Genomic DNA, 57671 nt, shown 5'->3' on the forward strand with positions numbered 1-57671 from the left:
AAAGCCGCCCTGATGTGAGGGAGGGTTGGGGGAAAGCCGCCCTGATGTGAGGGAGCGTTGGGGGAAAGCGGGCCTGATGTGCGGGAGCGTTGGGAAAAAGCCCGCCAGACGTGAGGGAGCGTGTGGTGGAGGAGGCGAACGATGGGGAGGGCCTAGTCGGGGTTGCGGAGGACCGTAAAGCCGCGCCCGAGGTCGGAACGCCCGGGGTCGGGGAGGACGACGGCGATCGGCGCGCCGGGTTCGGCCACGCGCCGCAGCTCGCGGACGACGTCATCCCACTCCGCCGGCGGCCGTCCCGCCAGTGCGTCCACCGCCCAGACGGCGGGGAACGCGCCGTCTGCAAAGGGCAGCGCCTGCCCGGCCGCGACCGACGCCGAGAGGCCCCGGGCCCGGGCCGCGTGGATGTTCTCCTCCGAGGGATCCACGCCGGTGAAGTGGATGCCGGCGCGGACAAAGAGGAGCCCGTCCGCGCCCGGTCCGCAGTCCAGTCCTAGCACGCCGCGGCGGCCCTCGGCCTTGAGTAGGGCGAGGAACCCGGAGAGCTCGTCCTGCCGCGTGGTTGCCATGGCTCCAGTTAAGGGCGGCGCCGCGTCGAAGACAAGCCCCGGCCGAGACAAGCCCCCGGCCGGGAACCTAGCTGAAGACCACGGTCCGGTTGCCGTCCAGCAGCACACGGTGCTCGGCGTGCCACTGCACCGCCTGCGCGAGCGTGCGGCCCTCGACGTCGCGGCCCATCTGGACGAACTGCTCGGCGGTGCGCCGGTGGTCCACCCGGATGACTTCCTGCTCGATGATCGGGCCTTCGTCCAGGGCCGCGGTGACGTAGTGCGCGGTGGCGCCGATAAGCTTCACGCCCCGGGCGTGGGCCTGGTGGTACGGCTTGGCGCCCTTGAAGGAGGGCAGGAACGAATGGTGGATGTTGATGGCCTTGCCGGTGAGCTCTGTGCAGAGCTCGTCGGAGAGGATCTGCATGTACCGGGCCAGGACGGTGAGCTCGATGTCGTGCTCGGCCATAAGCTTGCGCAGCGCGTCCTCGGCCTCCACCTTGGTGTCCCGGGTGACGGGGATGTGGTGGAACGGGATGCCGTAGAACTCGGCCAGGCCGGCGAGGTCCCGGTGGTTGGAGACGATGGCCGGGATCTCGATCGGCAGGGTGCCGGAACGCTGCAGGAACAGCAGGTCGTTGAGGCAGTGCGCGGAGGTGCTCGCCATCAGCAGGGTGCGGAGCTTCCGGCCGGCCGGGTTGAGGCTCCACTGCATGCCGAACGCCTGGGCCACGGGTTCCAGAGCGGCGTGCAGTTCAGCCGCCGGGGCCGCCGTCGTCGCCTCCACCCGCATGAAGAAGGTGCCGGTGCCCTGGCTGCCGTACTGCTGGGAGTCCGTAATATTGCAGCCGGCCACCAGGAGGGCGCCGGCCACGGCGTGCACGATCCCGGGCCGGTCCGGGCAGGAAAGGGTGAGGATATAGGAGGCAGTCAGCTGGTCTTCAGTCACGAAGACAGCCTACCCGCGGCTGGGATAGTCTTGATCTGTCGCAACTGGCGTTGGGTGGCTAACCACCAGGGAGCGGCACGCACGCAGACCACGGATCGTACGCCTGGGCCGAGGGTCATGTTTTCCGGCCGGCAGCCACGCTGCCGCCCCGCCGACGGCACCCCCACGGGTGCCCGCCCCGCCTTACGGGTCCCGTTCCGGGCCCCGTAATTTAGGGGCGCCGCGGCGGGCCAGCCGGTAACCTGACCTTTAAGCAGTGACCGTTGCCAAGCCAGGAGTTCTTCGTGACTACTTCCGTACGCCTTACCTCAGCAGCCGTGAGCAACCAGCCGCTCGCTGAACTCGACCCCGAAATCGCCGCTGTCCTGACCCAGGAGCTCGGCCGCCAGCGCGGCACCTTGGAAATGATCGCCTCCGAGAACTTCGCGCCGCGCGCCGTGATGGAGGCCCAGGGATCCGTCCTGACCAACAAGTACGCCGAGGGCTACCCGGGCCGCCGCTACTACGGCGGCTGCGAGTACGTCGACATCGCCGAGCAGCTCGCGATCGACCGGGTCAAGGACCTGTTCGGCGCCGAATTCGCCAATGTCCAGCCGCACTCCGGCGCGCAGGCCAACGCCGCCGCGCTGTCCGCCATGATCACCCCCGGGGACAAGATCCTGGGCCTCTCGCTGGCCCACGGCGGGCACCTGACCCACGGCATGAAGCTGAACTTCTCCGGCAAGCTCTACGAGGTGGCCGCCTACCAGGTCGAGGAAGACAACTTCCGGATCGACATGGACAAGCTGCGCGAACAGGCGCTCGCCGAGAAGCCCCAGGTGATCATCGCCGGCTGGTCCGCCTACCCGCGGCACCTGGATTTCGCCGCCTTCCGCTCGATCGCCGACGAGGTCGGGGCGCTGCTCTGGACCGACATGGCGCACTTCGCCGGCCTCGTCGCCGCCGGGCTGCACCCCAGCCCGGTCCCGCACTCCGACGTCGTCACCTCCACCGTGCACAAGACCCTCGCCGGACCCCGCTCCGGCGTGATCTTGGCCAAGCAGGAGTGGGCCAAGAAGATCAACTCCAACGTCTTCCCCGGCCAGCAGGGCGGACCGCTGATGCACGTCATCGCCGCCAAGGCCGTGGCCTTCAAGATCGCCGGCACCGAGGAATTCAAGGAACGCCAGGAGCGGGTGCTCGAAGGCGCCCGGATCATCGCGGACCGCCTGAACCAGTCCGACGTCTCCGACGCCGGCGTCTCGGTCCTCACCGGCGGCACCGACGTGCACCTGGTGCTGGTGGACCTGCGCAACTCCCAGCTGGACGGCCAGCAGGCCGAGGACCTCCTGCACTCGGTCGGCATCACGGTCAACCGCAACGCCGTACCCTTCGACCCGCGCCCGCCGATGGTCACCTCGGGGCTGCGCATCGGCACCCCCGCCCTGGCCACCCGGGGCTTCGGTGCCGCGGAGTTCACCGAGGTCGCCGAGATCATCGCGACCGCGCTGAAGGCGGGTTCCGGCGCCGACGTCGAGGCCCTCCAGGCCCGCGTGGACAAGCTGGCCGAGGACTTCCCGCTGTACCCGCAGCACGAGCAGTGGTGATCCGATGACCGCCACCAACTCCGCACCCGCCAACTCCGCCCAAGTCCAGGAGCACACCGCCAGGATCCTGGACGGCAAGGCCACCGCCGCGGCGATCAAGGCCGAACTGACCGAACGCGTCGCCGCTCTCAAGGAACGGGGGATCGTCCCGGGCCTCGGCACCATCCTGGTCGGGTCCGACCCGGGCAGCACCTGGTACGTGGGCGGCAAGCACAAGGACTGCGCCGAGGTGGGCATCACCTCGATCCGCCGCGACCTGCCGGAAGAGACCACCCAGGACGAGCTGCTGGCCGTGGTCCGGGAACTCAACGAGAACCCGGAATGCACCGGCTACATCGTCCAGCTGCCGCTGCCGGCGCACATCGACCAGGACACCATCCTGGAGGCCATGGACCCGGACAAGGACGCCGACGGCCTGCACCCGATGAACCTGGGCCGGCTCGTGGCGAACGTCAGCGGACCCATGAAGTCCCCGCTGCCCTGCACGCCCAAGGGCTGCGTGGAGCTCCTGACCCGGCACGGCATCGACCTGAACGGCAAGCGTGTGCTCGTGGTGGGCCGCGGCGTTACGATCGGCCGCCCGGTGGGCCTGCTGCTCACCCGCAAGGACGTCAACGCCACCGTCATCCTGGCCCACACCGGCACCGTGGACCTGCCCGCCGAACTCCGGCAGGCCGACGTCGTGATCGCCGCGGCCGGCCAGCCACACATGATCAAGGCGGCGGACCTCAAGCCGGGCGCCATTGTGCTCGACGTCGGCGTCAGCCGCGTCGACGACGGCTCCGGCAAGGCCGTGGTCACCGGAGACGTGGACCCCGCGGCTGCCGACGTCGCCGCCTGGCTCTCCCCGAATCCCGGGGGAGTGGGCCCGATGACCCGCGCCATGCTGCTGGCCAACGTGGTGGAAACCGCCGAACGGCACCTCGACGCGGAGCACGCTCCCGCCTAGGTCACCCACGCCGGTCACCCACGCCAAAAGGGCGCCCCTTCCTGACCGGAGCGGGCGCCCTTTTGCTGCCCTGCCATTGGCAGGAGGGCGGCGGCACGGAAAATGTCCGGACTTTTTACGAAAAGACTCTTTCATAGTTTGCCGGGATCGACTACCGTGTTCCGGGTGTCTGAACTTGTGTCGAAAGAGTCTCCCGTGAGCAACCCCGAGGAGACCGGTTCTCCCCAGTACGTCATCACCGCAGAAAACCTCACCAAAAGCTACGGCGACGTCACCGCCGTGGACGGTATTTCCTTCCGTGTGCCCGCCGGCGAAGCCTTCGGACTGCTCGGCCCCAACGGCGCCGGCAAGTCCACCACCATGAAGATGATCGGCGGCGTCTCGCAGCGGACCTCCGGCAGCCTGAGCATCATGGGGCTGGACCCGGAGCAGCACGGGCCCGAGGTCCGCGCCCACCTGGGCGTCGTCCCGCAGCAGGACAACCTGGACGAGGAACTGAAGGTCCGCGACAACCTGCTGGTCTACGGCCGCTACTTCGGCCTGCCGATGAGCTACCTCAAGCCCAAGGCGGACGAGCTGCTGGAGTTCGCGCAGCTGACGGACAAGGCCAAGTCCAAGGTGGACGCCCTCTCCGGCGGGATGAAGCGGCGCCTCACGATCGCCCGCTCCCTGATCAACGAACCGCGGATCCTGCTGCTGGACGAACCCACCACCGGGCTCGACCCGCAGGCCCGGCACATCCTCTGGGACCGGCTGTTCCGGCTCAAGGAACAAGGCGTCACCCTGATTCTCACCACCCACTACATGGACGAGGCCGAGCAGCTCTGCGACCGCCTGATCGTCGTGGACAAGGGCAAGATCATGGCGGAAGGTTCCCCCGCGAGCCTGATCCGCGAATACTCCACCCGTGAAGTCCTCGAACTGCGCTTCGGCTCCGAACGCAACGCCACGGTCGCCGCGGAGCTCGAGGGCATCGGCGAACGGATCGAAACCCTGCCGGACCGCGTCCTGATCTACGCCCACGACGGCGAGGCCGCCCTGGAACAGGTCTCCGCCCGGGGCCTGCACCCGGTCACCTCGCTGGTCCGCCGCTCCTCGCTGGAAGACGTCTTCCTGCGCCTGACCGGACGGAGCCTTGTTGACTAAGGAAGCAGAGTTGACTGACCCAAGCAACACGGCCGGTACGACGGCGGCGCCCACCCTGCGCGCGCACCCGCCGGCCGTCTCGGCGGCCCGCGCCCGCCGCTGGGGCGCCTTCTACTACGCCGAGCAGGTCCTGCGGGTGATGAAAGGCTACGGCTGGACCATCGTGATGTACGGCGTCGGCCAGCCGGTCGCCTACCTCTTCGCCATGGGCGTGGGCCTCGCCACGCTGGTGGACACCAACTCCACCGCGGCCTTCGGCGGCGTCAGCTACCTGGCCTTCATCGCCCCCGCGCTGCTGATCTCCGCCGCCGTGATGACGGCGGCCAACGAGTTCACCTTCCCGGTGATGGACGGCTTCAAATGGCGCCGGGTCTACTACGGCCCGCACGCCTCGCCGCTGACCCCGGAACAGATCGCGGCCGGGCAGATCATTGCCGTCACGGTGCGGTTCCTGCTGCAGTCCGCCATCTACTTCGGCGTGGTGGCACTGTTCGGTGCGTCCCCGGGCGGCTGGGGCTGGGTCTCGATCCTGGTGGCCACGCTGGCCGGTTTGTCCTTCGGCCTGCCGCTGATGGCCTATGCGGCCACCATCAAAAACGACAAGGGCCAGTTCGCCATGGTGATGCGCTTCATCGTGATGCCGCTGTTCCTGTTCTCCGGCACGTTCTTCCCGCTGGACACCCTGCCCCTGGCGGTCCGGTGGATCGGCTGGATCTCCCCGATCTGGCACGGCACCGAACTGGGCCGCGTGTTCAGCTACGGCTACGAGGAGGCGCCGCTGCTCACCTTGGTCCACGTCGTCTTCCTGCTCGGCCTCGCCGTCCTCGGCTGGGTCCTGACCCGGCGCCAGTTCGCCAGAAGGATGGCATCATGAGCGTGCTCGCCGGACACTACGATTCGGGAAACCAGGACGCCGGCCGGAGCGTCGCCGACGCCGCCCGCAACCGCCGCTTCGGGCCGCTCTACTCCCGCAACGTGCGCGCCGTCGTCGCCCGCGGGTTGATGGCCACCAAGAGCAGCAACTGGATGGTCATGCTCTCCGGATTCTTCGAGCCGGTGCTCTACTTGATCTCGATGGGGGTGGGCCTGGGCGCGATCGTCGGCGAGGTGCAGGGCCCCGGCGGGCAGCAGATCTCGTACGCCGCGTACATCGCCCCGGCCCTGCTGGCGGTCTCGGCCATGAACGGCGCCGTCTACGACTCCACCTGGAACGTCTTCTTCAAGATGAACTTCGCGAAGCTCTACCAGGGCATGCTCTACACCTCGCTCGGGCCGATCGACGTCGCGATGGGCGAAATCTTCCTCGCCCTGCTGCGCGGGCTGATGTACGCCACCGGCTTCACCGCCGTGATGGGCGTGATGGGCCTGATCACCACGCCGTGGGCCATCCTGATGATCCCGGCGTCGGTGTTGATCGCGTTCGGCTTCGCGAGCTTCGGCATGGGCATCACCAGCTTCATGAAGACCTTCCAGCAAATGGACTGGATCAACTTCGTGATGCTGCCGATGTTCCTCTTCAGCGCCACCTTCTACCCGTTGAGCGTGTACCCGCAGTGGATCCAGTGGCTGATCCAGGCGATGCCGCTGTGGCACGGAGTGGAGCTGCTGCGCCAGATCAGCGTCGGCGTCTTCACCCCCGCCACCGCGGTGCACATCGGCTACTACCTCGCCATGATCGTGCTTGGTGTGGCGCTGACCACCGGGCGGCTCCGCAAGCTGTTCCTGAAGTAGGCGCGGCGTTCGCCCGGGGTGGAAGCGCCGCCCCGGGCCCGGCCGGTTTGCGATAATAGGCGCATGCGATCTCTGGACAACCCTTCTGCCAAGCCCTCCGCGTTCAACGCCGCCGCCGCCAAATTCTCGATGTTCCGCCTCGGCGGCCTCGGAATGACGGTCTTCATCATCGCGTTCCTGGTGGCCGTCATCTTCGCGGCAAACCAGAACGACGTCGTGGGCTGGGTTGTCGCGGTCATCGCCGCCTTCTGGCTCGCGCTGGCGGCCTTTGTGGTGTTCAGCATCCAGCGCGCCGCCAAGAAGGCCGGCGCCAAGCTGAACGAGGCGCAGAACGCGTTCAACTCCGCGGTGGGCCGGGCGCCGTCGTCGGGAAGCGCCGACCACGGCGGCACGCGCCTTGTCGGTGACCGCCGCGAAGCCGACGATATCCGGGACATGAAGCTGGACCACTCCTTCAAGATCGTCCAGGTGCAGGTCCGGGTGGTGGAGCAGGAACGCGCCAAGGGCGGCGCCGCGGACCAGGACACCATCCGCCGCGCACTCGAAACCATCGAGATCACGGCCACCAACGCACGGGACATGATCAAGTCCGCGGACGGCACCGACGAGCCGGTCCGCGGAACCATCATCGACTAGAGTGGAACGGGTGAGCTCGGCATTGAAGAAGGACCACCTTCGCATCGCATCGGTCAACGTCAACGGCCTCCGCGCCGCCTACAAAAAGGGCATGGCGGAATGGCTGGCGTCGCGGGACGTGGATATCCTTTGCCTGCAGGAGGTGCGTGCGCCTGACGCGATCGTCCGCGAACTGCTCGGCGACGGCTGGTACATCCTGCACGCCGAGGCCGAAGCCAAGGGCCGCGCCGGCGTCGCCATCGCCTCGCGCACCGAACCCGTCGCCACCCGCAACGGCATTGGCGACGACTACTTCGCCACGGCGGGCCGCTGGGTCGAAGCCGACTACATCGTCCGCGACGCCGCAGGCGAGGCCTCGCAGCTGACCGTGGCGAGTGCGTATGTGCACTCCGGCGAGGCCGGCACCCCGAAGCAGGACGACAAGTTCCGCTTCCTGGACGTAATGTCCACCCGGCTGCCGGAACTGGCCAAGCACAGCGACCATGCCCTGGTGGTGGGCGACCTGAACGTCGGCCACACCGAGCTGGACATCAGGAACTGGAAGGGCAACGTCAAACGTGCCGGCTTCCTGCCCGAGGAGCGTGCCTACTTCGACCGCTTCTTCGGCGAGGAAATCGGCTGGAAGGATGTTCACAGGGGCCTGGCGGGTACCGTCGACGGCCCCTACACTTGGTGGTCGCAGAGGGGACAGGCCTTCGACAACGACACCGGCTGGCGCATTGATTACCACATGGCCACGCCCGCTCTCGCCGCTGCGGCGGTGTCAGCAGTTGTTGACCGGGCGCCGTCCTGGGACACACGCTTCTCCGACCATGCCCCGCTGGTAGTGGACTACCGGCTCTAGTCTTAAGGTTTTTCCCATGACCTCTCCTTCAAACGCGTCGACCATGACCGGCGCCGACGCCGGCGTCGCTCTTGACGCTGCCGTCTCACCCAACGGCCAGGCTGCGGCGGTTCCCGGCGCCAGGCACCGCATCCTCTCCGGCATGCAGCCCTCCGCCGACTCGCTGCACCTCGGCAACTACCTGGGCGCCCTGGTGAACTGGGTCAGGATGCAGGACGAATACGACGCTGTCTTCTTCATCCCGGACCTGCACGCCATCACGGTGCCGCAGGATCCTGCCGAACTGGCCCACCGCACGCGCGTCACCGCCGCGCAGTACATTGCCGGCGGCGTCGACGTGGACAAGTGCACGCTGTTCGTCCAGTCGCAGGTCCCGGAACATGCCCAGCTGGCCTGGGTGCTGAACTGCATCACCGGCTTCGGTGAGGCGTCCCGGATGACGCAGTTCAAGGACAAAGCCCTGAAGCAGGGCTCGGACCAGGCGAGCGTCGGACTTTTCACCTACCCGATCCTGCAGGCCGCGGACATTCTGCTGTACCAGCCGCACGGCGTTCCGGTCGGGGAGGACCAGCGCCAGCACGTGGAGCTGAGCCGGGACCTCGCGCAGCGTTTCAACTCCCGTTTCGGTGAGACCTTCACAGTGCCCCAGCCCTTCATCCAGAAGGAGTCGGCGAAGATTTACGACCTGCAGAACCCGACGGCGAAGATGTCGAAGTCCGCGGAGTCGCCGGCCGGCCTGATCAACCTGCTGGACGACCCCAAGGTGATCGCCAAGCGGATCAAATCCGCCGTGACGGACGCGGAAACCGAAATCCGTTTCGACCGGGAGAACAAGCCCGGCGTCTCGAACTTGCTGACGATTTACTCGGCCATCAGCGGCCGGACTGTGGAGCAGCTGGTGGCCGCGTATGAGGGCAAAATGTACGGCCACCTCAAGGTGGACCTCGCGGAGGTGGTCACGGAGCACCTGCGTCCGATCCGCGACCGGGCGAACGAGCTGCTGGACGATCCCGCGGAGCTGGACCGGCTGCTCGCCCTGGGCGCGGACAAGGCCCGGGAGATCGCCTCGGTGACCCTCCGGGACGTGTACACCAGGGTTGGCTTCCTGCCCTACGCCGGAGCACGGGGAGTCCACTAGCGCAATGTCCTCCGCCAGCAAAGTCACCGCCAGCGACACCGGGCGCGGCAGCCACCACGGCGCCCGCCGGGGTTCAGGTGCCGCACCCCACCGGAGTGCGGCACCTGCCAGCGGTGAAACCCCGGACGAAGGCATCAGCATCGGCGTCATCCTGGGCTTCCCGCCGGACATCGCCGAGGAACTGCAGCGCTGGCGCGCCTCTTTCGGTGACCCGATGGCCGCGACCATCCCGGCGCACATCACGCTCGTCACCACGACCGTGACGCAGGACTGGGAGGCCACGTGCCACCACGTCCGTGAGGTGGCTCGCAAACAGGAACCGTTCACCGTGACGATCGCCGGCACCGGTTCATTCCGGCCGGTCTCGCCGGTGGTCTTCCTGAACGTCGAGGACGGCTTCGGCGAGTGCGTCAACCTGCACCGGCAGCTCCAGGCCGGGCCGCTTGACCGCGAACTCCCGTTCGCCTACCACCCGCACGTCACCGTGGCGCACGACGTGGCTCCGGAAAGCCTCGACGAGGCCGAAACGGCGCTGAAAGATTACAGGGCCAGCTTCCCGGTGGTTAGCATGGGACTTTACGAGCACGATGACAACGGCATCTGGCAGCTACGGGAAGAGCTTGACTTTGGCACCGAACCTGACGACCACCGAGGCGAGGCCGGCGCAGCAGGCACCCGCTGACCCTCCGCTTCCCACCGACCTTGCCGGGCTGAAACTGGAAGTCATCCGGAAACGGGTCGACTGGGGCAAGGCCCGGCGCTCCTCCGGCGGCGGCCCGGCCGCGCCGCTCGCGATGGTCCAGTGGCTGATCGCCCGACTCAACGTCCTCCGTCCGATGCGCGCCTTCCAGCACTACAACCTGCAGCATGGCCCGCTGCTGAGTGCAGGCATCGGATTCCGGATGTTCTTCTCCATCACCGGCCTGCTGGCCACCGGCTTCTCCGTGGCGGGGCTCTTCCTCAGCGCCCAGCCCGTGCTGCTGGACCAGATCATCAAGAGCGTCGTCAGGGCAGCCCCGGGCCTGCTGAAGGTCGACGGCCGTGACGGGCTGGTGGACCCGCAGGACCTGCTGAACCCCAACGGCCTCGGCTGGACCGCCGTAATCGCCGCCGTCGTCACCGTGGTGACCTCGCTGGGCTGGATCGGAGGCCTGCGCGACGGCCTGCGCGGCGTACTGCGGCTGGGTCCGCTGAAGATCAACCCAGTCCTGCTGAAACTGCACGACGTCGGCACCCTCCTGCTGCTCGGCGTCGCCCTGGTCATCAGTGCCGGCGCCTCGCTGGTCTTCGGCACCGCCGCCGGGTGGGTTGCCGAGCAACTCCGCCTCGACCCGCTGGTGGCCGGTCCGCTGACCACGTCCATCAAGATCGCGGTGCCGCTGGTGCTGGGCTGGGTGACCGCGCTGATCATGTTCCGGCTCGCCGGCGGCCTGAAACTGCGGCGCCGCGCCCTCCTGGAAGGCACCGGCCTGGCCGCGGTGGGTACCAGCGTGCTGCAGATCTTCAGCGCCGAACTCCTGGCCAGCGCCGGCCGGAACCCCATCCTGGCGCCCTTTGCGATCATCATCGGCCTGCTCATCTGGTTCAACCTGGTCAGCCAGGTCTACCTCGTCTCCGCCGCGTGGTCCGCGGTGCGGGAGGAGGACCTCAGCACCGCCACGGCCGCCAGGACGACCGGTTGGGGAGCCCGCCAGGTGCAGCCGGGGAAGACCCCGGTGGAGCCCCGGGAACGCCGCCTCCCGGCGGCTAGTTTCCGGCGTCGAGGTACTGGTCGGCCCACGCCGAAATAATCTTCGCCGCGCGGGCTGCCTGGCCCTTGCCGGTGAGCAGGTGGTCGGAGCCCTCGAGCGAGACGAAGCTGCGCGGGTGCCGCGCGGTCTGGAAAATGCTGCTGGCATTGTCGATGCCAACCGTGTTGTCGGTGGGGGAGTGCAGCACCATCAGGGGCTTGTGCAGCCGCCGGATGCAGTCGGTCAGGTCCGCGCTTTCCAGGTCCTCGACGAAATGCCGGCGGATCTCCACGCGCTTGCCGCCCAGGTCCACCTCGGCGCTGCCCTCGCTCAGGATGCGGTCCAGCGCGGCGTCAAAGACGTGCGCGACGTGCTTGGGCGAGAACGGGGCGCCGACCGTCGCGACGGCGTCGAGCTCCGGGATGCTCCCGGCGGCCGCCAGCACCGCGGCGCCGCCGAAGGAGTGCCCCACCAGCAGCGAGACGGGCCGGCCGGAGTCGCGCATGAACTCGGCGGCCTTGACGGTATCCGCCACCTTGTGGCTGAAGGACCCCTCGGACCAGAGCCCCGCGGACTCGCCCAGCCCGAGGTTGTCGAAGCGGAGCATGCCCACCCCGTTGTCCGCCAGGGCCTTGCACATCCGGGACGCGGACGGGCTGTCCTTGCCCAGCGTGAAGCCGTGCGAGAACACACCCCAGCCCTTTACCGGCCCCTCGGGGAGGTCAAGGACGCCGGAGAGCAGCTCCCCGGTGGAACCTTCGAAGCTGACTTTTTCGGAGCGGGACACAGGGGCCTTTCGTTTAGGGGGCTTACGACGGCGGCGCCCCCACCGGAAGGTGGGAGGCGCCGTCGTCGTTAAAGCTGGTGCGGTGGTGCAGGTGCTAGATCTTGCGGGACAGGATGGCCTGCTTGACCTCGGCGATGGCCTGCGTGACCTGGATGCCGCGGGGGCAGGCCTCGGTGCAGTTGAAGGTGGTGCGGCAGCGCCACACGCCTTCCTTGTCGTTGAGGATCTCCAGGCGCATGTCGCCGGCGTCATCACGGGAGTCGAAGATGAAGCGGTGCGCGTTGACGATCGCGGCCGGGCCGAAGTACTGGCCATCGGTCCAGAACACCGGGCAGGACGAGGTGCACGCGGCGCACAGAATGCACTTGGTGGTGTCGTCGAACCGCTCGCGGTCCTCGGCGGACTGCAGGCGTTCCTTGGTGGGCTCGTGGCCGCGGTTGATCAGGAAGGGCATGACTTCGCGGAAGGACTGGAAGAACGGTTCCATGTCCACGATCAGGTCCTTTTCCACCGGCAGGCCCTTGATCGGTTCGACCGTGATGGGCTTGGAAGTGTCCAGGTCCTTCAACAGGGTCTTGCAGGCGAGGCGGTTGCGGCCGTTGATGCGCATGGCATCGGAGCCGCAGACGCCGTGGGCGCAGGAGCGGCGGAAGGAGACGCTGCCGTCGATTTCCCACTTGACCTTGTGCAGGGCATCCAGGACACGGTCGGTGCCGTACATGGTGACGTGGAAGTCGTCCCAGGTGGACTCGTCGGAGACCTCCGGGTTGTAGCGGCGCACGCGCAGGTGGACGTCGAAGGACGGGATGTCCCCGCCGCCGCCAACGCCGGCGGGCAGTTCGATCTTGGAGGCTGGCTCAGCGAGTTCAGCGGTCATCTTAGTACTTCCTCACCATCGGCTCGTAGCGCGTAAAGACCACCGGTTTGGTGGCAAGCCGGATGCCGGCAATCGCCTCGGCGGATCCGTCCGCCGGGGCGTGGTCATCCTTGTACGCCATGGAGTGCTTCATGAAATTTTCGTCGTCACGCTCGGGGAAGTCCTCGCGGAAGTGTCCGCCGCGGGATTCCTCGCGGTGCAGGGCCGCCACGGTCATGACCTTGGCGAGCTCCAGCAGGAAGCCCAGCTCCACGGCCTCGAGCAGGTCCAGGTTGAAGCGCTTGCCCTTGTCCTGGACGCTGATCCGCTGGTACCGCTCCTCGAAGGACGCGATGTCCTTCAGGACCTGGTTCAGCGTCTCGGCGGTGCGGAACACCTGCATGTTGGCGTCCATGGTGTCCTGCAGTTCCTTGCGGATCTGGGCCACCTTCTCGGTGCCGTCAGCGGTGCGGACGTGCTCCAGGAGGTTCAGCGTGTACGCCTCGGGATCTGCGGGCAGTTCCACGAAGTCAGCGGTCTTGGCGTATTCGGCGGCGGCAATGCCGGCACGCTTGCCGAAGACGTTGATATCCAGCAGCGAGTTGGTGCCCAGGCGGTTGGAACCGTGCACCGAAACGCAGGCCACCTCACCGGCGGCGTAGAGGCCCGGGACGACGGTGTCGTTGTCCTGCAGGACCTCGGCGCTGATGTTGGTGGGGATGCCGCCCATGGCGTAGTGCGCCGTCGGGAAGACCGGAACCGGCTCCGTGTACGGCTCCACACCCAGGTAGGTGCGGGCGAACTCGGTGATGTCCGGCAGTTTGGCGTCGATGTGCGCCGGCTCCAGGTGGGTCAGGTCCAGCAGCACGTAGTCCTTGTTCGGGCCGCAGCCGCGGCCTTCCCGGACTTCGTTGGCCATGGACCGGGCCACGATGTCGCGCGGGGCGAGGTCCTTGATGGTGGGGGCGTAGCGCTCCATGAAGCGCTCACCCTCGGAGTTGCGCAGGATCGCGCCCTCGCCGCGGGCGGCCTCGGAGAGCAGGATGCCCAGGCCGGCCAGGCCGGTCGGGTGGAACTGGAAGAACTCCATGTCCTCCAGCGGGATGCCCCGGCGGAACGCGATGCCCATGCCGTCACCGGTCAGGGTGTGGGCGTTGGAGGTGGTCTTGAAGACCTTGCCGGCGCCGCCCGAGGCGAACACCACGGACTTGGCCTGGAAGACGTGCAGTTCGCCGGAGGCGAGGTCATAGGAGACGACGCCGGCGACGCGCTTCTGCTTGTACGGCGTGCCGTCCTCGCGGACCGCGTCTTCCTCGACGGTCAGCAGGTCCAGGACGTAGTACTCGTTGTAGAACTCGACGTTGTGCTTGACGCAGTTTTGGTACAGGGTCTGCAGGATCATGTGGCCGGTGCGGTCAGCGGCGTAGCAGGCACGGCGGACCGGGGCCTTGCCGTGGTCGCGGGTGTGGCCGCCGAAGCGGCGCTGGTCGATCCGGCCCTCGGGCGTCCGGTTGAACGGCAGGCCCATCTTCTCAAGGTCCAGGACGGCGTCGATTGCTTCCTTCGCCATGACCTCGGCGGCGTCCTGGTCCACCAGGTAGTCGCCGCCCTTGATGGTGTCGAAGGTGTGCCACTCCCAGTTGTCTTCCTCGACGTTGGCCAGGGCTGCACACATGCCGCCCTGCGCCGCGCCGGTGTGGGAGCGCGTGGGGTAAAGCTTGGTCAGTACTGCTGTTCGCGCGCGCTGACCGGATTCGATCGCGGCGCGCATGCCAGCGCCACCGGCACCGACAATGACGACGTCGTACTTATGGACCTGCATACCAGATGCTCTTTCTCTCAAAATTCGCTGTAAACACCGCCGGCGGAGCCTGCGCAGTGAAGTCTTGCGATCCTAGGCCCGCGCGGGCAGGCAGGGATCAACGCCCGGGGGACCGGGCCGCTACGGGGCGGGGCAGAACCCGCCGGGCAGCTGCACGCCGTCGACCACGGGGCACGGGTTGAAGGTGAAGATCACCAGGGTGCCGAGGATGATGATGGCCGCGGCGGCCGCGTAGAGCACGATCTTGAGCCAGAGACGCGTCGCGTCCTTTTCGGCGTAGTCGTTGATGATGGTGCGCACGCCGTTGGTGCCGTGCAGCATGGCGAGCCACAGCATGGCCAGGTCCCAGACCTGCCAGAACGGGTCGGCCCACTTGCCGGCGACGAAGCCGAAGTCGATCGCGTGGATGCCTTCGCCCACCAGCAGGTTGACGGTCAGGTGGCCGAAGATGAGGACCACAAGGACGACGCCGGAAAGCCGCATGAAGAGCCATGCCAGCATTTCGAAGTTGCCCTTGGAGGAGCCGCTGCGGCGGTACTGCGGAGCGATCTTGCCGCTGCGGGGGCTCTGGATCTGCGTTGCACTCATGGCTTAGTGACCTCCGAGGGCGAGGGACAGGTGGCGGATGGAGAAGCCGACCATGATGACGACCCAGAGGGCCAGAACCGTCCACAGCATCTGGCGCTGGTACTTCGCGCCCTTCTTCCAGAAGTCGACGGCGATGATCCGCAGGCCGTTGAAGGCGTGGAACACGATCGCTGCGACGAGGCCCGTTTCACCCAGGGCCATAAGGGGGTTCTTGTAGGCACCGATCACGGCGGTGTAGGCCTCGGGGGACACACGCACCAATGAGGTGTCCAGCACGTGGACCAACAAGAAGAAAAAGATCACTACACCGGTAACGCGGTGTCCAACCCAGGACCACATGCCTTCACGGCCGCGGTACAAGGTGCCAGCTGGTTTTGTCGGCACTGAATAAACCTCCCTGCAACACAGCGGCGCTGGCATGGGATCCACGCGGGGGGAACGCCTGCTGCGAGAGCACTCGTAAGCTCAAGCCTAAATCTAGGCTTCGCTGTCAGCTTATTCAATTCAGCGGATCGATGGTGACGGCGCCCGGCGCGGTTTTTGACGGGTTTTGAGACGAACGCCACATTTGCCGAGCCCGCGGAGGGTTCCGTAAGCAGGGGCGGTGGGCGCAGCGTGCGCTGCGGTTCTTCCCGCGCCGCGTGCGTGCCCCGGGGCCAACGGGCGGGGTTCGGCTAAAGTAGCCCGTGATGACTACAGACAATATGGACAGCCACGTTTCACCCGAGGGCGCTGCGGCGGACTCCCCGCTGAGGCGCTTCATCGCGGTGATTCCGGCAGGCGGTGTGGGGACCCGGCTCTGGCCGCTCTCCCGGGCCGCCGCCCCGAAGTTCCTGCACGACCTCACCGGGTCCGGCAGCACCCTGCTGCGCGCCACGTACGACCGGCTGGAACCCCTCGCCGGCAGCAACGTGCTGGTCGTCACCGGAACTGCGCACCGCGAGGCCGTGTGCCGCCAGCTGCCCGAGGTGGACGAAGCGGACCTCGTGCTGGAGAGCGAGCCGAAGGATTCGGGCGCGGCCATCGGCCTCGCCGCCGCCATCCTGCACGAGCGCGATCCGGAAACCATCATGGGTTCCTTCGCCGCGGACCAGGTCATCAGCCCCGACTCGCTGTTCCAGGACGCCGTCCGCGAAGCCATCTACACCGCGGCCGCCGGGAAGATCGTCACCATCGGCATCAAGCCCACGCACCCGTCCACCGGCTTCGGCTACATCCGGGCCGGCGACAAGCTGAGCGTGCAAGGGGCCCCCAGCGCCCACACCGTCGTCGAATTCGTTGAAAAGCCCAGCGAGGAAGTCGCCCAGCAGTATGTGGATAGCGGCGAGTACGTCTGGAACGCCGGCATGTTCGTCGCCCCGGTCTCGCTGATGCTCAAGCACCTCGAAGCCAACCAGCCGGAGCTCTTCGCCGGCCTGCAGGAGATCGCCAAGGCCTGGGACACCCCGCTGCGCGACGAGGTCACCGCCCGCGTGTGGCCGACCCTGCCCAAGATCGCCATCGACTACGCGGTGGCCGAGCCCGCCGCGGCAGCCGGGGACGTCGCCGTCGTGCCCGGCACTTTCCGCTGGGACGACGTCGGAGACTTCGCCTCCGTGGGCCGGCTCAACAGCGCCAAGGAAGTCGACGACGTCACCGTGATCGGCGAGGGCGCCCGCGTCTTCACCGAAAACGCCAGCGGCGTGGTGGTCACCGACACCAAACGGGTGATCGCCCTGATCGGCATCAAAGACGTGGTCATCGTGGACACCCCGGATGCGCTGCTGGTAACTACGAAGGCCCACTCCCAGCGGGTCAAGGCCGCGGTGGACGCGCTCAAGGCCAGCGGCGACACGGACGTGCTCTAGGCCGCTGCCTTGGGCGCTGCCCTCGGCGCTGCCGTGGCCTGGCCGGCGTAATCCTCCGACTGCGATGCGGCTATTTTTCCGACGCTCGCTAGAGTAATTGTGTGCGCAATTACACTACTGAAGCCGAGCCAACCACCCTTGTAGGGCCGTGGCTGGAGCCACTCCTGCCGGAGCTGATCGCCTTCCGCCGCGACCTGCACGCGCACCCGGAACTGTCCTTTAAGGAGTTCCGCACCACGGACAAGCTGGCCCAGCGCCTCGAAGCCGCCGGCCTGGCGCCGCGCCGGCTCGAGGGAACCGGGCTCACTGTCGACGTCGGCGAGGGGCCGATTGCCACAGCGCTGCGCGGCGACATCGATGCCTTGCCCATCATTGAGGAAACCGGGCTGCCGTTCGCCTCCAAAAACCACGGTGTCACGCACGCCTGCGGCCACGATGTCCACACCACCACCATGCTGGGCATCGCCCTGATCCTGCAGCGGATGCACGAGTCCTCGCCGCTGGGCGGCACGGTGCGGATCATCTTCCAGCCGGCCGAGGAGACCATGCCCGGCGGCGCCCATGCCTGCATTGAACAGGGCGTGCTGGAGGGGGTGCCGCGGATCCTGGCGCTGCACTGCGACCCCCGGATCGAGGTCGGCAAGATCGGCACCCGGATCGGCGCCATCACCTCGGCGTCGGACACCATCAAGATTGAACTGACCGGCCGCGGCGGCCACACCTCGCGCCCGCACCTGACCGAGGAGCTCGTCTTCGCCCTCGCGCAGATCGCCATCAACGTCCCGGCCGTGCTGTCCCGCCGCGTGGACGTGCGCAGCGGTGTGTCCGTGGTGTGGGGGCACATCTCGGCCGGCTCGGCGCCGAACGCCATTCCCGCGAGTGGCTACATGGCCGGCACCATGCGCTGCCTGGACCGCGACGCCTGGCACAGCGCGGGGGAGATCCTCGACGAGGTGGTCCAGCAGATCGCCGCGCCCTACGGCGTCGACGTGCACCTGGAGCACACCCGCGGTGTGCCGCCGGTGGTGAACTCCGAACACGAGACCGCACTGATCGAGGCCGCGGCCCGGGCCGAAATCGGCGAGAGCTCCGTGGTGCTGACACCGCAGTCCATGGGCGGCGAGGACTTTGCCTGGTTCCTGGCGGACCTGCCCGGCGCCATGATGCGGCTCGGCACCAAGACCCCCGGCGGCGAGGAGTACGACCTGCACCGCGGCGACTACATCCTGGATGAACGGGCCCTGGGCCTCGGCATCCAGGTGCTCACGGCCGCGGCCCTCCGCACCGTCCGCGACCTCTAACCCCACCCCCCACGCGCCCCACGCGCGAACGTACACTTGGGGCCCGCTGACCCCGCGCGAACGTACACTTGAGGCCCTGAAATCAGCGATTTCGGGGCCTCAAGTGTACGTTCGGCCTCCAGCCAGAACGGATTGAGTTGTGCACAATTGAATTGTGCGTTACGGTTTGAGGGTGGCTAAAAACATTCCCCTCGATGCACCCGCGCTTGATGCGCCCCGCCTTGACCGGCAGGTGTGCTTCGCCATGTACTCGGCCTCCCGGGCCGCCACCGCCGCCTACCGGCCCATGCTGGACGAACTTGGTCTGACGTACCCGCAATACCTCGTGATGATGGTGCTCTGGGAAAACCAGCCCCGCAGCGTCCGCGAACTGGGCGAGGAGCTCGGCCTGGACTCCGGGACGCTCTCGCCGCTGCTGAAGCGGCTTGAGACCCTGGGACTCGTGGAACGACGGCGGTCTGCCGCGGATGAGCGGCGCGTGGAGGTATTTCTCACCGAGGACGGCGCCGCCCTGAGCGCCCGCGCCACCGGCATCCCGCAGCGGCTCGCCGAAGCCGCCGGCCTCTCCACCGCGGAACTCGACCAGCTCCGCGAAACGCTGGGCCGGCTCACCGCCGCACTCCAGGCCGGCCGCTGAGCGCCGCCCGCTCCCTAAAAACCTCCCTGACTTCCCAACAGATCGGAACCGAAATGAAGACTCTCTATACGGCCGAGGCGCTGGCCTCCGGCGAAGGGCGCGACGGCAACGCGCAGACGTCCGACGGCAAACTCAGCGTCACCCTGGCCAGCCCGGTGGAATTGGGCGGCAGCGGCGAAGGAACCAACCCGGAGCAGCTGTTCGCCGCCGGCTACGCGGCGTGCTTCCACTCGGCGCTGCGGCTGGTGGGACGCCAGCAAAAGGCCGACCTGACGGATTCCGCCGTCGCCGCCAAGATCCACTTTGGTGCGCTGGCGGAAGGATCCGGCTACGGCCTCGCCGCCGAACTCGAAATTGCCTTGCCCGCCGTGGACCGGCAGACCGCCGAGTCGCTCGTGGCCAAGGCCCACCAGATTTGCCCGTACTCCAATGCCACCCGTGGCAACATCACCGTAGACATCAAGATCCTGGAGGTCGCCGCATGAGCACCGAAACCACCACCCTCCCCACCGTCACCCGCGAGATCCAGCTGGCGTCCCGCCCGCACGGCAGGCCCGTGCCGGACAACTTCCGCCTCGCCGAATCGGCCCTGCCGGAGCTGCAGGACGGCCAGGTCCTCGTCCGCAACCTGTTCATCTCGGTGGACCCGTACATGCGCGGCCGGATGAACGACGTGAAGTCCTACTCGGCCCCGTTCGCGCTGGACGCGGCCATGGAGGGTGGCGCCGTCGGTGAGGTGATCGCCTCCCGCTCGGCCGACCGCGCCGTGGGGGAAACCGTCGTGCACAGCATGGGCTGGCGCGAATACGCGGTGCTGGACGCCGGCGCGACGTCGCCGGCCCGCACCGATCTGGCCCCGGCGTCGGCGTTCCTCGGCGCACTGGGCATGACCGGACTGACCGCCTACGCGGGTCTGCTCAAGGTCGCCGAATTCAAGCCCGGCGAGGCCGTCTTCGTTTCCGGAGCAGCCGGCGCCGTCGGCTCCCTGGTGGGACAGATCGCCAAGGCCATGGGCGCTTCCCGCGTGATCGGCAGTGCCGGCACTCCGGAGAAGGTGGCCCGGCTGCTGGAACTGGGCTTCGACGCCGCGTTCAACTACCACGACGGTCCGGTCCGCGACCTCCTGAAGGAGGTCGCCGGAGAGAAGGGCATCGACGTCTACTTCGACAACGTCGGCGGCGAGCACCTCGAGGCTGCGCTGTCGGTGCTCAACGTCGGCGGCCGGGTGGCAATGTGCGGTGCCATCGCGCAATACAACTCCACCGAGCCGACGCCGGCGCCGCGGAACCTCATGTTGGCGATCGGCAAGCAGTTGACGCTCAAGGGATTCCTGGTCGGCGGTTACTGGCAGTACATGGGGGAGTTCGTCGAGAAGCTGTCCGGGTGGCTGGCTGACGGCACCGTCCGCTACGACGAAACCATCGTGGACGGCCTGGAAAATGCGCCGCAGGCCTTTATGGACCTGCTGGACGGCGCGAACACCGGAAAGATGCTGGTCCGCATCTGACCCTCCCGGCCTGATTAGCAGGGCGCGAACGTACACTTGGGGCCCCGATTTCTTCGGATTTCGGGGCCTCAAGTGTACGTTCGCGCAGGGGAGGGGGTACCGGTTGGTAACAAGTTCTCAACAATCCGGGAAACGGCTGTGAAGTGTGTTACTAGACGTGTTCCATGACACTAAAGTAGCTTCCATCAGTGCGCCTCGGCGCAGTGCTGCGAATCCGTCAGTGACAACAGTGTTTCGGGGGAAAACCGGAAGCAGACACTCATTGAACTTCCGTCGTAGCGCCTATCTCTTTTTCTTCCTGGAGGAACTTTGAAGAACTCACTGCGCGCAAACTTCAAGCGCGGTTCAATGGCCGGCGTCGCCACCGCAGGTGCGGCCGCCCTGCTGCTCACCGGTTGCGGGGCTGCCCCGACCGCCAGCAGCAGCGCCAGCGCCAGCGCCACCAACTACACGGGCTGCATCGTGTCCGACTCCGGTGGATTCGACGACCAGTCGTTCAACCAGTCCTCCTACGAGGGCCTGAAGAAGGCCGAAAAGGACCTGGGCATCAAGGTCAACCAGGTCGAATCAAAGACCAACAACGACTTCGAACCGAACCTGCGCGCCATGGTCACCGCCGGCTGCGACCTGACCGTCACGGTCGGCTTCCTGCTCGGCGACGCCACGAAGGCGCAGGCAACCGCGAACCCGGACAAGCACTTCGCGATCATCGACTTCGGCTACGACAAGCCGATCGCCAACGTCAAGCCGATCATTTACGACACGGCCCAGGCCGCCTTCCTGGCCGGTTACCTCGCAGCCGGCACCACCAAGACCGGCACGGTCGCGACCTTCGGCGGCATCAAGATCCCCACCGTCACCATCTTCATGGACGGCTACGCCGACGGCGTGAAGTACTACAACGAGAAGAAGGGCAAGAACGTCAAGGTTCTTGGCTGGGACAAGGCCAAGCAGGACGGCTCCTTCACCGGTGACTTCGAGAAGCAGGACAAGGGCAAGCAGTTCACCCAGAACTTCCTGGACCAGGGCGCGGACATCGTTATGCCCGTCGCCGGTCCGGTCGGCAAGGGTGCAGGCGCCGCGCTGAAGGAAGCGAAGGCCGCCGGCAAGGACGTCAAGCTCATCTGGGTTGACTCCGACGGCTTCCTGACCGCCCCGGATTACAAGGACATCATGCTCTCCTCCGTCATGAAGCAGATGGGCGAGGCCGTTGAGACCGTTGTGAAGGAAGACAAGGACGGCAAGTTCACCAACGCGCCGTACGTCGGCACCCTCGCGAACGACGGCGTCCAGCTGGCTCCGTTCCACGACCTGGATTCCCAGGTTCCGGCCGAACTGAAGTCCGAGCTGGACCAGATCAAGAAGGACATCGCCGACGGCAAGCTGAAGGTTGAGTCCGCAGCCAGCCCGAAGGCCTAACTTCCGCCGCTAAGCGCCACGGCCCGGACGGTCCCAGACCGAACGGGCTGTGGCGCTTTTCGTTGCGGCGGCCCCGCCCGGGCCAGAGCCGCAGGCACTAGGCTGGTTCTGCAGCCCCATCACCGGCATCCGGGCCGTGACCCGGACATACTTCGAGATTGGTCAGAGTTTTGAAACTTGAACTCAAGGGGATCACCAAACGCTTCGGCTCCCTGGTAGCCAACGACCACATTGACGTGGTGGTTGAACCCGGGCAGATCCACTGTCTGCTCGGCGAGAACGGCGCCGGCAAGTCGACGCTGATGAACGTCCTCTACGGGCTCTACGAACCCACCGAAGGCGAAATCCTCATCGACGACAAACCCGTCAGCTTCCGCGGACCCGGGGACGCGATGGCCGCAGGCATTGGCATGGTGCACCAGCACTTCATGCTGGTCCCGGTGTTCACGGTCGCCGAGAACGTGGCACTGGGGGCGGAAACCACCAAAGCGGGCGGCTTCCTCAATCTCGACGACACCCGCCGGAAGATCCAGGAGATCTCCGACCGGTACGGCTTCGACGTCGACCCCGACGCCCTTATCGAGGACCTGCCGGTCGGCGTCCAGCAGCGCGTGGAAATCATCAAGGCCCTGGTCCGCGACGCCAAGGTGCTCATCCTGGACGAGCCCACCGCCGTGCTCACCCCGCAGGACACCGACGAGCTGCTGGACATCATGCGCCAGCTCAAGAGCCACGGCACCTCGATCGTGTTCATCTCGCACAAGCTCCGCGAGGTCAAGGCCGTCTCGGACACCATCACCGTGATCCGGCGCGGCAAGGTCGTCGGCACGGCCAGCCCCGCGGCCTCGACGACGGAACTCGCCTCGATGATGGTGGGCCGCGCCGTCAACCTGACCCTGGACAAGGCCCCGGCCACGCCGCAGGAAACGACGTTCCAGGTCAAGGACCTCACCGTGATCGCGCCCAGCGGCCAGCACGTTGTGGACGGCATCAGCTTCGACATCGCCCGCGGCGAGATCCTCGCCGTCGCCGGTGTCCAGGGCAACGGCCAGACCGAGCTGACCGAGGCCATCCTCGGCCTGCAGGACCGGGTCCACGGCTCCATCCTTCTCGACGGCGAGGAGCTCCTGGGCCGCAGCGTCAAGGACGTGCTCAAGGCCGGCGTCGGCTTCGTGCCCGAAGACCGCTCGGTGGACGGGCTGATCGGGACGTTCTCGATCGCCGAGAACCTGATCCTGGACCGCTACGACCAGGAACCGTTCGCCAAGGGCATCAGCATGAGCCCGGCCAAGGTGCTGGAAAACGCGAAGACCAGGATCGACGAATTTGACGTGCGCACCCCGTCCGGCTCGCTCGCCGCGGGCACCCTGTCCGGCGGCAACCAGCAGAAGGTGGTCATGGCGCGCGAGCTGTCGCGCCCGCTGCGCCTCTTCATCGCCTCCCAGCCGACCCGCGGCGTCGACGTCGGCTCCATCGAGTTCCTGCACAAACGGATCGTGGCCGAACGCGACCACGGCACACCCGTCATGATCATCTCCACCGAGCTCGACGAAGTCATCGAACTGGCGGACCGGATCGCCGTGCTTTACAAGGGCCGGCTGGTGGGCATTGTGCCCGCCGGCACCGGACGCGACGTCCTTGGCCTCATGATGGCCGGCCTGTCGCCCGACGAGGCCCACGCCGACACCACCAAGACCCCGGCGGCCGCAGCCGCCGCCCCGGCGCCCGCCGCCCAGCCCGCGCAGGAGTCCCGCTCCGGCGCCGTAGGAGAGCACCATGACTGATACCAACCACCCCCGCCACGCGGCTGAGCCGGAACCGGCGGAAACCCCCGACGCCGGAGCAGCTTCCCCGGCGCCCGAAACGACGGAAACCTCCGCCCCGGAAACCCCGGAAACCCCGGAAACCCCAGACGCCACGGATGCCGCCACCGCGACCTCGCTGGACACCGCCGGCGGCGCGATCCGTCCCTCCGCCGTCCCGGTCTCGGGCCAGAGCGGCATCGTCCCCGGCGGCCCTGATTCCCTCCTGCGGAAGATCTTCACCGGCAGCGGCATGGTCTCCGTGCTCGCCGTGCTGCTCGCGCTGATCCTCGGCGGCCTGCTGATCGCCAGCACGGACAAGAACGTCAGCGCCACCGCCAGCTACCTGTTCGCCCGGCCCAGCGACTTCTTCTCCGCCGTCTGGTCCGCCGCCACGCGCTCCTATGTGGCGCTCTTCCAGGGCTCCGTGTTCAACCCGCGCGGCAGCGGGGCAGCGGGGCAGTTCGCCCCGCTGATGGAAACGCTTACGATCGCCACCCCGCTGATCACCGCGGGCCTCGGCGTCGCGCTGGCGTTCCGCGCCGGCCTCTTCAACATCGGCGCGCAGGGCCAGATCATCATGGCCGGCATCCTCGCGTCCTGGGTCGGCTTCGCGCTGCACCTGCCGATGGGCCTGCACCTGCTGCTGGTCCTCGTGGCCGGCATCCTCGGCGGCGCCCTCTGGGCCGGCCTGGTCGGCTTCCTCAAGGCCCGCACCGGCGCGCACGAGGTGATCCTGACGATCATGTTCAACTACATCGCGCTGTACTTCCTGCGGTACCTGCTCAACACCCCCGCGTTCCAGCGGCCGGGCGAAACCAACCCGATTTCCCCGATCCTGGATCCCAGCGCCGTTTACCCGCAGATCCTGGGCACCCAGTACCGGCTGCACCTGGGCTTCCTCCTGGCCATCGCCGCGACCGTCTTCGTCTGGTGGGTGCTGAACCGCTCCACGATCGGTTTCGAATTCCGCGCCGTCGGCGCCAACCCGAAAGCCGCGCTGACCGCCGGCATCAACGTGCCGCGCGCCACCATCCTGGTGATGGCGATCGCGGGCGCCCTGGCCGGCATGTCCGGCGTCGCCCAGGTGGCCGGCACCGAAAAGGTCCTCACCGACGGCGTAGCGGCCACCTACGGCTTTGACGCCATCACCGTTGCGCTGCTGGGACGTTCGACGCCGTGGGGCACCTTCGCCGCCGGCCTGCTGTTCGGCGCCTTCCGCGCCGGCGCCGTCCAGATGCAGATCCAGACCGGCACCCCAATCGACATCGTGCTGGTGGTCCAGTCCCTGATCGTGCTCTTCATCGCCGCCCCGCCGCTGGTCCGCGCGGTGTTCGGCCTGAACCCGCGCAAGAAGAAGGCCGCCAAGGCCGCCAAATCCGAAACGGCAGCAACCACCGGAGTAGCAGCATGAGCACAACAGCAACGTCGCCCCAGCCGGGAAAGCCGCAGCCTGCACCCCTCGAAGGGGGATCCCCGTCGCCGAAGCACCACAAGACGGCCGTGACCGCCAAACCGGTGACCTGGAAACTCCCGGTCACGCTGCTGGTGCTCGCCGTGGTCGCGTTCGTCTTCTTCGGCCTCATGGGACCGCACCAGACCGCCAAATTCGGCATTTCCACCGGCAGTGACTTCTTCCAGCTGCCGGCCCTGGAGATTCCGGCGTTCCTGGGCGGCATCGTCCTGTCCGTGATCATGCTCGCGCTGGCCGGCTACGCCGTGTTCCTCAAGACCCGCAACAGCAAGGTCCCGGGCTGGGTCACGGTCGCCTTCATTGTGCTGTTCGTCGCCGCGTTCCTGATCTGGGTGGTCGGCGGGGCCCGGACCACCAGCATCTCCCTTGCCGGGCTGATCGCGGGCTCCGTGACGCTGGCCGTGCCGCTGGTGTTCGGCTCCCTCTCCGGCGTGCTCTGCGAACGCGTCGGCGTCGTGAACATCGCGATCGAAGGCCAGCTCCTGGGCGGCGCCTTCACCGCCGCGATCATCGCCACGCTGACGCACAACCCCTTCCTGGGCCTGATCGCCGCCGCCGTCGCCGGAGCGCTCGTGTCCATGATCCTGGCCCTGTTCAGCATCAAGTACGTGGTCAACCAGATCATCGTCGGTGTGGTGCTCAACGTCCTGGTATCCGGCGTCACCGGCTTCCTGTTCAGCACCGTCATGCAGGCGGACAAGGACAAGTTCAACTCACCGGCGCACCTGGACCCGATCACCATCCCGGTGCTGGGCGACATCCCGCTGATCGGGCCGATCCTGTTCAAGCAGTCCCTGATCGGCTACCTGATGTACATCGCCGTGATCGTGGTCTGGGTCGGGCTGTTCAAGACCAAGTGGGGCCTGCGCGTCCGCGCCGTCGGCGAGCACCCGCAGGCCGCCGACACCATGGGCATCAAGGTCAACGCGACCCGCTTCTGGAACGTCACCCTCGGCGGCGCCGTCGCCGGCATCGGCGGGTCCTTCTTCACCCTGGTCGCGATTGACAGCTTCACCAAGGAGATCTCCGGCGGGCGCGGCTTCATCGCCCTGGCCGCACTGATCTTTGGCCGCTGGAACCCGATCGGGGCCTTCTTCGCGGCGCTGCTGTTCGGCTTCGCGGACAACCTGCAGAGCATCGTCACCATCATCGGCACCCCGGTGCCGAGCCAGTTCATGGCGATGCTGCCTTACCTGGTGACGGTGCTCGCCGTCGCCGGCCTCGTCGGACGCTCCAGGCCGCCGGCAGCCAGCGGCATCCCGTACGTGAAGGGCTGACCGTGGCGGACAACATCACTGATAACAGTGCGCCGGCACCAGCCCCGGCGCCCGGCGTCGACTGGGCAGCGCTGGAAGCCGCCGCCGCCACTGCGATGAAGAACGCCTACGCGCCGTATTCGAAGTTCGCGGTGGGGGCTGCGGCCCTCACCGCGGACGGCCGGATCGTCAGCGGCTGCAACGTCGAAAACGCGAGCTACGGGCTGACCCTGTGTGCCGAGTGCGCGCTGGTCGGCAACCTGCACATGACCGGCGGCGGCCTGCTGCGCGCCTTCTACTGCGTCGACGCGGACGGCAACGTGCTGATGCCGTGCGGACGCTGCCGGCAGTTGCTTTACGAATTCCGGGCCCCGGACATGGAACTCATGACCACACAGGGCATCAAAACGATGGACCAGGTGCTGCCCGACGCCTTTGGCCCCCAACACCTGGAGGAAACCCGGTGACACAGACCACCCACAACACCGAAGCGTTCGACGCCGTCGACATCATCCGCATCAAGCGGGACAAAGGTGTGCTCAGCGCCGCCCAGATCGACTGGACGATCGACGCCTACACCCGCGGCGCCATCGCCGATGAGCAGATGGCCGCGCTCAACATGGCCATCCTGCTCAACGGGATGGACCGGGCCGAGATTTCGCGCTGGACCGCGGCGATGATCGCCTCCGGCGAGCGGATGGACTTCTCCAGCCTGCGCCGGCCCGACGGCGGCGTGAAGGCCACCTCGGACAAGCACTCCACCGGCGGTGTGGGGGACAAGATCACGCTGCCGCTGGCCCCGCTGGTGGCCGTGTTCGGCGTAGCCGTCCCGCAGCTTTCCGGCCGGGGCCTCGGCCACACCGGTGGCACCCTGGACAAGCTTGAGTCCATCCCGGGCTGGCGCGCGGCGCTGAGCAATGAGGAAATGCTGGCGCAGCTGCAGGACGTGGGTGCCGTCATCTGCGCTGCCGGTGCGGGCCTGGCCCCGGCGGACAAGAAGCTCTACGCCCTGCGCGACGTGACCGGAACGGTGGAAGCCATCCCGCTGATCGCCTCCTCGATCATGAGCAAGAAAATCGCCGAAGGCACCGGATCGCTGGTCCTGGACGTCAAGGTGGGCAGCGGCGCCTTCATGAAGGACGAGGCCCGCGCCCGGGAGCTGGCCGAGACCATGGTGGCCCTGGGCAAGGACGCCGGGGTCAACACGGTGGCGCTGCTGACCAACATGAACACGCCGCTGGGCCTCACCGCCGGCAACGCGATCGAGGTGGAGGAATCCGTCGAGGTCCTCGCCGGCGGCGGCCCGGAAGACGTCGTCGAACTCACCGTCCGGCTGGCCGAGGAGATGCTTGCCTGCGCCGGCGTGCACGACGCCGACCCGCGCGCCGCGCTCAACGACGGCCGTGCCATGGACGTCTGGAACCGGATGATCCAGGCCCAGGGCGGCGACCCGCGCGCCAAACTCCCGGTGGCCAAGGAATCCGAGACCATCTACGCGCCGGCCGACGGCGTGCTGGTCGAGCTCGACGCCATGGCTGTAGGCGTCGCGGCCTGGCGCCTCGGCGCCGGACGTGCCCGCAAGGAGGACCAGGTCCAGGCCGGGGCCGGGGTGCGGATGCACGCCAAGCCGGGCGCCACGGTCCGTGCCGGCGAGCCACTGATGACCCTGCTGACGGACACCCCGGAGAAGTTCGAGCGGGCCAAGGAAGCATTGGAACACGCCGCCGTGATCGCCCCCGAGGGATCGCGCCCGGCGCAGCAGCTCATCATCGACCGCATCGCCTAGCTCCCTCCGGTTGCTCTCTCACTTGTGGTCCTTAAACCCCAGGTTTAGGGACCACAAGTGAGAGAGGAACCGGCTCCGGGGCTGGGCAGTACACTGGCACCACAGTATTTCCGGGAGAAACCGGGCACCGCCGTGCGTTAGGAAACCGTGCAGGCAATCAACGACTTCATCCTGGCAGCCGCAGGCCAACCCTGGGTCCTGGTCCTCGTGTTTGCCTGCTGCCTGATCGACGGCTTCTTCCCGCCCGTTCCCAGCGAATCCGTGGTGGTGGGCCTGGCCGCCGTCGCCGCCTCGGCCGATGTGCCCAACCCGCTCCTGCTGATCGCCGTGGCAGCAGCCGGCGCTTTCTCCGGGGACAACATCGCCTACCTGATCGGCCGTGCCACCGGAACCGGGCGCTGGGCGTGGATGCGCGGGTACCGGGCGCAGCGGGCGTTCCTCTGGGCCGGCAACGAACTCCGCAAACGGCCCGCGTCACTGATCATGGTCGCCCGGTTCGTCCCGATCGGCCGGGTGGCCGTCAACCTGACCGCCGGCGCCACCAGCTACCCGCACTCCCGGTTTGTTGGCCTGACGGTGCTGTCCGCGGTGCTGTGGGCCGGCTACTCGGTAGGCATCGGCCTGTTCTTCGGGCAATGGTTCGAAGAGAACCACCTGCTGGGTGCCACCATTGCGATCATCTGCGCGGTCATCCTCGGCATCGCCGTCGACGTCGTCCTGAGCCGGTTGCGCGGCAGGGGCCCGGGGGAGCCGCTTGCGGAGAACCAGGACCGGGCCGTGCCGCCGGCGGACGGCTAAGACCCGCGCCGGCCCGCGCCGGCCGGACGCGCCGGAACCGCCCGCGCCGACACCGGATTCATGGTGCCGTGCGCGTAGCGCAAGATGCCCCGCCCGTGGGACACTTAGGTGCGATTCACGTCACGTCTGTGCCGTGTGCGCTTTGCCGCAAGCCCTGTCCGTCCCGGGTACGTCCCCCGTCAGTTTTCTAGGAGCACAGCCCGCGTGGAGTTCATTAATGATGCCGTGCTCCATGCAGCGGGCCAGTGGTGGATCTATCCGCTGCTGCTGGTGTTCTTCTTCGTCGACGGTTTCGCCATGGTGGTCCCCAGCGAGACGTTGATTGTGGCCCTCGCCGCGTACTCCCGGCAAAGCGGTCAGCCCAACCTCTGGATCCTCGGCCTCACCGCGCTGATCGGCGCCATCGCCGGCGACAACATGGCCTACCTGCTGGGCAGCAAGATCGGCATCGAACGGTTCCGCTGGATGCGCAAGCCCAAGGTTCAGCGGGTCTTCGCCTGGGCCCGCTACGAACTCGAAAAGCGCGGCGCCGTCCTGATCTTCACGGCCCGCTACATCCCCTGGGGCCGGGTGGCCGTCAACTACGTCGCGGGCACCACGGGCTTCCCGCACCGCAGGTTCTTCCTGCTGGACGCGTTCGCCTGCGTGACCTGGGTCCTCTACTCGATCGGGATCGGCCTCCTCGCCAGTTCCTTCCCCTGGCTGCACCACAACCCGCTCCTGAGCGCCGGGATCGCCGTCGTCTTCGCGATCGTCCTCGGCATCGCCGTCGACCACTTGCTGCGCTGGTGGCACAAGCGCCTCGGCCGGCACGACGAGCCGGGGGACTCCGAGCCGGCGGAGGACACCGCGGCGGAGCCCGCCGCGGTTCCCGGGCCCGAGTCCGTGCTGACCGCCCGGTCCGCGGAGGCCGGCCCCGCCGGCAAGTAGCGCGGGGCGCCGTCCGACCCTATGGTTGGAACGTGACTGAGACTATTCTTGACGCTGCCCCTGACCTCGAATTCGACCTGAAGGGCCTTCCCAAGGTTTCCCTTCACGACCACCTGGACGGCGGACTGCGTCCGGCCACCATCATTGAACTTGCCGAAGCTGTCGGCCACACGCTGCCCTCCACAGACCCGGTGGCGCTGGGGGAGTGGTTCCGCGAATCCGCAGACTCCGGTTCGCTGGTCCGCTACCTCGAAACGTTCGACCACACCATCGCCGTGATGCAGACCAAGGAAGGCCTGTTCCGCGTAGCCAAGGAATTTGTCGAGGACCTCGCGGACGACGGCGTCGTCTACGGCGAGGTGCGCTGGGCCCCGGAACAGCACCTGCAGCAGGGCCTGTCGCTGGACGACGTCGTTGAGGCCGTCCAGGCGGGCCTGGACGCAGGCGTGGACGCCGTTGCCGAGACCGGCCGCGAGATCCAGGTCGGCCAGCTGATCACCGCCATGCGCCACGCCGACCGCGGCCAGGAAATCGCCGAGCTGGCCGTCCGCCACCGCTACAAGGGCGCCGTCGGCTTCGACATCGCCGGCGCCGAGGACGGTTTCCTGCCGTCCCGCTTCAAGGACGCCTTCACCTACCTGGCCCAGCACAACTTCCCGGCCACCATCCACGCCGGCGAGGCCGCCGGGCTGGAGAGCATCCAGTCCGCCCTGGTCGACGGACGGGCGCTGCGCCTGGGCCACGGCGTGCGGATCGCCGAAGACGTCACCGTCGAATTCGAGGATGCGGACCCCGCCGGTGCCGCCGACACCGCCGCCGTCGATTCGGACAGCGACGAAGTCGACGACAACATCGGCCTCGTGACCCTGGGCGAGCTCGCCAGCTGGGTCCGGGACCGCGGCATCGCGCTGGAAATCTGCCCCTCCTCCAACCTGCAGACCGGCGCCATCGCCGGCTTTGGCGAGGGCATCGACAGCCACCCGGTGGACATGCTCTACCAGCTGGGCTTCAACGTCACGATCAACACGGACAACCGGCTGATGAGCGGCGTGACCCTCACCGACGAGTTCGAACTGCTCGTGGAGACCTTCGATTACGACCTGGACGACCTGCTCGAGCTGACGCTGAACGCCGCCGAAGCCGCGTTCCTGCCGCTGGAGGAGAAGGAAGCCCTGGTCGAATACATCAATGAGGCCTACGCCGACCTTGGCTAAGGACGCCAACGCAGTGGGCGGGCAGCTCGGGGATTTGTTGCAGACCATCGCCGAGCTGCGCGCCCACTGCCCCTGGATGGGTGCACTCACCCACGAATCCCTCGTGGAATACCTCCTCGAGGAGGCCCACGAGGTGGCCGAGACCATTGAGGCCGACGGCGGCGACGCCGAGCTGCAGGCTGAACTCGGCGACGTCCTGCTGCAGGTGGTGCTGCACGCCCGGCTCGCCGAGGAGCGCGGAGCCTTCACCTTTGACGACGTCGCGCGCGGTCTGCGGGACAAGATGATCCGGCGCAACCCGCACGTTTTCCGCCCCGACGGCACCCTGCAGGACTCCTTCCCGGCCACGGTGCAGGAGATCGTGCTGAAATGGGACGCCGTCAAGCAGGCCGAGAAGCCCGAACGGGGCCACACCTTCGACGGGGTCCCGGCCGCGCTGCCGGCCCTGGCCCGGGCGCAGAAGCTGCTGGACCGGGCTGAACGCGCCGGACTCCCGGCAGGACCGGAGGCGGCCCCGCCCGCCGCCGGCGTCGGAACCCCGGCCCCGCCCGCCGTCGGCGGTGCCCCGGCAACCCCGGCCCCGGCGACCGAGGAGGAGCTCGGTGAGCTGCTGTTCGGCATTGTCGCCGCGGCCCGGCGCAACGGACTCGACGCCGAACGCGCGCTGCGCGGCGCCAACCGCCGCTTCCAGGACACCCGGCCCGGCGGCGCCGGCGCCGCAGCGCCGCGTCCGGGGACTGGATAGCTTTCCGTAACTTAGCCCACTCTCGACTAGGCTAGGGGCGACGAGGACGTCGGTTTCCAGCTTGATCCACCGCTAGATTTCCAGCAGTCAGATTCCCAGCAGATCGCTTCACCCAAAGGAGCATATTCATGGCGCTTATCGATGCCATCCACGCCCGCGAGATCCTCGATTCCCGTGGCAACCCGACCGTAGAAGTTGAAGTCCTGCTCTCCGACGGCCAGATCGGCCGTGCAGCAGTTCCCTCCGGCGCCTCCACCGGCGAACACGAGGCCGTTGAACTCCGCGACGGCGACAAGGGCCGCTACCTCGGCAAGGGCGTCCAGAAAGCCGTTGACGCGGTCATCGACCAGATCGCCCCCGCCCTGATCGGCTTCGACGCCACCGACCAGCGCAGCATCGACCAGGCCATGATCGACCTGGACGGCACCGCCAACAAGAGCAAGCTGGGCGCCAACGCGATCCTCGGCGTCTCCCTGGCCGTCGCCAACGCCGCGGCCGCCTCGGCCGACCTGCCGCTCTACAAGTACCTGGGCGGCCCCAACGCGCACGTCCTGCCGGTGCCGCTGATGAACATCCTCAACGGCGGCTCGCACGCCGACTCCGACGTGGACATCCAGGAATTCATGGTTGTCCCGCTCGGCGCCGAAACCTTCTCCGAGGGCCTGCGCTGGGGCGTCGAGGTCTACCACGCGCTCAAGGCGGTGCTGCAGTCCAAGGGCCTGGCCACCGGCCTCGGCGACGAGGGCGGCTTCGCCCCGAACCTGCCGTCCAACCGCGCCGCCCTGGACCTGATCCAGGAAGCCATCAAGAACGCCGGCTACACCCCGGGCAAGGACATCGCCCTGGCCCTGGACGTCGCCTCCTCCGAGTTCTTCAAGGACGGCGCCTACCAGTTCGAAGGCAAGACCCTCAGCTCCGCCGAGATGAGCGCCTACTACGCCGAGCTGGTCGCCGACTACCCGCTGGTCTCTATCGAAGACCCGCTGGACGAGAACGACTGGGACGGCTGGAAGACCCTCACCGACTCGATCGGGGACAAGGTCCAGATCGTCGGCGACGACCTGTTCGTCACGAACCCGGAGCGCCTGCAGACCGGCATCGACTCCAAGACCGCCAACTCGCTGCTGGTCAAGGTCAACCAGATCGGTTCACTGACGGAAACGCTCGACGCCGTGTCCCTCGCCCAGCGCGCGGGTTACACGACCATCACCTCGCACCGCTCCGGCGAAACCGAGGACACCACGATTGCTGACATCGCGGTGGCCACCAACGCCGGCCAGATCAAGACCGGCGCGCCGGCACGCTCGGAGCGCGTCGCGAAGTACAACCAGCTGCTGCGCATCGAAGAGGAACTCGACGACGCCGCACGCTACGCCGGACGCAGCGCGTTCCCGCGTTTCAAGGGCTAGTACCCGCAAAAACCAGGAACCGGTGGCTATGGTGGAAAGACCATGGCCACCGGTTCTGTTTTGGCCGGTTCGTTTTGGCCGGTTCTTTTTGGCCAGTTGTAAGGAGTGACATGGCAACCCGCCGTCCCAAGGTTCCCCGGGCCGCCGCTGCGGCCCCAAAGTCGGCGGCCACCGGCCGGGGGGAAGCCGGCGGCGACGTCATCCGGGCGGACTTCGGGGGTCCGCGGCACGGCACCGGCCCGGCCGCCAACCACGACGCCGGACGGCCGGTCAGCCACGACGCCGGGCGGCCTGCTGCCGAAGCGGCGGACGCCGGGACGCGCGGCCCGGCCCAGGGGGCGGCCCCGGCGGCCAGGACAAGCGCCGGCAGCGGCACCCCCGCCAAGCCCGCGGCGAAGCCTTCCGCCGGCAGCGCCGGACCGGCCAAGGGGCCCTCTAAGGGGGCGGCCGCTAAACCCGGCCAGTCCGCGGAGTCCGACGGTCTGGACCCCGTTCCGGCCAAGGCCTTCTCCGGCCGGCTGCTGGCCCTCGGCGTTGTGATGATCGCCATCACCATCATGCTCGCCCCCACGGTCCGGATCTTCCTCGAAAAACGCGCCGAAATAGCGGCGCTGGAAGCGGACATCTCGGCCAAGCAGGCGAAGCAGACGGACCTCAAACGCCAGGTCTCGCGCTGGCAGGACCCGAACTACGTGAAGCAACAGGCCCGCGACCGCATTAACATGGTTATGCCCGGCGAAACCGGCTACTGGGTTTACGGCAGCGATCTGCCTGCCGCGACCTCCGGTGCCGGCGCCGCAGCAGGAGCAGCCACAGACCCGGCCAATCTGCCGTGGGTGGATTCCCTCTGGGAGTCCATCCGGCGTTCGGCAACAGACTAGGAGCGGCGCCCGCCGCCGGATTACCGCCACCCGGTGATTCCAACAGGGCAGGAAGGTGCCGCGCCAGTGGACCAGAACCAAGTGGACCATTCCCCGGCAGCAGGGAACCCCAACGACGCGACCGCCGTGGACCCGGCCCCGATGCCGGCCGAGTCCCGCCAGCCGTCGGCCCGCGACCTCGACGTGCTCAGCCGCCAGCTCGGGCGTCCGGTGCGCGACGTCGTCGAAATCCCCGCCCGCTGCGTCTGCGGCAACCCGCTGGTTGCGGCGACCTCGCCGCGGCTCAGCAACGGCACCCCGTTCCCTACCACCTTCTACCTGACCCACCCGGTGATCACCTCGGCCGTGTCCAGGCTCGAGGCGGCCGGGCTGATGAACGAGATGAACGAACGGCTCGGAGCCGACGGTGCCCTGGCTGCGGATTACCGTGCCGCGCACGACGCGTACCTGCGCTCCCGTGACGAAATCGGCGCCCGGTCCGGCATCGGTGCCGTCCCCGAGATCGACGGTATCTCCGCCGGCGGCATGCCCACCCGCGTTAAATGCCTGCATGTCCTGGTAGGGCATGCGCTGGCGGCCGGCCCAGGAGTCAACCCGCTCGGTGACGAGGCGATCGCGGCCATCAGCGAGTGGTGGACCCGCGGCCGCTGCTACTGCGACGGCGCGTGGGACACCGGCGGCGAGGCCCCCTCGCGGGACCTGAGCCGCCACGGCCCGCAGGGCTTGCCGGAAATCGTCGGGCGGCCGGCCCCGGTCCGGAAGTCCCGCGCGGCTGACGCCGCCCACGATGGCACCGGAGCGGCCCAGTGACGCGCGTGGCCGCGATCGACTGCGGCACCAACTCCATCCGCCTGCTCATCGCCGATGTCGGCGCCGCCGGCGGCACCTCGCCGAAGCTGACCGACGTCGTCCGTGAGATGCGCGTGGTCAGGCTCGGGCAGGGCGTCGACGCCACCGGCGAATTCGCCCAGGAGGCGCTGGACCGCACCCTCGAGGCCACCGCCGACTACGCGGAGCTGATCCGCCGCCACGGCGCCGGGAAGGTCCGCTTTGTGGCCACCTCCGCCACCCGGGACGCCCGCAACCGGCAGGTCTTCATCGACGGCGTCCGGGAACTGCTCGGCGTCGAACCCGAGGTGATCAGCGGCGACGAGGAGGCCGCGCTCTCCTTCGCCGGTGCCAGCAGCGTGCTGCCCTCGCGCGGCAAGGACCCGGTGCTGGTGGTGGACCTGGGCGGCGGCAGCACCGAGTTCGTGCTGGGCGACGCCGACGGCGTCATCGCCGCCAAGTCCGTCGACGTCGGGTGCGTCCGGATGACCGAACGGCACCTGCAGGCAGACCCGCCCACGGCGGAACAGATCGCCGCCGCTGAGTCCGACGTCGACGCGGCGATCAGCCATGCCGCGCTGACCGTACCGCTCGACCGCGCCACCGCCGTGATCGGCGTCGCGGGATCCGTCACCACCATCACCGCGCATGCCCTGAAGCTGGCCGAGTACTCGGCCGCGGCCATCCACGGCACGGAACTGGACCTGGATACCGCCCGGGATGCCTGCACCTCGCTGCTGGACATGACCCGGGAGGACCGGGCCGCCCTGCCCTACATGCATCCCGGCCGGGTGGACGTGATCGGCGCCGGCGGCCTCGTCTGGCGCCGCGTACTCGAACGCATGGCGGACGTCACAGACGGCCGCATCACCACGGCCATCACCAGCGAACACGATATTCTTGACGGGATTGCCCTGAGCATCAGCTAGCCCCGCGCCCGTACCGGCACCGCCCAGCAGGGGTGGCCCCGGCGCCGGGCAGCCCCCGCCGACTGCCGCGCCCGACTCCGCGGCGCCCGCAGACATACCGCCGATTGGACCCGAATGACCAGAGCAACAGCCCGGCACCGCCGGACCGCCTCGGCGTTGATGGCCCTGGCACTTGCCGGCGGCAGCGTCGCCGGCACCCTGACGGCGGCCCCGCCGGCCCACGCGGACTCCACGCGGGACAAGGAATACTGGCTGGCAGGGTCCGGAATCAAGAAAGCCTGGGAAGTGTCCAAGGGCGCCAACGTCAAGGTCGCCGTGATTGACAGCGGCGTGGACGGCAAACACCCGGACCTCAAGGGCGTGTTGTCCGGGGGAACGGACGTGTCCGGCGCCGGGGGCGCCGACGGCCTCAAGAGCATCGGCGCCAAGCCCGAACACGGCACCCTCGTCGCGACCATGCTTGCCGGCCGCGGCCACCAGCCCAAAAAGTCCACGGCCAGCCCCAGCCCGTCGGCCTCCACCGGCGTCGGCCCGGACGGGATCGTGGGCGTGGCCCCCGAGGCCCAGATCCTCTCTGTCTCCACCTGGCTGGGATCGGCCAACCCCGGGGGAAAGAGCGACCAGGACCAGATCCCCGAGGCGGTCCGCTGGGCGGTCGACAACGGCGCCCAGGTCATCAACATCTCCCTCGGCAGCACCTCGCCGGAGTGGCCGCAAAGCTGGGATGCCGCCTTCCTGTACGCCGAACAGAAAGACGTCGTGATTGTCTGCGCCGCCGGCAACCGGGTGGGCGGCAACATCCAGGTCGGCGCCCCGGCCACCATTCCCGGCGTGCTGACCGTGGCCGGCCTGAACCGCAAGGGTGTTGCCAGCATCGATTCCTCCTCGCAGGGCATCAGCATCGGCGTCGCCGCACCGGCCGAGAACCTGGTGGGCGGCATGCCCGGCGGCGGCTACGCCGAGTGGGCCGGCACCTCGGGCGCGACCCCCATCGTCGCCGGCGTCGCTGCGCTGATCCGCTCAAAGTGGCCGGAGATGTCCGCCAGCCAGGTCATCAACCGGATTGTCAGCACCGCAAAGGACGCCGGGCTGCCGGGCAAGGACCCGCTGTACGGCTTTGGCGTGCTCAACGCCGAGGCCGCACTCAAGGCCGACGTCCCGGAAACCAAGGCCAACCCGCTGGGTACGATCTCCGACTGGATCCGGGTCCACCGGCGCGGCAACCCGGTGAGCTCCGCGGCCCCTGCCGCCCCCGCCCCGTCAAGTGCGGCGCCGACCCTGCCCGAACCCACCGTGCCGGTTGCGGCGGCCCCGTCGCCGGCGGACAGCGCCGTCCCGGCCATGGTGGTGCTCGGCTTCGGCGGGCTCTTCGTCTGCATCATCGCGGCGGCCGCCATCCAGCTTCGGCGCGCGCTCCACGGGCCCGGCTCCGGCTCCGAAGCAGACCCCGGCGCGGTGCCTGAGGTTGCGCCCGGTGCGGCACCTGAGGTTGCGTCCGGCGCAGCACCTGAATCGGGCCCGGACGCAGCGCCCGGCCGGCCTTCCCCAAGCACGCCGGATTCCGCGGAAACCCGGGCCGCGGGGAGTTAGTGAAGTTTTTCACAAACTACGGTATTCTTGACCCATGGCATCCACCCCTCAGCTCCAGGACCGTCCCAGGGTACTCGTCGTCGGCGGCGGGTACGTCGGCCTGTACGTAGCCCTCAAACTGCAGAAAAAGATCGCGAACGCCGGTGGCATCGTCACCCTCGTTGATCCGCTGCCCTACATGACCTACCAGCCCTTCCTGCCGGAAGTGGCCGGCGGAAACATCGAGGCCCGGCACGCCGTCGTCTCGCACCGCAAGCACCTTAAGCAGACCGAACTGATCCAGGGCCGCGTCACCTCGATCGACCACGCCAACCGCACGGCCGTGGTGGCACCGGCCGACGGCGGCGAAAACTTCGAGGTCCCGTACTTCGACGTCGTGCTGGCCGCCGGCGCCATCACCCGCACGTTCCCGATCAAGGGCCTCGCGGACAAGGGCATCGGCCTCAAGACCATCGAGGAGGCCGTCGCCCTGCGCAACGGTGTCCTCGAGCGCATCGAAACCGGCTCGCTGATGACCGATCCGGTCGAGCGCGCCCGCGCCCTGACGTTCGTCGTCGTCGGCGGCGGCTTCGCCGGCATCGAGTGCATCACCGAAATGGAAGACCTGGCCCGCGCCGCGGTCAAGAACAACCCGCGCGTCAAGCAGGAGGAAGTCCGCTTCGTCCTGGTCGAGGCCATGGGGCGGATCATGCCCGAGGTTACGGCGAAGCAGGCCGAATGGGTCGTCGAGCACCTGCGCAGCCGCGGCATCGAGGTGCTGCTGAACACCTCGCTGGACAACGCCGAGGGCTCCCTCAAGCTGATCAACCTGCCGGACAAGACCCCCGCGCAGGAATTCGAATCCGACACCCTGGTCTGGACTGCCGGTGTGCAGGCCAACCCGATGGTCCGCTCCACCGACTTCCCGCTCGAGCCCCGCGGCCGCGTCCGGGTCCTTCCGGACCTGCGCGTCTCCGGCGACGAGGGCATCATCGAGAACGCCTGGGCCGCCGGCGACATCGCGGCCGTGCCGGACCTCACCGGCAGCGGCCTGCCGGACGGCACCTGCGTCCCCAACGCGCAGCACGCGCTGCGCCAGGCCAAGCGCCTTGCCAAGAACCTGTGGGCCTCCCGCTGGGACAAGGAGCTCAAGGACTACAAGCACAAGAACCTGGGCGCCGTCGCCGGCTTCGGCGAGTGGAAGGGCGTTGCCAACATCAACCTCATCGGCCGCATCGGCCTCAAGGGCCCGCTGGCCTGGCTCGCCCACCGCGGCTACCACGGCCTGGCCATGCCGACGTTCGAGCGCAAGATCCGCGTGATCTCCGGCTGGTTCTGGGCCCTCTTCCTGGGCCGCGACACCACCCAGCTGATGGACCTGGACAACCCGCGCGGGGCCTTCGTGGCCGCAGCGACACCGGCTCCCAAGCCGGCCGCAGCACCCGCGGCACCGGCGGCGGAGAAGCCCGCCGAGGCCCCTGCCAAGGAACCTGTCTCGGCCGACGCCAAGTAGCCCGCAGCAGCCCGACGACGGCGGCCGTTCCCTTCGAAGGGGAGCGGCCGCCGTCGTCGTTGGTGCGGCCGGCCGCTGCTGGCCGGCGCCGCCTGGATTGGCGGGCGGATTGGCCGGGGGGCGGGCCCACCTGCCTAGACTGGGCCCATGACTCCCGCTGAAAAGGACCTGCATACCCTGCTCGCGACCATGCGGCCGGTGATCCGCGAGGGCGAGTACGTCTACGCCCTGTGGCCGCACGGCAAACCGCTGGCCGGCCACATTGCCGCCGCCGTCCGGGAAGCTGAGGGGCTGACCGTGGTGCTGCCGCGGGCCGACGCCGACGCCCTTGGCCTGAAGTACGACTTCGTGGCGGCGTGGATCACCCTGCAAGTGCATTCATCCCTGGAGGCCCTGGGGCTTACCGCGGCCGTCAGCGCCGCCCTGACCGAGGCGAAGATCAGCTGCAATGTGCTGGCCGGTTTCCACCACGACCATCTGCTCGTTCCGGTGGCCGAAGCCGAGCGGGCCCTCGAAGTTCTCCACGAATTGTCCCTGAACAGCCGCTCGGCGAACGGCGGAGGGCAGCAGCCGGCGCCACAACTGGTCCTGCGCTCTGAGCTGCCTGAGGACCGGCCGGCGCTCCTGGCACTCACCGCGGCGGCCTTCTCCATCTCGCCGGTCACGGGCCTGCCGGTTGAAGGGGAACCGGAGGAAGTGGACCTGCTGCGTCGGCTCTTCGAGTGCGGGGAGTACCTGCCGGAATTCAGCATCGTCGCTGAGCTGGACGGCGAGATCGTCGGCCACGTCATCAGCACCCGCGGCTGGGCGGATGAGCTGGAGCTGCTGGGGCTGGGCCCGATCGGGGTGCTGCCGCGTCTGCAGCGGCACGGCATCGGCTCGGCGCTGATGAAGGAAACCATCGACCGGGCCAACGCCGCGGGGGAGCGGGGCATCGCGCTGCTCGGCAGCCCCGACTACTACGCCCGCTTTGGCTTTGTGCCCTCCACCTCGCTGGGCGTGCAGGCACCGGACCCTGCCTGGGGTGAGCATTTCCAGCTGCTGCCGCTCGCGCTCTGGCCCGGCGGCGTCAGTGGGGCGTTCCGCTACGCGGCGCCCTTCGACGGACCTGAGGCGGAGTCCTAGCAGCCCGCCGTCGGTATACCCGTCCGGCGGGATACCATTGACCGGGCGCCCCAGTAGCCCAATTGGCAGAGGCAGCGGACTTAAAATCCGCGTGTTGTGGGTTCGAGTCCCACCTGGGGCACTTCACAATTGCCGCATCGTGCGCCACAATTGCTGTCCTGCTGCCTTTAGCGCCCCCGGCCGGCCGTGCGTCCGACAGAGAACGCGACGGCGGACCCCCGGTTTTCGGCGGCTTGCGGGCCGGTATGGCGCTTTTCCCGCCGCCTGATTTCCTCTATGCAACGAGTGTTATAAGGATGTGACCGTAGTCACTTCTGTCCGGACGGAAATTGCATTAGCTTGAAGCTAAATCAGGAACACCTGATCTTTCGCATCAAAGGCCGTTCGCACCTTTAGATCGAGGAGATTTCTCTATGACTTCACTCCCCCAGGTGGCGCCGCGCATCGCTAAGCTCACAGCGCTTAGCCTCGGCGTCGCCCTTCTGGCTACGGCTTGTGGCGGTTCGTCCACGCCGTCGGCAACCACCGGCTCGGCATCTGCCCAGGCCGCCGGCATCGCTTGCCCGGCCCCGAGCGCAACCGGTGGTGCCACCAGCTCGGCCAGCGCGGAAGGTTCCGTGCCCGCGTCCTCGACCACCACGGACACCCCGCTCAAGATCGGCTCCCTGCTGCCGACCACCGGCTCCCTGGCCTTCCTCGGCCCGCCCGAAATCGCGGGCGTCAACCTTGGCATCAAGGAAGTCAACGACGCCGGCGGCGTCCTCGGCAAGCCCGTCCAGGTCATCCACCGCGACTCCGGTGACACCAAGACGGACATCGCCACGCAGTCCACCACTGCACTGCTGGGCCAGGGCGTCAGCGCCATCATCGGTGCCGCCTCCTCGGGCGTCTCCAAGACCGTGATCAACCAGATCACCGGCGCCGGCGTCATCCAGTTCTCACCGGCCAACACTTCGCCGGACTTCACCACGTGGGACGACAAGGGCCTCTACTGGCGCACCGCCCCCTCTGACGTGCTGCAGGGCAAGGTCCTCGGCAACTACATGGCCACCTGTGGCGCCCAGACCGTTGGCATGATCGTACTGAACGACGCTTACGGCACGGGTCTTGCAAAGAACGTCAAATCCGCGGTGGAGGCCGCCGGCGGCAAGGTTGTGGCGGAGGAGCTCTTCAACGAAGGCGACTCCCAGTTCAGCAGCCAGGTGGACAAGGTCCTCGCGGCCAAGCCGGATGCCATCGCCCTGATCACCTTCGACCAGGCCAAGAGCATCGTTCCGCTCATGACGGGCAAGGGCATCAAGCCCACCCAGATCTTCATGGTGGACGGCAACATGTCCGACTACAGCAAGGACTTCAAGGCAGGCACCCTGAAGGGCGCCCAGGGCACCATCCCGGGCACCTTCGCCAAGGATGACTTCAAGAAGAAGCTCCTCGCGATCGACCCGGCGCTCAAGGATTACAGCTACGCAGGCGAGTCCTACGACGCCGTGAATCTGATCGCGCTGGCCTCCGAAGCGGCCAAGAGCACCAAGGGCGTCGATATCGCCAAGCAGCTCAAGGCAGTCTCCGAAGGCGGCGAGAAGTGCAACAACTACGCCTCCTGCGTCACCCTGCTCCGCAATGGCAAGGACATCGACTACGACGGCCAGTCCGGCCCCGTAACGTTCTCCGACGCCGGCGACCCGACGGAAGCCTACATCGGCATCTACGAGTTCCAGGATGACAACAGCTACAAGCCCGTCAAGGAAGAATTCGGCAAGCTGTAAAGCCGCTTCCCCAGACAACCAAGAAACCCCCGTCCCTTTCGGACGGGGGTTTCTTGCGTGCGGGGGAGGTGCCACCGGAGGCCCACCGTGACGCTCAGCAGCCGTCGGACCGCCGGGGCCTGGGAAGGGCGCTGGAGGCTGCGCAACCGGGTTTTCGCTACGAAATCGGACGACGGCACCGCGGATCAGGGGTGCACCAGTCCGGAACCGCCGCGGAAGCGTGGCCCGACGTGAGGGCGACGGAGGCAGGCGCTTGCGAAAGCGCCGTTGTTGCGCTGGGCCCCCGGCGGCAGGGGTCCCTGCCCGAGCTTGCGAGGGGAGGGGGCCGCCGGGGAGGAACGAGCGCAGGCGCCGAGCAAGTGGCTGTCTCCGGAGCCCGGGGAGTCTGAGCTCCGGAGAAGGAAGCGCCCGGACGGTACACGGGAGCGCCGAACACCCGCCGGGCACGCAGAAGGGCCGCCACCGGCTGGTGACGGCCCTTCGGAACGGCTGCGGGGCTGGCGCTACGGCTACTCGACGGTGTCCGCCAGGGTCCCGAGGTACAGCTGGATGACCTTGGGATCCTTCATGAGCTCCCGGCCGGTGCCCGTGTACGCGTCCTTGCCCTGGTCCAGGACGTAGCCGCGGTCACAGATCTGCAGGCAGCGCCGTGCGTTCTGCTCCACCATGATCACGGAGACACCCGCCCGGTTGATCTCGTGCACCCGCAGGAACGTCTCGTCCTGCTTGACGGGGGAGAGGCCTGCCGAGGGCTCGTCGAGCAGCAGCACGGCCGGGTCCATCATCAGGGCCCGTCCCATGGCAACCATCTGGCGTTCGCCGCCGGAGAGCGACCCGGCGCGCTGGGCCCGGCGCTTGGCCAGCTCCGGGAACAACTCCGCAACGAAGTCGAACCGTTCGGCGAAGTCCTTCGGCCGCTGGAACATCCCCATCTGGAGGTTCTCTTCGATGGTCAGGGCCGCGAACACGTTGTTGGTCTGCGGAACGAAGCCGACGCCCCGGCTCACCAGTTTGTTGGCTTTCAGCCCGGTGATGTCCTGGCCGCGGACCACCACGGAGCCGGAGTGGACCTTGACGAGGCCGAACATGGCCTTCAACAGGGTCGACTTGCCGGCGCCGTTGGGCCCAATGATGCCGATCAGCTCGCCCTTGCGGGCTTCAATGCTGCAGCCGTTCAGGATGTTGACGCCCGGGATGTAGCCGGCCACCAAGTTGGTGACCTTGACGACCGAGTCGCCGTCGTATCCGTTCTTAGCGGCGGGGGCCGCGCTGGTGGCGCTCATTGCGTGTCCTTCTCTGTCCGGTTCGGCTCGCCGCTGTGGGGCTCCTCGGCGCTCCGCCGGCCGTGTGGTGCGCCGCTGGCGGTATCGGGCCGGGGTGTCTCCGTCATGAGAACGTCGGAGGAGATGACCCCCGCGTTCTCGGTGCCGACGATTGATTCCTCGTCGGCCTCGAGCTCGGCCGCGAGTTCCTTGATGCCTTCCGAGTCGCCCAGGTCCACATCGTGGTGGGCGCCCAGGTAGGCGTCGATCACGGCCGGGTTCTTCATGACCTCGGCTGGCGGCCCCTCGGCCACGATCTTGCCCTCCGCCATCACCACGACCCAGTCGGCGATGTGGCGGACCATGTGCATGTCGTGCTCGACGAACAACACGGTCATGCCCTCGGCCTTGAGGTTCTTGATGTGGTCCAGCAGGGACTGGGTCAGCGCCGGGTTGACGCCTGCCATCGGCTCGTCAAGCATCACGAGCTTGGGCTTCACCATGAGCGAGCGTGCCATTTCGAGGAGCTTGCGCTGCCCGCCGGAGAGGGACGCCGCGTAGTCGTCCTTCTTGGCATCGAGCTTGAACTTCGCCAGCAGCACGTTGGCTTCTTCGGTGATCTTCTTTTCCTGGCCGCCCCAGATTCCCTTGAACAGGGCCTTGGACAGCTTCTCGCCGGACTGCTGGGAGGCGCCCAGGCGCATGTTCTCCATAACGGTGAGCTTGCCCATGACCTTGGTCAGCTGGAACGTGCGGACCATGCCCATCCGGGCCACCTTGTAGGAGGAGACGCCGGCCAGGCCGTTCCCCTCGAACTGCCACTTGCCCGTGTTTGGGGTATCGAAGCCCGTGAGCAGGTTGAACAGCGTGGTCTTGCCGGCACCGTTGGGACCGATCAGGGCCGTGATCTTGTGCCGCGGGATCTCCAGGTATTCGACGTCGACGGCGTTGATGCCGCCGAAGCTGCGGGTGACGTTTTCCGCCACCAGGATCGGGTCGCGCTTCTTGCAGCCGGGGGCGGTCTCGCCCGCGGCAATCGGACGCGAGTCCGTCATGTAGTCGATGGTCTCGGCGGCGCCGGAGGTCCCGGCGCCCGCCTGTGGTTTTTCGCTGTGCATGCTCATGCGAACGCCAGCTCCTTCTTGTTGCCAAAGACGCCCTGGGGCCTGAAGATCATCAGCAGCATCAGTGCGATGCCGACCAGGATGTAGCGCAGCTGGCCGGCCTGGACCGTGTTCAGCCACGTGACGGCGCCCGATTCGATCAGGCCGTACAGCACGCCCTGGGTGAGGGACAGGACGACCCAGAAGATCATCGCCCCGACGACCGGGCCCAGCACGGTGCCGAGCCCGCCGAGCAGCAGGCAGGTGTAGAGGAAGAACGTCAGCTCGGTGCCGTAGTTCGCCGGCTGCACCGCGCCGCGGGGGAGGGTGAACACCATGCCTGCGAGGGCTCCGAGCACGCCGCCGATCACGAGGGCCTGCATCTTGTAGGAGTAGACGTTCTTGCCGAGCGAACGGACAGCGTTCTCGTCCTCGCGGATGCCCTTGAGGACACGGCCCCACGGGCTGCGCATCAGCAGCCAGACCAGCAGGCAGCAGACGATCACGAGCCCCCAGCCGACCACGCGGATGAAGAAGTCGCGGTTGTTCATGCCGAAGTAGGATCCGTCGGGGAACGGGTTCATCGCGTAGAAATCGCCCTCGAAGGCGGCCAGGCCGTTGGCCGAACCGGTCACCGAGGTCAGCTGGTTGGTGGTGACGATGTAGCGGACGATTTCCGCGGCCGCAATCGTGACGATGGCCAGGTAGTCGGCCCGCAGCCGGAGCGTGGGGATGCCGAGCAGCAGGGCGAAGATTGCCGAGCAGACGACGGCGATCAGCAAGCCGACGAAGAACGGCACGTGGAAGGTCAGGGTGGAGATGGCGAAGCCATAGGCCCCCACCGCCATGAAGCCGGCCTGGCCGAAGTTCAGCAGGCCCGAGTAGCCGAAGTGGACCGCCAGGCCGAGCGCGGCGAGCGCGTACGCCGCCGTCGTCGGGCTGAACAATTCACCGGCAGCGCTGGAAAGAATAAATCCGAAGTCCATGTCTGTCTCCTAACCCACGCGCTCGCGGCGGCCCAGGATGCCCTGAGGCCGGAACAAGAGGACAACGATCATGATGAACAGTGCTCCCACGTACTTGAGGTCGGCAGCGAGGCCGAAGACGGTGGTCAGCTCCACGAAGATGCCGACGATGATGGAACCGAACAGGGCGCCCCAGACCGTGCCGAGGCCGCCGAGGGTCACGCCGGCGAAGATGAGCAGCAGGATCTGCGAACCCATATCGAAGGTGACGCCGGGACGGTAGTACGCCCAGAGAATGCCGCCGAGCGAGGCGAGCATGCCGCCGGTGACCCAGACGATCCGGATGACCGAGTCGACGTCGATGCCGGAGGCTGCGGCCAGTGCCGGGTTGTCGGCCACCGCGCGGGTGGCCTTGCCGAGCCGGGTCTTGAGCAGGACGACGCCGAGCACGGCGATGACGACGACGCTGATGAGCAGGGACCAGAGGTTGTTGGGCGAGATGGATACCGGCCCGATCTGGATTTCCGCGCTCTGGGCGAAAGGCAGCTGCTGGGTGGCGCCGCCGAAGTAGAACTGGATCACGTAGCGGACGGCGAGGGCGAGGCCGATGCTGACGATCATCATCGGGACCAGGCCGGTGCCGCGGCGCCGCAGCGGCTTCCAGAGCCCGGCGTCCTGGACGTAGCCGAACAGGCCGCCGCCGAGGAGCGCAAGGATGATGGAGAGCCAAAACGGCAGGTTCATGGCGTTGAAGCCGAAGACCAGGACGGCGCCGAGCGTGACCATCTCGCCGTGTGCGAAGTTGGTCAGGCCAGTGGTGCCGAAGATCAGGGACAAGCCCACCGACGCGAGGGCCAGGAGCAGGCCGAAGCTCAGGCCCGCGACCAGCCGGTTAAGCAGGTTCTGGCCGAAGTCCTGTTCCTGGACCACGATGCCTTTGCCGAAGGCGAAGATCACCGAGAGGTTGGACGTCTGGCTGAAGGTGACCTTGCGGGGATTTTCCTGGCCGTCGGCGAGCTTGATGCCCTCGGGGAGGGTCTTTTCGTCCAGCTCGACCTCGTACGTCCCCTGGGTGGGGACGCCGATGGTCCAGGAACCGTTGGCACCCGATTTGGTGGTTCCGGTGAAATCGCCGCTCTTGGCGGTGATGGTGACATCTGCGAGCGGGGCGCGGTCATCGCCGCGCAGGAAACCGCTGATGCTGTTCTGGAACGTGGTGCTCGACGGGGATGGTGTCGGCGACGGCGTCGCGGCCTGGGATGCCGGGGCGACGATGAGCAGAAGGGCGGCCACGGCGGCGAACATGGCCCCCACAGCTTTCAGCAGTCTGCCGCGCCGTCTCTGCGACAGGCCTTTCGGTGTGCTTCTCAAATTGAAAACCTCCACATGGGGGTGGTCTGGGTTGCGCCATTGCAACCGCTGCGAACGGTCAGGGGGACGGGATGGAGCGGTTACTGCGATGCGATGGAGCGGCCTGCCTTGCGGCGGCCGTCCTTGTGACGTTCGTCACCCTGTTGGCCCAATGTTACAGCCCGGGCCGGCCAACTATTGCCGCCGCGAGCAGGGATAACGTCGCGATCGCGTAACAACCGTGAAGCCGGACCTAGGGCTCGATTTAGCCTGGCTAAAGAAAACTTTTGTTGTGCCCGAGGATTCCTAAACAGTGGGCCCGACGGCGCCCCGGTTGCGCCCCGCCACATCACGGTTGGGTTGCGGCCGGAACCGGCCGGGAACTATCCCTGCCCGCCGGGCGTGGGAATTGGTAGCGTGAGTCATACCGATCTTCACCACCGATCATCACTTACCCCCTTAATTTGGAGGACACCAGCAATGGCACTTGGCGGAAACCCGATCTTCAACGGAAAGAACTTCCGTGGAGCCACCCAGGCACCGCCTGCCCCGCCGGCCCCCTACGGGCAGGGCTACGGCCAGGCGCCGTACGGCCAAAACGGCTATGGCCAGCCCCAGTTCGGCCAGGCCCAGGCCGGCTGGAACCCGGCACAGCAGGCGATGAGCAACGACCAGTTGCAGGACATGTACAACCGCCCTGCCGCCGGGCCGGCCGACAGCGGCCGCATGACCTTTGATGACGTCATCATGAAGACCACGGCCTGCCTCGCGGCCGTCATCGCGGGCGCGGCCGTCACCCTGGTGGTGGCGCAGGGCCTGGCCTCGATGCTGATGATCGTCGGTGCGCTGGGCGGCTTCGTCCTGGCCCTCGTCAACACCTTCAAGAAGCAGCCCTCACCGGCGCTGATCCTGGCCTACGCCGCACTTGAAGGCCTGTTCCTCGGCGGCCTGACCCGGATCCTCGACGGGATGTTCCCCGGCGTCGGACTCCAGGCCGTGATCGGCACGCTCTCCGTCTTCGCCGTCACGCTGGTCCTGTTCAAGAGCGGCAAGGTCCGCGCCACGCCCAAGGCGATGCGCTTCTTTATGATCGCCATGATCGGCTACGCCGTTTTCGCGCTCATCAACATGGTCATGATGTGGACCGGTGCGGTGGACTCCCCGTTCGGCCTGCGCACCAGCTTCGAGATCTTCGGGATCCCGCTGGGTGTCTTCATCGGCCTGCTCGCGATCGGCCTGGCCGCCTTCTCGCTGATCATGGACTTCACCAGCATCGAAGCCGGCGTCCGCAGCGGCGCCCCGCAGCGCTTCTCCTGGACCGCGGCGTTCGGCCTCACGGTCACCCTCGTCTGGCTCTACGTCGAGATCATCCGACTGCTGGCCATCCTCCGCGGCGACGACTAGCCGCAGCAGAACCACCGCGTAGCGAACGAAGCGGGCCCCGCCGGATGGCGGGGCCCGCTTTTCGTCGTCGGCCTTCAGCCGAGCCGCTCGAAGATGACGGCCATGCCCTGGCCGCCGCCCACGCACAAGGTGGCCAGGCCAAGGGTGCCGTCCCGTTCGCGCAGCCCGTTGAGCAGCGTGGTGGCCATCCGGGCGCCGGTCATTCCGAACGGGTGACCCAGCGCGATGGCTCCGCCGTGGACGTTGAGCCGGTCCGGATCGATCCCCAGTTCCCGGGCGCTGGCGATCACCTGGACCGCGAAGGCTTCGTTGAGTTCGACCAGGTCAAGGTCGCCGATCGAGAGGCCGGCAAGCTTCAGCGCCCGCCGGGTCGCCTCGACGGGACCCATGCCCATCAGTTCGGGGGACAGGGCGCTGACCCCGGTGGAGACGATCCGGGCCAGCGGCTCCAGCCCGAGCTCCCGGGCACGTGAATCGCTCATCACGACGACGGCGGCGGCGCCGTCGTTGAGCGGGCAGGCGTTGCCGGCCGTGACGGTTCCCGCGCTGCGGAAGACCGGCTGCAGGGCGCTCACCGCGTCAAGCGTGACCCCCGCCCGGGGCGAGTCGTCCCGGGCGATCACGGCCCCGTCCCTGCGCGTGTACGGCGTGATTTCACGGCCGAAGAACCCGGAGGTGATGGCCGCCTCGGCCCGGTTCTGGCTCTGCACCGCCCAGGCGTCCTGCTCGGCGCGGCTGATGCCGTAGCTGGTGGCGACGTTCTCCGCGGTCTGGCCCATGGACGTGTAGATGTCCGGCATCCGGCCGCCGAGCCGGGGATCGGTCCACGGGGTGTTGGACGCTGCCCGGGCGGCGGTGCGCTTCCGGGCGGCGTCAAAGCGCGGGTTGTGGGTGGCGGCGTCGGTCTCCCCGGCGCCGGCCCAGTCGCGGTACCGGGAGACCGCTTCGACCCCTGCCGCGACGAAGGCGTCACCCTCGCCGGCTTTGACGGCGTGGAACGCCATCCTGATGGTCTGCAGGCTGGAAGCGCAGAAGCGGTTGATGGTGGCGGCCGGGACGTTGTCGAGGCCGGCCAGGATGGTCACCACCCTGGCCATGTTGGACCCCGCCTCGCCGCTGGGTTCGGCGCAGCCCAGGTAGAGGTCGTCGAGGCCGCGGCGGGTGTCCCGCGGGTCGAAGGCGGGCACTTTGGCGAGGGCGGCGGAGACCATGGCGGCGGCAAGATCATCGGGCCGCTCGTCCTTCAACGATCCTTTGAAGGCGCGGCCGATGGGGCTCCGGGCAGTGGCGACGATGACGGCTTCCGGCATGCGCCCAGCCTACGCCCGGACGCCCCGGCGCGGCAGGAACCGGTCAGGCCAGCCGCAGCGCTCCCGCCGCGGGGCTCACCCGGAAGACGTCTGGGGCGGCGTAGCCGGCGCGCGCGAAGGCCTGTCCGACGTCGGCCCGCACCCGCTGCTCCGTGTCCGCGGGGATGAGGGCGATCGCGGAGCCGCCAAACCCGCCGCCGGTCATCCGGGCGCCGATGGCGCCCGCGGCGCGGGACGTGTCCACCGCGAGGTCCAGTTCGGGGCAGGAGATTTCGAAGTCGTCCCGCATCGAGGCGTGGGAGGCGTCCAGCAGCGCGCCGATCGCCTGCGGGCCGGTGCGCTCGAGGAGTTCCACGGTCCGCAGCACGCGCTCGTTCTCAGTGACGACGTGCCGGACCCGGCGGAACGTTTCCGTGTCCAGCAGCCCGGCGGCCTCCTCGAGATCCGCGAGCCCGACGTCGCGCAGCGCCCGGACGCCGAGCACATCGGCGCCCAGTTCGCAGGACGCGCGCCGGGCCGCGTAGGCGCCGCCGGCATGCGAGTGCGAGACCTTGGTGTCGATCACCAGGAGCACCAGGCCGGCGGCCTCGGCGTCGAACGGCACCAGCCGGACGCTCTGGTCGCGGCAGTCGAGGAACACGGCCCGGCCTGCGGCGCCCCGGAGCGAGGCTGACTGGTCCATGATCCCGGTGGGCGCGCCGACGAAGTCGTTTTCCGCGCGCTGGGTGGCCAGCACCATGTCCTCGGCGCTGAGGCCGGCGCCGGTAAGTTCGTTCACGGCCAGGATGACGGCGCATTCAATGGCATGCGAGGAGGACAGCCCGGCTCCCCGCGGCACATCCGAATCCAGCAGCAGGTCCAGGCCGGGGACGGCGAGGCCGCGCTGCTGCAGGGCCCACAGCACACCGAGCGGATACTTGGTCCACCCCCGGGCCGCGGCGGGGTCCAGGGCCGCGGCGTCCGCCGTCGTCAGCCCCTGGTTCCCGAACGTGGACAGCATCCGCAGCGTGGAGTCGGGCCGGAGCCGGACGGCCACCCGGGCGGTGCGGTCAATGGCGAACGGCAGCACAAAGCCCTCGTTGTAGTCCGTGTGTTCGCCGATCAGGTTGACCCGGCCGGGGGCCTGCCAGACGCCGTCGGGGTCCGCCCCGAAGACGTCCGCAAACCGGGACTGGAGTTCACTGGTGCCCAGCGGGACGCTCATAGTGCGCTGCCTTCCGTGCCGGCGGTGGAGCTTGTAGCGCCAGCGCCGCGGAGCCGGGCCGCGACCTCCTCCGGCGTGGTGTCGTTGATGAAGGCCCCCATCGCGGCCTCGGACCCGGCCAGGTACTTCAGCTTGTCCGCCGCGCGCCGCGGAGAGGTCAGCTGCAGGTGCAGGTAGCCGGCGGGACGCAGCACTTTATCCAGCGGTGCCTGCTGCCACGCGGCGATGTAGGGCGTGGGCGTGGGGTAGAGGGCGTCCAAGCGCCGCAGCAGGTCCAGGTACAGTTGCGCCAGCTCGTCCCGCTCGTCGCCGTGCAGGGCGGCGAGGTCGGGCACCTGCCGGTGCGGGACGAGGTGGACTTCCAGCGGCCAGCGGGCGGCGAAGGGCACGTAGGCGCTGAAATGCCGGCCCTCGAGCACCATCCGGCTGCCGTCCGTGCGTTCGGCCCGCAGCAGCGAGCCGGTGAGCGTGTCCCGGCGCCCGGCGTCGTCGTAGTACTTCCGCGCGGCGGCGGCCAGCACCGCGGCCCGCGGCGGAAGGTACGGGTAGGCGTAAATCTGGCCGTGCGGGTGGTGCAAGGTGACGCCGATTTCAGCGCCGCGGTTCTCGAACGGGAAGACCTGGCGGATCCCGGGCAGTGCGCTGAGCGCCGCGGTCCGGACGGCCCAGGCCTCCACCACGGTGCGGGCCCGGGCCTCGCCGAGGCCGGCGAAGGAACCCGCATGGTCCGGGGTGAACGAGACCACCTCGCAGCGCCCGAACGCCGGCACACGGCTTCCCCACGCTGGCTGCTCCGGGAGATGCCCGAGGTCGGGGCCCAGGGAGGGGAAGCGGTTTTCGAACACAACGACGTCGTAGTCCGGCGCCGGGATTTCCGAGCGGCGCTCCGGGGTGCTGGGGCACAGCGGGCATTCCTCGGCCGGCGGGAGGTGTGTCCGGGACTGGCGGTGCGCGGCGATGGCGACCCACTCACCGGTCAGCGCGTCGAAGCGCAGCTCGCCGGCGGGACCGCGTCCGTCGAGGGTCCGGCGATCGGCGGGAGCCCGCAGGGCACCGCCACCGGCGCCGCCGCCTGCGCCGCTACGGCCACGGCCGTGCCCCCCGGCGTCAGCGAAGTAGAAGAACTCCCGGCCGTCGGCGAGGGTTCCCCTGGTGATGCTGTTGGCGCACATTCCATCATTCGATCAGACTTCACGAGTTTCCGGCAAAGCCCCGCCGTGTACGGGCGGGCGCGCGGTTCGGTACCGTGGTGCCCATGGACCCCACCGCTTCCCCGGCTTCCGCTCCCTCCGACCCGTCCGCCGACACCTCCGCCCGGCGCTACGCGAGCGGCCGGCAATACGAGCTGCGCCGCGGCGACGCCCTGGCCGTGGTGACCGAACTCGCCGCCGGCCTGCGGCTCTACAGCCGTGCCGGCGTCCAGCTGACGGAGAGCTACGGGGACGCCGAGATCCCGCCGGGCGCCACCGGTATCACCCTGGCCCCGTGGGCAAACCGGGTAGAGGACGGCGTCTGGCACCTCAACGGGAAAAAGCAGCAACTCGACATCACCGAGGTGGCCAGGAACAACGCCAGCCACGGGCTGCTACGCAACGCGTCCTACGACCTGGTGGACGAATCGGAATTCTCCGTGACCCTGGAGGCGGCCGTATTTCCGCAGCACGGCTATCCCTTCCTGCTGCGGCACCGGGTGCGCTACGAGCTGGACGAGGCCCTGGGGCTCACCGTCCGGCAGACGCTGGTCAACGACTCCCCGGACCCGGCCCCTTTCGTCCTCGGTGCGCACCCCTACCTGCGGCTCGGCGAGGTGCCCAGCGAGGAACTGACCGTCACCGTCAGCGGCCGTACTCGGCTGGTGACCGATGACCGGCTGATTCCGCGCAGCACCGAATCGGCCGCCGGGGACTTCGACCTCCGGGCCGGCCGGCTGGCCGGGGCCCTGGACCTGGACAGCGCGTACACGGACCTGGAGTTCGACGGCGGCGTGGCGCGGAGCACGCTGCGCGCCGCGGACGGCCGCAGCGTGAGCCTCTGGCAGGACGAGCATTGCCGCTACGTCCACGTCTTCGTCACGGACCAGTACCCCGGGCGGTCCAAGGCGGTGGCGCTTGAGCCCATGACGGGGCCGGCCAACGCGTTCAACAGCGGCGACGGGCTGCGCTGGCTGCCGGCGGGGGAGTCCTTCACGATGAGCTGGGGAATCACCGCGTCACTGGGGAGGTAGCCCCGCCCGGGCCCGGGACGCGGTGCTGCGGCGTCCTGGTTCGGCGCCGTCTTGCTACGGCGTCGCCCGGCCCGACGTCGTCCTGCGCCAGTTGGCCTGCCCCGGCGGCGTACTGCCCCGAACGGCCTCCAGCCGCTTGGCGGGCCTTGTTACCCTGCCGCGTTTCCCTTCCGCCGTTTCCCTTGTGGGCCGCACTGGGGAATTATTGGGCTATGACGCCAGCTGAGGACGCCACCGCCCGCCCCGACTCCGAGCTGCCCGGGTATGCCGCCCCGGAGCTCTCCGCCCCGCCTGCCGGCACGCCCGCAGGCGTGCCCGCCGCCCCGGAAGCAGGCCTGCCCACCCGTGTGCCCGACCCCGTGCCGCACGCCGTTCCCCGGGTCCGCAGCGACCGGGAAGTGGACGAGGACATTCCCTACGGCGTTCGGATCGCGGCCTCGTGGGCGTGGCGGATCGGCCTGATCCTGGTGGTGACCGGGGTGCTCGTCTGGCTGCTGAGCAAGATCAGCTTCCTCATCATCCCGGTAATGGTCGCCGCCCTGCTGGCCGGACTGCTCAGCCCCGTCACCCGCTGGCTGCGCAGGCGCCGGGTGCCCAACGGCGCCGCCGTCGCCATCACGCTGCTCGGCTTCATCGGACTCATCGCCGGCGCGCTCGCCCTCGTCGGCCGCCAGCTCACCGCCGGCTTCGGCGAACTCTGGGGCCAGGCACTGGAGGGCCTGCAGCAGATCCAGACCTGGCTGGCCGAGGGCCCGCTGCACCTGACCGCCGCCCAGATTGACACCTACGTCAAGGAGGGGGCCGACGCGCTGCAGAAAAACAGCAGCAGCATCCTCAGCGGCGCGCTGACCTTCGGCAGCACCGCCGGGCACTTCGCCGCCGGGCTCCTGATCGCCTTGTTCGTCACGATCTTCTTCCTGCTCGAAGGCGACCGGATCTGGGGGTTCCTAGTCCGGCTGATGCCGCGGAAAGCCCGCCCTGCCGTGAACGGCGCCGGCCGGCGCGGCTGGAGCTCGATGGTCAGCTACACCCGGATCCAGATGTTCGTCGCGTTCGTGGACGCCGTCGGAATCGGCGTCGGCGCCGCGATCATCGGTGTGCCGCTGGCGCTGCCGCTCGGCGTGCTGGTGTTCATCGGCTCCTTCATCCCCCTGGTCGGCGCACTCGTCACCGGCGCCGTCGCCGTGCTGCTTGCACTGGTGGCCAACGGCCTGGTCAACGCGCTCATCATGGTGGGCATCGTGCTGCTGGTCCAGCAGCTGGAGGGCCACATCCTGCAGCCGCTCGTGATGGGCAAGGCCGTCTCGCTCCACCCGGTTGCCGTCATCCTGTCCGTCGCCGCCGGCTCCTACCTGGCCGGCATCCCGGGCGCCCTGTTCTCCGTGCCGATCCTCGCCGTAGCAAACTCGGCCATTCGGTACATTGCGGCCAGAACGTGGGAACATGATGGAGAGCTGGCAGCCGCGAGCCGGCAGGGAGCCCCTGCACTTGCCGGCGCCGGCCAGGACCCGGGCAACAGGGAGGTCCACCGCCCTGGCGCCGACGCCGGAACCCCCAAAGGAGACTAGTTCGTGAATACCCTCGAGAGCATGCCCGTCACGCTGGACGATGTCCTGGAGGCGCAGAAGCTGCTCGACGGGATTATTACGCGGACCCCGGTGGAGTCATCCCGGGCGCTGGGCAGCATCGCCGGCGGCGAGGTCTATTTCAAATGCGAGAACCTGCAACGCGCAGGCTCCTTCAAGGTGCGCGGCGCCTACGTGCGGATGGCCAAGCTCTCCGCCGAGGAGAAGAAACGAGGCGTCGTCGCGGCCTCGGCCGGCAACCACGCCCAGGGCGTGGCCGTCGCCGCCAAGGCCCTCGGCATCAAGGCCCGCATCTACATGCCGCTGGGCGTCGCCCTGCCCAAGCTCGCCGCGACGCGCAGCCACGGCGCCGAGGTGGTGCTGCACGGCCACAACGTGGACGAGGCGCTGGCCGAGGCCAAACGCTACGCAGATGAAACGGGCGCGGTCTTTGTCCACCCGTTCGACGACGTCGACGTCGTGGCCGGCCAGGGCACCGTCGGACTGGAGATCCTCGAGCAAATCCCCAACGTGGACACCATCCTGATGGGCGTCGGCGGCGGCGGGCTGCTGGCCGGCGTCGCCGTGGCCGTGAAGGCCCGGGCCAAGGAACTCGGCCGGGAGATCCGCATCATCGGCGTGCAGGCCGAAAACGCCGCCGCCTACCCGCCCTCGCTCGCGGCCGACGCGCTCGTGCCGCTCAAGCGCGTCTCCACGATGGCCGACGGCATCGCCGTGGGCCGGCCGGGGCAGCTGCCGTTCAGCATCATCCGCGAGCTGGTCGACGACGTCGTCACGGTCAGCGAGGATGCGCTGGCTCGGGCGCTGATCTTCCTGCTGGAACGGGCCAAGATGGTGGTCGAACCGGCCGGCGCCGTGGGCGTCGCCGCGCTGATGGAAGGCAAGATCGAGAACCCGGGAACCGTCGCCGTCGTGCTCTCCGGCGGCAACATCGACCCGATGCTGATGCTCAAAGTCATCCAGCGGGGCCTCTCCGCCGCCGGACGGTACATGACCGTGCGGATGATGCTGGACGACCGTCCCGGCTCGCTCGCGACCATCGCCCGGATCATTGCCGAAAACGACGCCAACGTCACCGGCCTGGACCACACCCGGGTGGGCGGCTCGATCAGCATGGGCGACGTGTCCATCACCGTCAACCTGGAAACCAAGGGCCACGAGCACTGCGAGCAGGTCCTGGGCGCGCTCCGGGCCGAGGGTTTCCAGCCGATCGTGGTGCACTAGGGGCGCCGCGGTGCTCGAAGCGTCCCCAGGGGAACGGCGCCGGGACACCCCTGCGGCCCGGGCACGGCGGGGCCTGCTGGTGGTGGGCTCCTTCGTGCTGCTGCTCTACGCGATCGAGATCCTCAACACCCTGCTGCTGCACTCGCTCAACGGCACCTTCGGGCTGCGGCCGCGCTCCGCCGACGGGCTGCTGGACATCGTGACGTTTCCGCTGCTGCACGCCAACCTCGCCCACCTGCTCTCCAACACCCTGCCGCTGATCATCTTCGGCTTCCTGGTCTTCCTGTCCGGCGTGCGGGTCTTCGCCACGGCGCTGGCCTCAAGCTGGGTAGGCTCGGGCGCGACGGTGTGGCTGATCGGCGGCCACAACATCACAGTGGGCGCGTCCGGGCTGGTCTTCGGGCTCTTCGCGTTCCTACTGGTGCGCGGCTTCTTCAACCGCCACTGGGGCCAGATCCTGCTCTCCGTGGTGCTCTTCCTGGCCTACGGCGGCATCCTCTTCGGTGTGCTGCCCACGGTGGCGGGCTACGTCTCCTGGCAGGCCCACCTGGGCGGCGCCGCCGGCGGCGTGATCGCGGCCCTGCTGCTGCGCCGCAGACGCTAGTTAAACGCCGACGCCGGCCCTCCCGCTGCAGGGGAGGGCCGGCGTCGGCCGCTGCGCACTTAGCCGACGTACGGCTTCGCGGAGATGATCTCCACGGTGATGTCCTTGCCGTTCGGGGCGGTGTAGCTGAGCTTGTCGCCTTCCTTGTGGCCGACGATGGCGGAACCCAGCGGGGACTTCTCGCTGAAGACATCCAGGTCCGAATCGCCGGCGATTTCGCGGGAGCCCAGCAGGAACGTCTCTTCGTCCCCGGCGATCTTCGCCACGACAATCATGCCCGGCTCGACGATTCCGTCGTCGGCAGCGGCTTCACCCACGTGCGCATCGCGGAGCAACACGGTCAGCTGGCGGATGCGGGCCTCGATCTTGCCCTGCTCTTCCTTGGCCGCGTGGTAGCCGCCGTTCTCCTTGAGGTCGCCTTCCTGGCGGGCAGCTTCGATCTTCTGAACGATGTCTGCACGGCCGGCGCCGGAGAGGTGGTCCAGCTCTGCCTTCAGGCGGTCAAAAGCTTCCTGGGTAAGCCAAGCTGCAGTTGCGCTGTTGGTGGTCGACACGGACTTCTCCTTTTGGTGGTCAAACAAGCAAAGACCCCGCCACGGTGGCCACTTTTGGATCTCAGTAACCAGCTCAGCGGGGTAGAGGTATTGATCCATTGTAGTCAATGCTGTGGATAAACCCAAGAACCCCTGCGGCGCAGATCACACTGTGTTACGCCGGCAGTTGCTCCCGGACGCCGGCGGGCGGGCGGGTGCGGCCGTGGCTCCTGCCGGCGGACCGCTACTTGGCGGCGTCCGGAATCCAGCAGTTGTCCACGACGGCGGACACGGACTGCGATTCGGTGCGGACGCTCACCCGGTGCACGGTGGTGCGGCCGCCGTCGGCGCCGGCGTCCGCGGCGTTGGGGCCGACGTCGACGACTTTCCAGCCGACGACGGCGAACTTGGCGTCGAGGGCCTTGACCGCGCACTTGGCCGCCGTTTCCGGATTCTTGGTGACCTGGAAATCGACCTCGGCCACGGTGGCGTCGGGGGTGCTGTAGCCGATGTCCTTGAAGCTGACGGATTCGGTGGCCGCCGACGTCGAAATCCAGGCCATCAGGCCGATCCCGGCCGCGAGGGCAGCGATCAGGATGTTCCGCTTCGTACGGCCGCCCAGCGCGCGCTTTTGGCCGCCGTAGCGATTGGCTAGGCTGGTAGATGCCGGCGCGGGCGCGGCGGGCTGCTCCTCGGAAGTCACCAGTCCAGTTTAGTGTGGATCGGGCGGGGGAGTCGCCGCACCGCTGTTCCGCCCGTCCAGCACCGAACCCGCAGAAGAAAGAGGAGCCGTCCCACGATGACAGCGTCCCCCAGCCCGTCAGCCCCGCTTCGGCTGCTCGCCGTCCACGCGCACCCC

Annotated in this window: 55 protein-coding genes and 1 tRNA gene (1 of these 56 running past the window's edge); 40 read left to right on the forward strand and 16 right to left on the reverse strand. The window is 68.2% G+C overall.

All coding sequences use genetic code 11. The features are described 5' to 3' along the window. Positions 1-152 precede the first annotated feature (152 nt). Positions 153-566: a class I SAM-dependent methyltransferase gene (locus ABIN76_RS09345; RefSeq protein WP_346959439.1), complete on the reverse strand. Its 414-nt coding sequence runs from the start codon at positions 564-566 to the stop codon at positions 153-155. A gap of 67 nt (positions 567-633) precedes the next feature. After that, the gene (gene purU, locus ABIN76_RS09350; RefSeq protein ID WP_346959440.1) at positions 634-1494 is read right to left on the reverse strand and encodes a formyltetrahydrofolate deformylase; all 861 of its coding nucleotides are present in this window, start codon (positions 1492-1494) and stop codon (positions 634-636) included. 284 nt (positions 1495-1778) lie between these two features. Between purU and glyA the strand changes: the two genes are divergently transcribed. The 10 genes from glyA to ABIN76_RS09400 all read left to right on the forward strand — a co-directional run bounded on the left by glyA (position 1779) and on the right by ABIN76_RS09400 (position 11314). Further along, the gene (gene glyA / locus ABIN76_RS09355; protein ID WP_346959441.1) at positions 1779-3080 is read left to right on the forward strand and encodes a serine hydroxymethyltransferase; all 1302 of its coding nucleotides are present in this window, start codon (positions 1779-1781) and stop codon (positions 3078-3080) included. 4 nt (positions 3081-3084) lie between these two features. Next, positions 3085-4029 carry a bifunctional methylenetetrahydrofolate dehydrogenase/methenyltetrahydrofolate cyclohydrolase gene (locus ABIN76_RS09360; RefSeq protein WP_346959442.1) on the forward strand — a complete coding sequence of 315 codons (945 nt, stop codon included), beginning with the start codon at positions 3085-3087 and terminating at the stop codon, positions 4027-4029. 195 nt (positions 4030-4224) lie between these two features. Continuing rightward, entirely contained in the window at positions 4225-5175 is a 951-nt protein-coding gene (locus tag ABIN76_RS09365) for an ABC transporter ATP-binding protein (RefSeq protein ID WP_346959443.1), read from the forward strand. Between the two features lie 10 nt (positions 5176-5185). Continuing rightward, the gene (locus tag ABIN76_RS09370) at positions 5186-6049 is read left to right on the forward strand and encodes an ABC transporter permease (RefSeq protein WP_346959444.1); all 864 of its coding nucleotides are present in this window, start codon (positions 5186-5188) and stop codon (positions 6047-6049) included. Then, complete coding sequence (locus tag ABIN76_RS09375) at positions 6046-6906, forward strand: ABC transporter permease (protein ID WP_346959445.1); 861 nt, start codon at positions 6046-6048, stop codon at positions 6904-6906. The genes ABIN76_RS09370 and ABIN76_RS09375 overlap by 4 nt, the downstream gene beginning before the upstream one ends. 63 nt (positions 6907-6969) lie before the next feature. Further along, the gene (locus ABIN76_RS09380; protein ID WP_346959446.1) at positions 6970-7542 is read left to right on the forward strand and encodes a hypothetical protein; all 573 of its coding nucleotides are present in this window, start codon (positions 6970-6972) and stop codon (positions 7540-7542) included. 10 nt (positions 7543-7552) lie between these two features. Then, a complete protein-coding gene (locus tag ABIN76_RS09385) occupies positions 7553-8386 on the forward strand; it encodes an exodeoxyribonuclease III (protein WP_346959447.1) in 834 nt (277 codons plus the stop codon). A 16-nt stretch (positions 8387-8402) separates the two neighbouring features. After that, the gene (gene trpS / locus ABIN76_RS09390; protein WP_346959448.1) at positions 8403-9524 is read left to right on the forward strand and encodes a tryptophan--tRNA ligase; all 1122 of its coding nucleotides are present in this window, start codon (positions 8403-8405) and stop codon (positions 9522-9524) included. 4 nt (positions 9525-9528) lie between these two features. Next, positions 9529-10206 carry a 2'-5' RNA ligase family protein gene (locus ABIN76_RS09395; protein ID WP_346959449.1) on the forward strand — a complete coding sequence of 226 codons (678 nt, stop codon included), beginning with the start codon at positions 9529-9531 and terminating at the stop codon, positions 10204-10206. Between the two features lie 112 nt (positions 10207-10318). Then, on the forward strand, positions 10319-11314 hold the full coding sequence (locus ABIN76_RS09400; RefSeq protein WP_346959527.1) for a YihY/virulence factor BrkB family protein: 996 nt from the start codon (positions 10319-10321) through the stop codon (positions 11312-11314). Here ABIN76_RS09400 and ABIN76_RS09405 read toward each other — a convergent pair. From ABIN76_RS09405 to sdhC, 5 genes are all read right to left on the reverse strand, one after another. Next, a complete protein-coding gene (locus tag ABIN76_RS09405; RefSeq protein WP_346959450.1) occupies positions 11271-12041 on the reverse strand; it encodes an alpha/beta fold hydrolase in 771 nt (256 codons plus the stop codon). The two genes, ABIN76_RS09400 and ABIN76_RS09405, sit on opposite strands and share 44 nt — an antisense overlap. Before the next feature lie 94 nt (positions 12042-12135). Continuing rightward, positions 12136-12918, reverse strand: a complete 783-nt coding sequence (locus ABIN76_RS09410) for a succinate dehydrogenase iron-sulfur subunit (protein ID WP_146335452.1) — start codon at positions 12916-12918, stop codon at positions 12136-12138. Position 12919: 1 nt separating this feature from the next. Further along, complete coding sequence (gene sdhA / locus ABIN76_RS09415) at positions 12920-14719, reverse strand: succinate dehydrogenase flavoprotein subunit (protein WP_346959451.1); 1800 nt, start codon at positions 14717-14719, stop codon at positions 12920-12922. Between the two features lie 120 nt (positions 14720-14839). After that, positions 14840-15307 carry a succinate dehydrogenase hydrophobic membrane anchor subunit gene (locus ABIN76_RS09420; RefSeq protein ID WP_346959452.1) on the reverse strand — a complete coding sequence of 156 codons (468 nt, stop codon included), beginning with the start codon at positions 15305-15307 and terminating at the stop codon, positions 14840-14842. 3 nt (positions 15308-15310) lie between these two features. Next, positions 15311-15691 carry a succinate dehydrogenase, cytochrome b556 subunit gene (gene sdhC, locus ABIN76_RS09425; RefSeq protein WP_346959453.1) on the reverse strand — a complete coding sequence of 127 codons (381 nt, stop codon included), beginning with the start codon at positions 15689-15691 and terminating at the stop codon, positions 15311-15313. 320 nt (positions 15692-16011) lie between these two features. Between sdhC and ABIN76_RS09430 the strand changes: the two genes are divergently transcribed. The 24 genes from ABIN76_RS09430 to ABIN76_RS09545 all read left to right on the forward strand — a co-directional run bounded on the left by ABIN76_RS09430 (position 16012) and on the right by ABIN76_RS09545 (position 42043). Next, positions 16012-17154 carry a sugar phosphate nucleotidyltransferase gene (locus ABIN76_RS09430; protein WP_346959528.1) on the forward strand — a complete coding sequence of 381 codons (1143 nt, stop codon included), beginning with the start codon at positions 16012-16014 and terminating at the stop codon, positions 17152-17154. Positions 17155-17255: 101 nt separating this feature from the next. Beyond that, positions 17256-18455, forward strand: a complete 1200-nt coding sequence (locus ABIN76_RS09435) for an amidohydrolase (protein WP_346959454.1) — start codon at positions 17256-17258, stop codon at positions 18453-18455. A 244-nt stretch (positions 18456-18699) separates the two neighbouring features. Then, positions 18700-19092: a MarR family transcriptional regulator gene (locus ABIN76_RS09440; protein WP_346959529.1), complete on the forward strand. Its 393-nt coding sequence runs from the start codon at positions 18700-18702 to the stop codon at positions 19090-19092. Between the two features lie 53 nt (positions 19093-19145). Continuing rightward, positions 19146-19577: an organic hydroperoxide resistance protein gene (locus ABIN76_RS09445; protein ID WP_346959455.1), complete on the forward strand. Its 432-nt coding sequence runs from the start codon at positions 19146-19148 to the stop codon at positions 19575-19577. After that, entirely contained in the window at positions 19574-20599 is a 1026-nt protein-coding gene (locus tag ABIN76_RS09450) for an NADP-dependent oxidoreductase (RefSeq protein ID WP_346959456.1), read from the forward strand. Before ABIN76_RS09445 ends, ABIN76_RS09450 begins: the two co-directional genes overlap by 4 nt. Before the next feature lie 348 nt (positions 20600-20947). Then, complete coding sequence (locus ABIN76_RS09455) at positions 20948-22018, forward strand: BMP family ABC transporter substrate-binding protein (RefSeq protein WP_346959530.1); 1071 nt, start codon at positions 20948-20950, stop codon at positions 22016-22018. A gap of 170 nt (positions 22019-22188) precedes the next feature. Continuing rightward, complete coding sequence (locus ABIN76_RS09460; RefSeq protein WP_346959457.1) at positions 22189-23802, forward strand: ABC transporter ATP-binding protein; 1614 nt, start codon at positions 22189-22191, stop codon at positions 23800-23802. After that, positions 23795-25234, forward strand: a complete 1440-nt coding sequence (locus ABIN76_RS09465) for an ABC transporter permease (RefSeq protein ID WP_346959458.1) — start codon at positions 23795-23797, stop codon at positions 25232-25234. The genes ABIN76_RS09460 and ABIN76_RS09465 overlap by 8 nt, the downstream gene beginning before the upstream one ends. Continuing rightward, positions 25231-26571, forward strand: a complete 1341-nt coding sequence (locus ABIN76_RS09470; protein WP_346959459.1) for an ABC transporter permease — start codon at positions 25231-25233, stop codon at positions 26569-26571. The genes ABIN76_RS09465 and ABIN76_RS09470 overlap by 4 nt, the downstream gene beginning before the upstream one ends. Before the next feature lie 2 nt (positions 26572-26573). Further along, positions 26574-27017 carry a cytidine deaminase gene (locus tag ABIN76_RS09475; RefSeq protein WP_346959460.1) on the forward strand — a complete coding sequence of 148 codons (444 nt, stop codon included), beginning with the start codon at positions 26574-26576 and terminating at the stop codon, positions 27015-27017. Next, entirely contained in the window at positions 27014-28336 is a 1323-nt protein-coding gene (locus ABIN76_RS09480) for a thymidine phosphorylase (RefSeq protein ID WP_346959461.1), read from the forward strand. The genes ABIN76_RS09475 and ABIN76_RS09480 overlap by 4 nt, the downstream gene beginning before the upstream one ends. A gap of 147 nt (positions 28337-28483) precedes the next feature. Further along, entirely contained in the window at positions 28484-29134 is a 651-nt protein-coding gene (locus ABIN76_RS09485) for a DedA family protein (RefSeq protein WP_346959462.1), read from the forward strand. Positions 29135-29338: 204 nt separating this feature from the next. After that, positions 29339-30064, forward strand: a complete 726-nt coding sequence (locus ABIN76_RS09490; protein WP_346959463.1) for a DedA family protein — start codon at positions 29339-29341, stop codon at positions 30062-30064. Positions 30065-30096: 32 nt separating this feature from the next. Then, a complete protein-coding gene (locus tag ABIN76_RS09495) occupies positions 30097-31278 on the forward strand; it encodes an adenosine deaminase (protein WP_346959464.1) in 1182 nt (393 codons plus the stop codon). A 76-nt stretch (positions 31279-31354) separates the two neighbouring features. Continuing rightward, positions 31355-32023, forward strand: a complete 669-nt coding sequence (locus tag ABIN76_RS09500; RefSeq protein ID WP_346959531.1) for a MazG nucleotide pyrophosphohydrolase domain-containing protein — start codon at positions 31355-31357, stop codon at positions 32021-32023. Between the two features lie 128 nt (positions 32024-32151). Continuing rightward, positions 32152-33432, forward strand: a complete 1281-nt coding sequence (gene eno / locus ABIN76_RS09505; RefSeq protein ID WP_346959465.1) for a phosphopyruvate hydratase — start codon at positions 32152-32154, stop codon at positions 33430-33432. A gap of 110 nt (positions 33433-33542) precedes the next feature. Continuing rightward, positions 33543-34313, forward strand: coding sequence for a septum formation initiator family protein (locus tag ABIN76_RS09510; protein WP_346959466.1), 771 nt, complete (start codon positions 33543-33545; stop codon positions 34311-34313). A 141-nt stretch (positions 34314-34454) separates the two neighbouring features. Beyond that, the gene (locus ABIN76_RS09515; protein WP_346959532.1) at positions 34455-35123 is read left to right on the forward strand and encodes a DUF501 domain-containing protein; all 669 of its coding nucleotides are present in this window, start codon (positions 34455-34457) and stop codon (positions 35121-35123) included. After that, positions 35120-36070 (forward strand): Ppx/GppA phosphatase family protein, encoded by a 951-nt coding sequence (locus ABIN76_RS09520; protein ID WP_346959467.1) that lies wholly within the window; start codon positions 35120-35122, stop codon positions 36068-36070. The genes ABIN76_RS09515 and ABIN76_RS09520 overlap by 4 nt, the downstream gene beginning before the upstream one ends. Before the next feature lie 114 nt (positions 36071-36184). Next, positions 36185-37660 carry a S8 family serine peptidase gene (locus ABIN76_RS09525; RefSeq protein WP_346959468.1) on the forward strand — a complete coding sequence of 492 codons (1476 nt, stop codon included), beginning with the start codon at positions 36185-36187 and terminating at the stop codon, positions 37658-37660. A gap of 34 nt (positions 37661-37694) precedes the next feature. Next, the gene (locus ABIN76_RS09530; protein ID WP_346959469.1) at positions 37695-39152 is read left to right on the forward strand and encodes an FAD-dependent oxidoreductase; all 1458 of its coding nucleotides are present in this window, start codon (positions 37695-37697) and stop codon (positions 39150-39152) included. Positions 39153-39299: 147 nt separating this feature from the next. Continuing rightward, a complete protein-coding gene (locus tag ABIN76_RS09535) occupies positions 39300-40277 on the forward strand; it encodes an N-acetyltransferase (RefSeq protein WP_346959470.1) in 978 nt (325 codons plus the stop codon). A 47-nt stretch (positions 40278-40324) separates the two neighbouring features. Beyond that, positions 40325-40398, forward strand: a tRNA-Leu gene (locus ABIN76_RS09540). Between the two features lie 292 nt (positions 40399-40690). Then, entirely contained in the window at positions 40691-42043 is a 1353-nt protein-coding gene (locus ABIN76_RS09545) for an ABC transporter substrate-binding protein (protein WP_346959471.1), read from the forward strand. 509 nt (positions 42044-42552) lie between these two features. Here the strand turns inward: ABIN76_RS09545 and ABIN76_RS09550 are convergent. Genes ABIN76_RS09550 through ABIN76_RS09565 form a run of 4 tightly spaced genes read right to left on the reverse strand, consistent with a single transcriptional unit; the run spans position 42553 to position 46687 of the window. Further along, positions 42553-43326, reverse strand: a complete 774-nt coding sequence (locus ABIN76_RS09550) for an ABC transporter ATP-binding protein (protein ID WP_346959472.1) — start codon at positions 43324-43326, stop codon at positions 42553-42555. Continuing rightward, on the reverse strand, positions 43323-44429 hold the full coding sequence (locus tag ABIN76_RS09555; protein WP_346959473.1) for an ABC transporter ATP-binding protein: 1107 nt from the start codon (positions 44427-44429) through the stop codon (positions 43323-43325). The genes ABIN76_RS09550 and ABIN76_RS09555 overlap by 4 nt, the downstream gene beginning before the upstream one ends. Beyond that, entirely contained in the window at positions 44426-45394 is a 969-nt protein-coding gene (locus ABIN76_RS09560) for a branched-chain amino acid ABC transporter permease (protein ID WP_346959474.1), read from the reverse strand. Before ABIN76_RS09560 ends, ABIN76_RS09555 begins: the two co-directional genes overlap by 4 nt. Before the next feature lie 9 nt (positions 45395-45403). Further along, on the reverse strand, positions 45404-46687 hold the full coding sequence (locus tag ABIN76_RS09565; protein WP_346959475.1) for a branched-chain amino acid ABC transporter permease: 1284 nt from the start codon (positions 46685-46687) through the stop codon (positions 45404-45406). Positions 46688-47203: 516 nt separating this feature from the next. On the opposite strand from ABIN76_RS09565, the gene ABIN76_RS09570 reads away from it, so the two are divergent. Continuing rightward, complete coding sequence (locus ABIN76_RS09570) at positions 47204-48127, forward strand: Bax inhibitor-1/YccA family protein (RefSeq protein WP_346959476.1); 924 nt, start codon at positions 47204-47206, stop codon at positions 48125-48127. A 74-nt stretch (positions 48128-48201) separates the two neighbouring features. On the opposite strand, the gene ABIN76_RS09575 is transcribed toward ABIN76_RS09570, so the two are convergent. Genes ABIN76_RS09575 through galT form a run of 3 tightly spaced genes read right to left on the reverse strand, consistent with a single transcriptional unit; the run spans position 48202 to position 51813 of the window. After that, a complete protein-coding gene (locus tag ABIN76_RS09575; protein ID WP_346959477.1) occupies positions 48202-49437 on the reverse strand; it encodes an acetyl-CoA C-acetyltransferase in 1236 nt (411 codons plus the stop codon). Between the two features lie 43 nt (positions 49438-49480). Further along, entirely contained in the window at positions 49481-50641 is a 1161-nt protein-coding gene (gene galK / locus ABIN76_RS09580; RefSeq protein ID WP_346959478.1) for a galactokinase, read from the reverse strand. Then, entirely contained in the window at positions 50638-51813 is a 1176-nt protein-coding gene (gene galT / locus ABIN76_RS09585) for a galactose-1-phosphate uridylyltransferase (protein ID WP_346959479.1), read from the reverse strand. Before galT ends, galK begins: the two co-directional genes overlap by 4 nt. Positions 51814-51896: 83 nt before the next feature. On the opposite strand from galT, the gene ABIN76_RS09590 reads away from it, so the two are divergent. The 4 genes from ABIN76_RS09590 to ABIN76_RS09605 all read left to right on the forward strand — a co-directional run bounded on the left by ABIN76_RS09590 (position 51897) and on the right by ABIN76_RS09605 (position 56279). Further along, positions 51897-52865 (forward strand): aldose 1-epimerase family protein, encoded by a 969-nt coding sequence (locus tag ABIN76_RS09590; RefSeq protein ID WP_346959480.1) that lies wholly within the window; start codon positions 51897-51899, stop codon positions 52863-52865. 212 nt (positions 52866-53077) lie between these two features. Next, positions 53078-54433: an AI-2E family transporter gene (locus ABIN76_RS09595; protein WP_346959481.1), complete on the forward strand. Its 1356-nt coding sequence runs from the start codon at positions 53078-53080 to the stop codon at positions 54431-54433. Positions 54434-54436: 3 nt separating this feature from the next. Beyond that, positions 54437-55675 (forward strand): threonine ammonia-lyase, encoded by a 1239-nt coding sequence (gene ilvA / locus ABIN76_RS09600; RefSeq protein WP_346959482.1) that lies wholly within the window; start codon positions 54437-54439, stop codon positions 55673-55675. A gap of 10 nt (positions 55676-55685) precedes the next feature. Beyond that, positions 55686-56279, forward strand: a complete 594-nt coding sequence (locus ABIN76_RS09605) for a rhomboid family intramembrane serine protease (protein WP_346959483.1) — start codon at positions 55686-55688, stop codon at positions 56277-56279. Positions 56280-56338: 59 nt separating this feature from the next. Here ABIN76_RS09605 and greA read toward each other — a convergent pair whose 3' ends face one another. After that, entirely contained in the window at positions 56339-56833 is a 495-nt protein-coding gene (gene greA / locus ABIN76_RS09610) for a transcription elongation factor GreA (RefSeq protein WP_346959484.1), read from the reverse strand. 223 nt (positions 56834-57056) lie between these two features. Then, a complete protein-coding gene (locus ABIN76_RS09615; RefSeq protein ID WP_346959485.1) occupies positions 57057-57515 on the reverse strand; it encodes a DUF4307 domain-containing protein in 459 nt (152 codons plus the stop codon). A 96-nt stretch (positions 57516-57611) separates the two neighbouring features. On the opposite strand from ABIN76_RS09615, the gene mca reads away from it, so the two are divergent. Continuing rightward, positions 57612-57671, forward strand: partial view of a mycothiol conjugate amidase Mca gene (gene mca, locus ABIN76_RS09620; protein WP_346959486.1) — the 5' portion only. 846 nt of this gene lie beyond the right edge of the window; only the first 60 of its 906 coding nucleotides appear in the window; it begins with the start codon at positions 57612-57614; the stop codon falls past the right edge of the window.

The organism is uncultured Arthrobacter sp., assembly GCF_964021775.1.
GTDB lineage: Bacteria > Actinomycetota > Actinomycetes > Actinomycetales > Micrococcaceae > Arthrobacter.

What these genes read in the sequence shown, in the direction of transcription:
- ABIN76_RS09545 (WP_346959471.1), top strand. Translation starts at nt 40,691, where the DNA reads ATGACTTCACTCCCCCAGGTGGCGCCGCGCATCGCTAAGCTCACAGCG.
- ABIN76_RS09535 (WP_346959470.1), top strand. Translation starts at nt 39,300, where the DNA reads ATGACTCCCGCTGAAAAGGACCTGCATACCCTGCTCGCGACCATGCGG.
- trpS (WP_346959448.1), top strand. Translation starts at nt 8,403, where the DNA reads ATGACCTCTCCTTCAAACGCGTCGACCATGACCGGCGCCGACGCCGGC.
- ABIN76_RS09470 (WP_346959459.1), top strand. Translation starts at nt 25,231, where the DNA reads ATGAGCACAACAGCAACGTCGCCCCAGCCGGGAAAGCCGCAGCCTGCA.
- ABIN76_RS09560 (WP_346959474.1), bottom strand. Translation starts at nt 45,394, where the DNA reads ATGGACTTCGGATTTATTCTTTCCAGCGCTGCCGGTGAATTGTTCAGC.
- ABIN76_RS09555 (WP_346959473.1), bottom strand. Translation starts at nt 44,429, where the DNA reads ATGAGCATGCACAGCGAAAAACCACAGGCGGGCGCCGGGACCTCCGGC.
- galT (WP_346959479.1), bottom strand. Translation starts at nt 51,813, where the DNA reads ATGTGCGCCAACAGCATCACCAGGGGAACCCTCGCCGACGGCCGGGAG.
- ABIN76_RS09400 (WP_346959527.1), top strand. Translation starts at nt 10,319, where the DNA reads ATGGTCCAGTGGCTGATCGCCCGACTCAACGTCCTCCGTCCGATGCGC.
- ABIN76_RS09450 (WP_346959456.1), top strand. Translation starts at nt 19,574, where the DNA reads ATGAGCACCGAAACCACCACCCTCCCCACCGTCACCCGCGAGATCCAG.
- ABIN76_RS09455 (WP_346959530.1), top strand. Translation starts at nt 20,948, where the DNA reads ATGGCCGGCGTCGCCACCGCAGGTGCGGCCGCCCTGCTGCTCACCGGT.
- ABIN76_RS09525 (WP_346959468.1), top strand. Translation starts at nt 36,185, where the DNA reads ATGACCAGAGCAACAGCCCGGCACCGCCGGACCGCCTCGGCGTTGATG.
- ABIN76_RS09575 (WP_346959477.1), bottom strand. Translation starts at nt 49,437, where the DNA reads ATGCCGGAAGCCGTCATCGTCGCCACTGCCCGGAGCCCCATCGGCCGC.
- ABIN76_RS09595 (WP_346959481.1), top strand. Translation starts at nt 53,078, where the DNA reads ATGACGCCAGCTGAGGACGCCACCGCCCGCCCCGACTCCGAGCTGCCC.
- ABIN76_RS09530 (WP_346959469.1), top strand. Translation starts at nt 37,695, where the DNA reads ATGGCATCCACCCCTCAGCTCCAGGACCGTCCCAGGGTACTCGTCGTC.
- ABIN76_RS09420 (WP_346959452.1), bottom strand. Translation starts at nt 15,307, where the DNA reads ATGAGTGCAACGCAGATCCAGAGCCCCCGCAGCGGCAAGATCGCTCCG.
- ABIN76_RS09515 (WP_346959532.1), top strand. Translation starts at nt 34,455, where the DNA reads ATGCCGGCCGAGTCCCGCCAGCCGTCGGCCCGCGACCTCGACGTGCTC.
- ABIN76_RS09550 (WP_346959472.1), bottom strand. Translation starts at nt 43,326, where the DNA reads ATGAGCGCCACCAGCGCGGCCCCCGCCGCTAAGAACGGATACGACGGC.
- ABIN76_RS09345 (WP_346959439.1), bottom strand. Translation starts at nt 566, where the DNA reads ATGGCAACCACGCGGCAGGACGAGCTCTCCGGGTTCCTCGCCCTACTC.
- ABIN76_RS09590 (WP_346959480.1), top strand. Translation starts at nt 51,897, where the DNA reads ATGGACCCCACCGCTTCCCCGGCTTCCGCTCCCTCCGACCCGTCCGCC.
- ABIN76_RS09430 (WP_346959528.1), top strand. Translation starts at nt 16,012, where the DNA reads ATGGACAGCCACGTTTCACCCGAGGGCGCTGCGGCGGACTCCCCGCTG.
- ABIN76_RS09375 (WP_346959445.1), top strand. Translation starts at nt 6,046, where the DNA reads ATGAGCGTGCTCGCCGGACACTACGATTCGGGAAACCAGGACGCCGGC.
- ABIN76_RS09510 (WP_346959466.1), top strand. Translation starts at nt 33,543, where the DNA reads ATGGCAACCCGCCGTCCCAAGGTTCCCCGGGCCGCCGCTGCGGCCCCA.
- ABIN76_RS09410 (WP_146335452.1), bottom strand. Translation starts at nt 12,918, where the DNA reads ATGACCGCTGAACTCGCTGAGCCAGCCTCCAAGATCGAACTGCCCGCC.
- ABIN76_RS09380 (WP_346959446.1), top strand. Translation starts at nt 6,970, where the DNA reads ATGCGATCTCTGGACAACCCTTCTGCCAAGCCCTCCGCGTTCAACGCC.
- ABIN76_RS09395 (WP_346959449.1), top strand. Translation starts at nt 9,529, where the DNA reads ATGTCCTCCGCCAGCAAAGTCACCGCCAGCGACACCGGGCGCGGCAGC.
- eno (WP_346959465.1), top strand. Translation starts at nt 32,152, where the DNA reads ATGGCGCTTATCGATGCCATCCACGCCCGCGAGATCCTCGATTCCCGT.
- galK (WP_346959478.1), bottom strand. Translation starts at nt 50,641, where the DNA reads ATGAGCGTCCCGCTGGGCACCAGTGAACTCCAGTCCCGGTTTGCGGAC.
- ABIN76_RS09500 (WP_346959531.1), top strand. Translation starts at nt 31,355, where the DNA reads ATGGGTGCACTCACCCACGAATCCCTCGTGGAATACCTCCTCGAGGAG.
- ABIN76_RS09440 (WP_346959529.1), top strand. Translation starts at nt 18,700, where the DNA reads ATGTACTCGGCCTCCCGGGCCGCCACCGCCGCCTACCGGCCCATGCTG.
- ABIN76_RS09360 (WP_346959442.1), top strand. Translation starts at nt 3,085, where the DNA reads ATGACCGCCACCAACTCCGCACCCGCCAACTCCGCCCAAGTCCAGGAG.
- ABIN76_RS09570 (WP_346959476.1), top strand. Translation starts at nt 47,204, where the DNA reads ATGGCACTTGGCGGAAACCCGATCTTCAACGGAAAGAACTTCCGTGGA.
- ABIN76_RS09445 (WP_346959455.1), top strand. Translation starts at nt 19,146, where the DNA reads ATGAAGACTCTCTATACGGCCGAGGCGCTGGCCTCCGGCGAAGGGCGC.
- sdhA (WP_346959451.1), bottom strand. Translation starts at nt 14,719, where the DNA reads ATGCAGGTCCATAAGTACGACGTCGTCATTGTCGGTGCCGGTGGCGCT.
- ABIN76_RS09465 (WP_346959458.1), top strand. Translation starts at nt 23,795, where the DNA reads ATGACTGATACCAACCACCCCCGCCACGCGGCTGAGCCGGAACCGGCG.